This window comes from Micromonospora sp. WMMA1976, assembly GCF_027497335.1.
Lineage (GTDB): Bacteria > Actinomycetota > Actinomycetes > Mycobacteriales > Micromonosporaceae > Micromonospora > Micromonospora aurantiaca.
On sequence record NZ_CP114912.1, the window covers coordinates 4,546,660 to 4,602,975 of the forward strand.

The 56,316-nt window shown below is 73.5% G+C and carries 54 protein-coding genes and 1 other RNA gene (2 of these 55 cut by a window edge); 19 read left to right on the forward strand and 36 right to left on the reverse strand.

Annotation, left to right across the window (positions count from 1 at the left end):
• Both lipB and O7546_RS20740 read left to right on the forward strand, forming a co-directional pair.
• Positions 1-322 carry the 3' portion of a lipoyl(octanoyl) transferase LipB gene (lipB, locus tag O7546_RS20735; RefSeq protein ID WP_194801123.1) on the forward strand. Its footprint begins 320 nt before the window's first position, so only the last 322 of its 642 coding nucleotides appear in the window; its start codon lies beyond the left edge, outside the window; the stop codon is at positions 320-322.
• A 5-nt stretch (positions 323-327) separates the two neighbouring features.
• Positions 328-720, forward strand: a complete 393-nt coding sequence (locus O7546_RS20740; RefSeq protein WP_194801122.1) for a VOC family protein — start codon at positions 328-330, stop codon at positions 718-720.
• Positions 721-1,264: 544 nt separating this feature from the next.
• On the opposite strand, the gene aspS is transcribed toward O7546_RS20740, so the two are convergent.
• Positions 1,265-2,551, reverse strand: a complete 1,287-nt coding sequence (gene aspS, locus O7546_RS20745; RefSeq protein ID WP_194801121.1) for an aspartate--tRNA(Asn) ligase — start codon at positions 2,549-2,551, stop codon at positions 1,265-1,267.
• A gap of 412 nt (positions 2,552-2,963) precedes the next feature.
• On the opposite strand from aspS, the gene lipA reads away from it, so the two are divergent.
• Together lipA and O7546_RS20755 are read left to right on the forward strand one after the other, a co-directional pair.
• Positions 2,964-3,953 (forward strand): lipoyl synthase, encoded by a 990-nt coding sequence (gene lipA, locus O7546_RS20750; protein ID WP_194801120.1) that lies wholly within the window; start codon positions 2,964-2,966, stop codon positions 3,951-3,953.
• Positions 3,954-4,013: 60 nt separating this feature from the next.
• A complete protein-coding gene (locus tag O7546_RS20755) occupies positions 4,014-5,708 on the forward strand; it encodes a DUF423 domain-containing protein (RefSeq protein ID WP_281599958.1) in 1,695 nt (564 codons plus the stop codon).
• A 58-nt stretch (positions 5,709-5,766) separates the two neighbouring features.
• On the opposite strand, the gene O7546_RS20760 is transcribed toward O7546_RS20755, so the two are convergent.
• Both O7546_RS20760 and O7546_RS20765 read right to left on the reverse strand, forming a co-directional pair.
• Positions 5,767-8,691, reverse strand: a complete 2,925-nt coding sequence (locus O7546_RS20760) for an AAA family ATPase (RefSeq protein WP_281599959.1) — start codon at positions 8,689-8,691, stop codon at positions 5,767-5,769.
• Between the two features lie 152 nt (positions 8,692-8,843).
• Positions 8,844-9,014 carry a hypothetical protein gene (locus tag O7546_RS20765; RefSeq protein ID WP_194801117.1) on the reverse strand — a complete coding sequence of 57 codons (171 nt, stop codon included), beginning with the start codon at positions 9,012-9,014 and terminating at the stop codon, positions 8,844-8,846.
• A 213-nt stretch (positions 9,015-9,227) separates the two neighbouring features.
• On the opposite strand from O7546_RS20765, the gene O7546_RS20770 reads away from it, so the two are divergent.
• Positions 9,228-9,917 (forward strand): DUF4191 domain-containing protein, encoded by a 690-nt coding sequence (locus tag O7546_RS20770; protein ID WP_013287747.1) that lies wholly within the window; start codon positions 9,228-9,230, stop codon positions 9,915-9,917.
• 61 nt (positions 9,918-9,978) lie between these two features.
• Here the strand turns inward: O7546_RS20770 and O7546_RS20775 are convergent, their stop codons facing one another.
• The gene (locus O7546_RS20775) at positions 9,979-10,434 is read right to left on the reverse strand and encodes an RDD family protein (protein WP_228532181.1); all 456 of its coding nucleotides are present in this window, start codon (positions 10,432-10,434) and stop codon (positions 9,979-9,981) included.
• A gap of 129 nt (positions 10,435-10,563) precedes the next feature.
• On the opposite strand from O7546_RS20775, the gene glnA (O7546_RS20780) reads away from it, so the two are divergent.
• The gene (gene glnA, locus O7546_RS20780) at positions 10,564-11,988 is read left to right on the forward strand and encodes a type I glutamate--ammonia ligase (protein ID WP_013287749.1); all 1,425 of its coding nucleotides are present in this window, start codon (positions 10,564-10,566) and stop codon (positions 11,986-11,988) included.
• 58 nt (positions 11,989-12,046) lie between these two features.
• Here glnA (O7546_RS20780) and mptB (O7546_RS20785) read toward each other — a convergent pair whose 3' ends face one another.
• Positions 12,047-13,549, reverse strand: coding sequence for a polyprenol phosphomannose-dependent alpha 1,6 mannosyltransferase MptB (mptB, locus tag O7546_RS20785; protein WP_269697391.1), 1,503 nt, complete (start codon positions 13,547-13,549; stop codon positions 12,047-12,049).
• Between the two features lie 11 nt (positions 13,550-13,560).
• Positions 13,561-14,964 (reverse strand): polyprenol phosphomannose-dependent alpha 1,6 mannosyltransferase MptB, encoded by a 1,404-nt coding sequence (gene mptB / locus O7546_RS20790; RefSeq protein WP_281599960.1) that lies wholly within the window; start codon positions 14,962-14,964, stop codon positions 13,561-13,563.
• 45 nt (positions 14,965-15,009) lie between these two features.
• Here mptB (O7546_RS20790) and O7546_RS20795 point away from each other — a divergent pair, with 45 nt between their 5' ends.
• Positions 15,010-16,644, forward strand: coding sequence for a hypothetical protein (locus O7546_RS20795; RefSeq protein ID WP_281599961.1), 1,635 nt, complete (start codon positions 15,010-15,012; stop codon positions 16,642-16,644).
• A 204-nt stretch (positions 16,645-16,848) separates the two neighbouring features.
• On the opposite strand, the gene O7546_RS20800 is transcribed toward O7546_RS20795, so the two are convergent.
• Positions 16,849-19,872, reverse strand: coding sequence for a bifunctional [glutamine synthetase] adenylyltransferase/[glutamine synthetase]-adenylyl-L-tyrosine phosphorylase (locus O7546_RS20800; RefSeq protein ID WP_194801113.1), 3,024 nt, complete (start codon positions 19,870-19,872; stop codon positions 16,849-16,851).
• Between the two features lie 2 nt (positions 19,873-19,874).
• Positions 19,875-20,642, reverse strand: coding sequence for a type 1 glutamine amidotransferase (locus O7546_RS20805; protein ID WP_194801112.1), 768 nt, complete (start codon positions 20,640-20,642; stop codon positions 19,875-19,877).
• Between the two features lie 58 nt (positions 20,643-20,700).
• Between O7546_RS20805 and O7546_RS20810 the strand changes: the two genes are divergently transcribed.
• Positions 20,701-21,630, forward strand: a complete 930-nt coding sequence (locus O7546_RS20810; RefSeq protein WP_194801293.1) for an LD-carboxypeptidase — start codon at positions 20,701-20,703, stop codon at positions 21,628-21,630.
• Positions 21,631-21,766: 136 nt separating this feature from the next.
• On the opposite strand, the gene O7546_RS20815 is transcribed toward O7546_RS20810, so the two are convergent.
• Positions 21,767-22,672, reverse strand: coding sequence for a virginiamycin B lyase (locus O7546_RS20815; RefSeq protein WP_194801111.1), 906 nt, complete (start codon positions 22,670-22,672; stop codon positions 21,767-21,769).
• 181 nt (positions 22,673-22,853) lie between these two features.
• Here O7546_RS20815 and O7546_RS20820 point away from each other — a divergent pair, with 181 nt between their 5' ends.
• Positions 22,854-23,384, forward strand: coding sequence for a hypothetical protein (locus tag O7546_RS20820; RefSeq protein WP_194801110.1), 531 nt, complete (start codon positions 22,854-22,856; stop codon positions 23,382-23,384).
• A 147-nt stretch (positions 23,385-23,531) separates the two neighbouring features.
• Here the strand turns inward: O7546_RS20820 and O7546_RS20825 are convergent, their stop codons facing one another.
• The 4 genes from O7546_RS20825 to glnA (O7546_RS20840) all read right to left on the reverse strand — a co-directional run bounded on the left by O7546_RS20825 (position 23,532) and on the right by glnA (O7546_RS20840) (position 26,571).
• Positions 23,532-23,894, reverse strand: a complete 363-nt coding sequence (locus O7546_RS20825) for a VOC family protein (protein WP_194801109.1) — start codon at positions 23,892-23,894, stop codon at positions 23,532-23,534.
• Positions 23,895-23,989: 95 nt separating this feature from the next.
• On the reverse strand, positions 23,990-24,682 hold the full coding sequence (locus O7546_RS20830; protein ID WP_269697394.1) for a YafY family protein: 693 nt from the start codon (positions 24,680-24,682) through the stop codon (positions 23,990-23,992).
• A 32-nt stretch (positions 24,683-24,714) separates the two neighbouring features.
• Positions 24,715-25,140 (reverse strand): DUF350 domain-containing protein, encoded by a 426-nt coding sequence (locus O7546_RS20835; RefSeq protein ID WP_269697395.1) that lies wholly within the window; start codon positions 25,138-25,140, stop codon positions 24,715-24,717.
• Positions 25,141-25,221: 81 nt separating this feature from the next.
• Positions 25,222-26,571 (reverse strand): type I glutamate--ammonia ligase, encoded by a 1,350-nt coding sequence (gene glnA / locus O7546_RS20840; protein ID WP_194801106.1) that lies wholly within the window; start codon positions 26,569-26,571, stop codon positions 25,222-25,224.
• A 206-nt stretch (positions 26,572-26,777) separates the two neighbouring features.
• Between glnA (O7546_RS20840) and O7546_RS20845 the strand changes: the two genes are divergently transcribed.
• Positions 26,778-28,538, forward strand: coding sequence for an NAD+ synthase (locus O7546_RS20845; protein ID WP_194801105.1), 1,761 nt, complete (start codon positions 26,778-26,780; stop codon positions 28,536-28,538).
• Between the two features lie 119 nt (positions 28,539-28,657).
• Positions 28,658-29,503, forward strand: a complete 846-nt coding sequence (panB, locus tag O7546_RS20850) for a 3-methyl-2-oxobutanoate hydroxymethyltransferase (protein ID WP_269697396.1) — start codon at positions 28,658-28,660, stop codon at positions 29,501-29,503.
• 46 nt (positions 29,504-29,549) lie between these two features.
• Here panB and npdG read toward each other — a convergent pair whose 3' ends face one another.
• The 4 genes from npdG to O7546_RS20870 all read right to left on the reverse strand — a co-directional run bounded on the left by npdG (position 29,550) and on the right by O7546_RS20870 (position 32,850).
• Positions 29,550-30,248 carry an NADPH-dependent F420 reductase gene (gene npdG, locus O7546_RS20855; RefSeq protein ID WP_194801103.1) on the reverse strand — a complete coding sequence of 233 codons (699 nt, stop codon included), beginning with the start codon at positions 30,246-30,248 and terminating at the stop codon, positions 29,550-29,552.
• A 66-nt stretch (positions 30,249-30,314) separates the two neighbouring features.
• A complete protein-coding gene (locus O7546_RS20860; protein WP_269697397.1) occupies positions 30,315-31,751 on the reverse strand; it encodes an RNB domain-containing ribonuclease in 1,437 nt (478 codons plus the stop codon).
• A 62-nt stretch (positions 31,752-31,813) separates the two neighbouring features.
• Positions 31,814-32,569, reverse strand: coding sequence for a histone (locus tag O7546_RS20865; protein WP_269697398.1), 756 nt, complete (start codon positions 32,567-32,569; stop codon positions 31,814-31,816).
• A gap of 77 nt (positions 32,570-32,646) precedes the next feature.
• The gene (locus tag O7546_RS20870; RefSeq protein WP_030273123.1) at positions 32,647-32,850 is read right to left on the reverse strand and encodes a hypothetical protein; all 204 of its coding nucleotides are present in this window, start codon (positions 32,848-32,850) and stop codon (positions 32,647-32,649) included.
• A 182-nt stretch (positions 32,851-33,032) separates the two neighbouring features.
• On the opposite strand from O7546_RS20870, the gene O7546_RS20875 reads away from it, so the two are divergent.
• Positions 33,033-34,307: a M48 family metallopeptidase gene (locus O7546_RS20875; protein WP_269697399.1), complete on the forward strand. Its 1,275-nt coding sequence runs from the start codon at positions 33,033-33,035 to the stop codon at positions 34,305-34,307.
• A gap of 3 nt (positions 34,308-34,310) precedes the next feature.
• Here the strand turns inward: O7546_RS20875 and O7546_RS20880 are convergent, their stop codons facing one another.
• Together O7546_RS20880 and O7546_RS20885 are read right to left on the reverse strand one after the other, a co-directional pair.
• Positions 34,311-35,078, reverse strand: a complete 768-nt coding sequence (locus tag O7546_RS20880; RefSeq protein WP_269697400.1) for a hypothetical protein — start codon at positions 35,076-35,078, stop codon at positions 34,311-34,313.
• Positions 35,075-35,398 (reverse strand): PadR family transcriptional regulator, encoded by a 324-nt coding sequence (locus tag O7546_RS20885; protein ID WP_269697401.1) that lies wholly within the window; start codon positions 35,396-35,398, stop codon positions 35,075-35,077. The genes O7546_RS20880 and O7546_RS20885 overlap by 4 nt, the downstream gene beginning before the upstream one ends.
• Positions 35,399-35,637: 239 nt before the next feature.
• Here O7546_RS20885 and O7546_RS20890 point away from each other — a divergent pair, with 239 nt between their 5' ends.
• Positions 35,638-36,009: a hypothetical protein gene (locus O7546_RS20890; protein WP_013287772.1), complete on the forward strand. Its 372-nt coding sequence runs from the start codon at positions 35,638-35,640 to the stop codon at positions 36,007-36,009.
• Positions 36,006-36,491 carry a roadblock/LC7 domain-containing protein gene (locus tag O7546_RS20895; RefSeq protein WP_281599962.1) on the forward strand — a complete coding sequence of 162 codons (486 nt, stop codon included), beginning with the start codon at positions 36,006-36,008 and terminating at the stop codon, positions 36,489-36,491. Before O7546_RS20890 ends, O7546_RS20895 begins: the two co-directional genes overlap by 4 nt.
• A gap of 150 nt (positions 36,492-36,641) precedes the next feature.
• On the opposite strand, the gene O7546_RS20900 is transcribed toward O7546_RS20895, so the two are convergent.
• The 4 genes from O7546_RS20900 to O7546_RS20915 form a co-directional block, all read right to left on the reverse strand.
• On the reverse strand, positions 36,642-37,598 hold the full coding sequence (locus O7546_RS20900) for a threonine/serine dehydratase (RefSeq protein WP_269697403.1): 957 nt from the start codon (positions 37,596-37,598) through the stop codon (positions 36,642-36,644).
• Between the two features lie 119 nt (positions 37,599-37,717).
• Positions 37,718-38,113, reverse strand: a complete 396-nt coding sequence (locus O7546_RS20905) for a VOC family protein (RefSeq protein WP_281599963.1) — start codon at positions 38,111-38,113, stop codon at positions 37,718-37,720.
• A 7-nt stretch (positions 38,114-38,120) separates the two neighbouring features.
• A complete protein-coding gene (locus tag O7546_RS20910) occupies positions 38,121-38,486 on the reverse strand; it encodes a DUF6331 family protein (RefSeq protein WP_281599964.1) in 366 nt (121 codons plus the stop codon).
• 169 nt (positions 38,487-38,655) lie between these two features.
• Positions 38,656-39,024, reverse strand: coding sequence for an immunity 51 family protein (locus tag O7546_RS20915; RefSeq protein WP_281599965.1), 369 nt, complete (start codon positions 39,022-39,024; stop codon positions 38,656-38,658).
• Positions 39,025-39,122: 98 nt separating this feature from the next.
• Between O7546_RS20915 and O7546_RS20920 the strand changes: the two genes are divergently transcribed.
• Both O7546_RS20920 and O7546_RS20925 read left to right on the forward strand, forming a co-directional pair.
• Positions 39,123-39,527: an ADP-ribosylation/crystallin J1 gene (locus O7546_RS20920; protein ID WP_281599966.1), complete on the forward strand. Its 405-nt coding sequence runs from the start codon at positions 39,123-39,125 to the stop codon at positions 39,525-39,527.
• A 346-nt stretch (positions 39,528-39,873) separates the two neighbouring features.
• Positions 39,874-40,677 carry a hypothetical protein gene (locus O7546_RS20925; RefSeq protein WP_281599967.1) on the forward strand — a complete coding sequence of 268 codons (804 nt, stop codon included), beginning with the start codon at positions 39,874-39,876 and terminating at the stop codon, positions 40,675-40,677.
• A gap of 812 nt (positions 40,678-41,489) precedes the next feature.
• On the opposite strand, the gene rnpB is transcribed toward O7546_RS20925, so the two are convergent.
• Positions 41,490-41,898: RNase P RNA component class A (rnpB, locus tag O7546_RS20930), an RNA gene on the reverse strand.
• Positions 41,899-42,114: 216 nt separating this feature from the next.
• On the opposite strand from rnpB, the gene O7546_RS20935 reads away from it, so the two are divergent.
• A complete protein-coding gene (locus O7546_RS20935) occupies positions 42,115-42,876 on the forward strand; it encodes a sulfite exporter TauE/SafE family protein (RefSeq protein WP_269697405.1) in 762 nt (253 codons plus the stop codon).
• Between the two features lie 11 nt (positions 42,877-42,887).
• On the opposite strand, the gene O7546_RS20940 is transcribed toward O7546_RS20935, so the two are convergent.
• Entirely contained in the window at positions 42,888-44,111 is a 1,224-nt protein-coding gene (locus O7546_RS20940; protein ID WP_281599968.1) for an MFS transporter, read from the reverse strand.
• A gap of 56 nt (positions 44,112-44,167) precedes the next feature.
• Here O7546_RS20940 and O7546_RS20945 point away from each other — a divergent pair, with 56 nt between their 5' ends.
• Positions 44,168-44,635, forward strand: a complete 468-nt coding sequence (locus O7546_RS20945; RefSeq protein ID WP_281599969.1) for a MarR family transcriptional regulator — start codon at positions 44,168-44,170, stop codon at positions 44,633-44,635.
• A 44-nt stretch (positions 44,636-44,679) separates the two neighbouring features.
• On the opposite strand, the gene O7546_RS20950 is transcribed toward O7546_RS20945, so the two are convergent.
• The 7 genes from O7546_RS20950 to O7546_RS20980 all read right to left on the reverse strand — a co-directional run bounded on the left by O7546_RS20950 (position 44,680) and on the right by O7546_RS20980 (position 51,351).
• Positions 44,680-46,335 (reverse strand): sodium:solute symporter, encoded by a 1,656-nt coding sequence (locus tag O7546_RS20950; protein WP_194801085.1) that lies wholly within the window; start codon positions 46,333-46,335, stop codon positions 44,680-44,682.
• Positions 46,335-46,577: a DUF3311 domain-containing protein gene (locus O7546_RS20955; protein ID WP_013475661.1), complete on the reverse strand. Its 243-nt coding sequence runs from the start codon at positions 46,575-46,577 to the stop codon at positions 46,335-46,337. The genes O7546_RS20950 and O7546_RS20955 overlap by 1 nt, the downstream gene beginning before the upstream one ends.
• A gap of 127 nt (positions 46,578-46,704) precedes the next feature.
• Positions 46,705-47,859 (reverse strand): bifunctional RNase H/acid phosphatase, encoded by a 1,155-nt coding sequence (locus tag O7546_RS20960; RefSeq protein ID WP_194801084.1) that lies wholly within the window; start codon positions 47,857-47,859, stop codon positions 46,705-46,707.
• 5 nt (positions 47,860-47,864) lie between these two features.
• The gene (locus tag O7546_RS20965; protein WP_194801083.1) at positions 47,865-48,602 is read right to left on the reverse strand and encodes a C4-type zinc ribbon domain-containing protein; all 738 of its coding nucleotides are present in this window, start codon (positions 48,600-48,602) and stop codon (positions 47,865-47,867) included.
• The gene (locus O7546_RS20970; protein ID WP_194801082.1) at positions 48,592-49,449 is read right to left on the reverse strand and encodes a Nif3-like dinuclear metal center hexameric protein; all 858 of its coding nucleotides are present in this window, start codon (positions 49,447-49,449) and stop codon (positions 48,592-48,594) included. Before O7546_RS20970 ends, O7546_RS20965 begins: the two co-directional genes overlap by 11 nt.
• A 94-nt stretch (positions 49,450-49,543) precedes the next feature.
• Positions 49,544-50,125, reverse strand: a complete 582-nt coding sequence (locus O7546_RS20975) for a flavoprotein (RefSeq protein ID WP_194801081.1) — start codon at positions 50,123-50,125, stop codon at positions 49,544-49,546.
• Positions 50,122-51,351: a helix-turn-helix domain-containing protein gene (locus tag O7546_RS20980; protein WP_194801080.1), complete on the reverse strand. Its 1,230-nt coding sequence runs from the start codon at positions 51,349-51,351 to the stop codon at positions 50,122-50,124. The genes O7546_RS20975 and O7546_RS20980 overlap by 4 nt, the downstream gene beginning before the upstream one ends.
• A gap of 250 nt (positions 51,352-51,601) precedes the next feature.
• On the opposite strand from O7546_RS20980, the gene O7546_RS20985 reads away from it, so the two are divergent.
• The gene (locus O7546_RS20985) at positions 51,602-52,273 is read left to right on the forward strand and encodes a bifunctional DNA primase/polymerase (protein WP_120568671.1); all 672 of its coding nucleotides are present in this window, start codon (positions 51,602-51,604) and stop codon (positions 52,271-52,273) included.
• Positions 52,274-52,686: 413 nt separating this feature from the next.
• On the opposite strand, the gene O7546_RS20990 is transcribed toward O7546_RS20985, so the two are convergent.
• The 4 genes in view from O7546_RS20990 to O7546_RS21005 are tightly spaced (at most 50 nt apart) and all read right to left on the reverse strand, a layout consistent with a single transcriptional unit that may run on beyond the window.
• Positions 52,687-53,409 carry an FAD:protein FMN transferase gene (locus O7546_RS20990; protein WP_269698136.1) on the reverse strand — a complete coding sequence of 241 codons (723 nt, stop codon included), beginning with the start codon at positions 53,407-53,409 and terminating at the stop codon, positions 52,687-52,689.
• Positions 53,410-53,459: 50 nt separating this feature from the next.
• Complete coding sequence (locus O7546_RS20995) at positions 53,460-54,056, reverse strand: FMN-binding protein (RefSeq protein ID WP_194801079.1); 597 nt, start codon at positions 54,054-54,056, stop codon at positions 53,460-53,462.
• 13 nt (positions 54,057-54,069) lie between these two features.
• A complete protein-coding gene (locus tag O7546_RS21000; protein ID WP_194801078.1) occupies positions 54,070-55,485 on the reverse strand; it encodes a ferredoxin reductase family protein in 1,416 nt (471 codons plus the stop codon).
• On the reverse strand, positions 55,482-56,316 hold the 3' portion of the coding sequence (locus O7546_RS21005) for a DUF1501 domain-containing protein (RefSeq protein ID WP_194801077.1). Its footprint extends 545 nt past the window's final position; 835 of the gene's 1,380 nt are visible here — the last part of the coding sequence; its start codon lies off the right edge, out of view; the stop codon is at positions 55,482-55,484. Before O7546_RS21005 ends, O7546_RS21000 begins: the two co-directional genes overlap by 4 nt.

The following is a 56,316-nucleotide window of genomic DNA, read 5'->3' on the forward strand; positions in this document are numbered from 1 at the left end:
GCAGCTGCTGATCGACGTCTGCGCCGAGTTCGGGCTGACCGCCGGCCGGGTCGAGGGGCGCAGCGGCGTGTGGGTGCCGGAGGACGACCGGGGCCCGGCCCGCAAGGTCGCAGCCATCGGCATCCGGGTGGCGCGCGGCGTCACGCTGCACGGCTTCTCCATCAACTGCGACTGCGACCTGGGCTTCTTCGACCGGATCGTGCCCTGCGGCATCCGCGACGCCGGGGTCACCTCGCTGACCGCCGAGCTGGGCCGGCCGATCACCGTCGCCGACGTGCTGCCGGTGGTCGAGCGGCACCTGCCGACGCTGACGCAGGTCTGAGCCCGGTGCGGCTCGACCTGGTCACGCTCGTGGTGGCCGAGTACGACCCGGCGATCACCTTCTTCACCGAGGTGCTCGGGTTCGAGCTGGCCGAGGACAAGCCCTCGCTGACGAACGACGGCCGGCCCAAGCGCTGGGTGGTCGTACGCCCGCCGGGCGGCGGCACCGGCCTGCTGCTGGCCCGTGCCGACGGTGAGCACCAGGCCGGTGCGGTGGGCGACCAGACCCACGGCCGGGTGGGTTTCTTCCTCCAGGTCGACGACTTCGAGGCGGTGTACCGCCGGATGGCCGACGCGGGCGTCGAGTTCGTCCGGCCGCCCCGCACCGAGCCGTACGGCCGGGTCGCGGTCTTCCGCGACATCGCCGGCAACCCCTGGGACCTGCTCGGCCCGGCCTGACCGCTCCCCCTTCCCCTCCGCGTGCTCCCGCCCCCGGCCATCGCGCATCCGCTCGGTGCGCGGTGGCCGACCGGTCCGGGTCGCCACCCGCCCAGGACCGCCTCGCCATCGGTCACGGTAAGTGACAAACCTGAATCCGCGGTATGTGACCTCTCGCCGACTTTGCTCTGCAGCCGGATCCGCAACGGTCACTCACGGTTGATCGTTGCGCCCGTGGCTGCAGAGCAAAGTGCGCAGACGCCCTTCCCTCCCGCCCGACGGTCGTTCGCCATAACACCTGCTCAGCGGGATTCGCCGCGGCAAAGGGCATCTCGACGACTCCGGATGCCCCATCACCGAGCGTCACCGCAAAGCCTGCGCGACCTTCCATCACTCTCTGCGACCGATCCGAGCCGGTTGCGGAGGCCGGCGGCTCGACCGACGGCTCCGGCGAGCCGCGCCCCGCCACCGCGGCCGGGCCGGGACCGGGACCGGGACCGGGACCGGGAGAGAGCAACCCGCCGCCGCGGGCCGGCACGGCGCAAGCCGTGCCGGCCCGCGGCCGTCAGGGCGTGAGGCGGTGCAGGTCGCGCGGGAAGGCGGTCACCTCGCGGACGTTCGCCGCGCCCGTGAGCCGGGCGACGAACCGCTCCAGCCCGATCGCGAAACCGCCGTGCGGCGGCATGCCGTGCCGGAACGCGTCCACGTACCCCGCGTACGGCTCCACCGGCTCGCCCCGCGCGGCGAGGGCGGCCAGGTAGTCGGCGTGCCGGTGCAGCCGCTGCCCGCCGGTCACCAGCTCCACGCCTCGGAACAGCAGGTCGAAACCATTCGAGTACGCCGGCCGGGCCGGGTCCGGATGGGTGTAGAACGGGCGCTTCGCCATCGGGTAGCCGGTGACGAAGAGGAAGTCGCTGCCGTGCTCGCGGAGCGCCCACTCCCCCAGCGCCCGCTCGTGCGCCGGGGCCAGGTCGGGTTCGGAGGGCGGCGCGCCGGCGATCGTCAGCGCGTCGGTGAAGTGCACCGCCGGGATCTCGGCCGGCACCCCAGGCACCGTCACGCCGAGCGTGGCCAGCGCGCCGCCGGCCCGGTCGGCCACGGTCGCCACCATCCCGGCCAGGGTCTCCCGCAGCACCGCCATCACGTCCCGGTGGTCGGCCACGAACCCCAGCTCGACGTCGAGCGACGTGTACTGGGCCAGGTGGCGCACCGTGTCGTGCGGCTCGGCGCGGAACACCGGCCCCACCTCGTACACCCGCTCGAAGACGCCGACCATGAGCTGCTTGTAGAACTGCGGCGACTGGGCCAGGTAGGCGGGCCGCCCGAACCAGTCCAGCGCGAAGACGTTCGCCCCGCTCTCGGTGGACGAGGCGACAACCTTCGGCGTGTGCACCTCGACGAAGTCCTGCCCGTCGAGCGTGGCCCGGAAGCCGGACACGGCCGCCGCCGAGATCCGCAGCGCGGCGGAGCGGGCCGGGTGCCGCAGCGCGACCGGTGCGTGGTCGAGCTGAGTGTGCAGGCCGGCGGTGAGCACCGGCCGGTACAGGTCGAACGGGGGCGGGACGGCGGGCGGCCCGAGCGGACGTACCGTCGGCTCGACGACCTCGACCCCGGCGGGCGCGGTGGCGTTCGCGACCACCGTGCCGGCCACCTCGACGACAGTCTCCTCGGTGAGCGCCTCGACCTGCTCGCGCACGGCGGGCGCGGCGACCACCACCTGGGCGAGCCCGGCGGCGTCCCGCAGGATCAGGAAGGCCACCGACTTGAGCAGCCGGCGGCGGTGGACCCAGCCGGCGAGCCGCACGGTGGCGCCCACATGGGCGGGGAGTTCCGTGGACAGGATGCGTTGCACGACGACTACCTCCTTGACCAATCGCAACGCGATCCCCAGGGAGGTGTGGGCGAGCGGGAGCCTCGCGGTGCCACCACACCTTCGCCCCCGCCTGGGCGGGAGCCTCGTTCGTCGCCTTTTCACCGGGGCCGGCCGGGCGGGCTCTACTGGGCGCGACGCGCCGTTCTTCCCGCAGCTCGGGAGGGTCTTCGCGGACCGGCGCCAGACCGCCTCGCAGCAACCGGCGGCTCTCTCGACTGGCGGATCGGTCCGTTACTCGGCTCCGTCACAGCTCTGCCCGGCACGCTAGCACTGCACGCGCCGCGCTGTGACCGGGTTTTTTCGCCCCTGGTGTCCGGTGTCACAGCCATTCCGGCGTGACGGCCGTCGCCCTCGTTCATCGACCGGCACCGACCGGCGTACGCTCGGTTTTGTGACGATCGAGCAATCCGCGCCGACGACTGAGCAGCCAGCGCGCACCGCGACTGTCGCCCCGGAGGGGCGGCGGATGCTGCGGATCGAGGCGCGCAACGCCGAGACGCCGATCGAGCGCAAGCCGCCGTGGATCAAGGTCAAGGCCAAGATGGGCCCGGAGTACACCCAGTTGCGCGGGCTCGTCTCGCGCGAAGGGCTGCACACCGTGTGCCAGGAGGCCGGCTGTCCCAACATCTACGAGTGCTGGGAGGACCGGGAGGCCACCTTCCTCATCGGTGGTGACCAGTGCACCCGGCGCTGCGACTTCTGTCAGATCGACACCGGCAAGCCGGCCGAGTTCGACGCCGACGAGCCGCGGCGCGTCGCCGAGTCGGTCGCCGCGATGGGCCTGCGCTACGCGACCATCACCGGCGTCGCCCGCGACGACCTGCCCGACGGCGGCGCCTGGCTGTACGCCGAGACGGTCCGGCAGATCCACGCCCTGCAGTCCGGCTGCGGTGTCGAGCTGCTGATCCCCGACTTCAACGCCGTCCCCGAGCAGCTGGCCGAGGTCTTCGGCTCGCGGCCCGAGGTGCTGGCGCACAACGTGGAGACGGTGCCGCGCATCTTCAAGCGGATCCGCCCGGCGTTCCGCTACGAGCGTTCGCTGGACGTGATCCGCCAGGCGCGGGCCGACGGCCTGGTCACCAAGAGCAACCTGATCCTCGGCATGGGCGAGGAGCGTGCCGAGGTGTCCCAGGCGCTGCGCGACCTGCACGAGGCGGGCTGCGAGCTGATCACCATCACGCAGTACCTGCGCCCCTCCCCCCGGCACCACCCGGTGACCCGCTGGGTCAAGCCGGAGGAGTTCGTCGAGCTGCGCGAGGAGGCCGAGGAGATCGGCTTCGCGGGCGTGATGAGCGGCCCGCTGGTCCGCTCGTCGTACCGCGCGGGCCGCCTCTACCAGCAGGCGCTCGCCGCCCGCCAGGAGGTCGCCGTCGCCGGCTGAGGCCGGCCGTCGACCGCGTCACCGTCCGCCGGCCGCCCGCCGGATGCCATGATCACAGGCATGACCGCCGGGGTACGCGAGGAGCCACGCGAATCCGTGCGCCCTCGTACGCCCCGGCGGCTGCCGTTGCCGACGCTGCTCGCCCTGCTCGTCGGGTTCGCCGGTGTGGGCTACCGGCTGGCGCTGCTGTTCGCCGACGTACCGCCCACAAACAGCGACGAGGCGACGATGGGGCTGGCCGCCCTGCACGTCGCCCGCGGTGACGGCTTCCCGGTGTGGTTCTACGGCCAGGCCTACATGGGCACGCTCGAGGCGTACCTGGCCGCGCCGCTGGTCGCGCTGGCCGGGCCGTCGGTGCTCGTGCTGCGGCTGCCCACGCTGGCGCTGTACGCGTTGTTCCTGCTGCTGTCCTGGCGGCTGACCCGGCGGCTCGGCGGTGACCGCTGGTACGCCCTGCTCGTCGTGGCCGTGCTGGCGCTCGGCTCGGACCGGGTGGTGAAGAACCAGCTCATCGCCGGTGGCGGCTATCCGGAGCTGAACCCGGCCGGCGCCGCGCTGGCGCTGCTCACCGTCGGGCTCTGCGTGACCGGGGCGGGCGCGCGGCTGCCCCGCTGGGCGGCCTGGGGACTGGTCTCGGGGGTGCTGCTCTGGGTGGACCCGCTGATCCTGCCGTACGTGCTGACGCTCGGCGTGCTGCTCGTGGCGTGGCGGTGGCGGGAACTGGCCGGCCGGGCCGGGGTGGTGCTGGCGGGCACGCTGCTGCTGGGTGCGGCGCCGATGCTCGCCGACAGCATCCGGCACGGCCGCAACCCGGTGGCCGCGGTGCTGGCCGCAGGTGGCACGGGTGCGCCGGCGGACTGGGCGGACCGGCTGCACGGCGCACTGGTGCTCGGGCCGCCGCTGGCGATGGGCTTCTGCTCCCCCGGCCGGTGTGCCACCTGGCAGCTCTGGTGGGCCGTCGCGTTCCCGGTGCTGCTGGTGCTCGCCGCCCTCACCGCGTGGCACGCCCTCCGCCCCGGCGGGCCGGGCTCGGCGGAGCGGGTGTCGGCCGGGGTGCGGCTGGCGCTGCTCGGCGGGGCGGCGGGCGTGCTCGGGGCGTACGCGGTGAGCAACGCGGCCGGGCAGACGCCGATCGAGAGCAGCCGTTACCTGTCGTGCCTGGCGGTCGCCGTGCCCGCCCTGTTCTGGCCACTGTGGCAGGCCGCCCGCCGGCTGACGGGGCTCCGCAAGTTCGCCGAGGTGGCGGTATCGGAGGAGAGCGGATACCGCCATCTCCCCGAAGTGGAGTCGATCAAGGCGACCGGCGGGCGGGCGGCCGGGAGGAGGGCCCGAGTGGCGGGGGCGGGGGCACTGGCGGTGCTCGCGGGGGTGCTCGGCACCGGCGCGGCGGCCACTGTGGACGTGGTGCGGACCGCGCCGGCCGTGCACGCCGAGGCCGACCGGCACCGGTCGCTCGTGGACACGCTCGGCGCGCTCGACGTGCGGAACGTCCGCGGCGGCTACTGGACGTGCAACCGGCTCACCTACGCGACCGGCGAGAACGTGCTCTGCGCCGTGGTCGACGACGACCTGAGCCCCGGTTTCGACAGGCTGCCCGCGTACCGGCGGGAGGTGGCCGCCGACCCGGACGCGGCGTGGGTGGCACCGGCCGGCTCGCCGCTGGCCGCGCGGCTGGACGAACGCGTCGGCGCCGAGTCGGGCGCGCTCGACGTCGCCACGGTGGCCGGCTGGCGGATCTACCTGCCGCGCCGCTGACCCGGACCCGGCGCGGTTACCGGCCCGGCGCCCGGCCGACGCGGCACGGACCGGCGCGCTACCGGACGCGGCGCTGGGCCGGGGCGGGTGACGGCCGGTCGAGCAGGCCCAGGCGGTGCGCCAGCGCGGCGGCCTCCACCCGGTTGGTCACATCGAGCTTGGCGATGATCCGGGACACGTGCACGCTCGCCGTCTTCGGCGAGATGAACAGGCGCTCGGCGATCCGGCGGTTGCTGTGCCCCTCGGCGACCAGCCGCAGCACCTCCTGTTCCCGGCTGGTCAGCAGGTCCGGCCCGGGTCGCCCGGTGCCGCGCAGCCCGACCCGGCGGGCAAGCGTCGCCGCCTGCTCGCCCAGCGGGGTGGCGCCCAGCCGGGCGGCCAGCTCGGCCGTCTCCCGTACCGCGGCGGCCACCTCGTCCCGCTCGCCCGCCGCCGCGGCCGCCTCGGCCAGCCCGAGCAACGCCCGGCCCAGCGGGTACGGCTGCCCGGCCGCCCGCCACGCCGCCACGGCCACCCGCCAGGCGGCGAGCGCCTCGGCGGGAGCGGTGGGCGCCGTACCGCCGAGGATCGCGGTGACGTGGGCGGCGTGGGCGTGCTCGGCCGGGTGCCGGGCCGGCAGCGCGGCGGCCACCGCCGACACCTCGGCAGCGAGCATCGCGTCCCCGGTCAGCGCGGCGGTACGCGCCAGCGCGTTCAACACCGGCCAGCCCTCGCGGGGCAGGTCCGCCAGGTGCGCGTCGGCCAGGGCGGCGCGCGCCGCGCGTACCGCCTCGGGCTTGTCGTCGGCGGCGAGCGCCGCCTCCACGCGCAGCTCGTGCAGCGGCAGCCGGTGGTTCGGCCAGAGGTACGGGCGGCCGAGGAACGCCAGCGCCCGCCCGACGACCTCGTCCGCGCCCGGATGGGCGCGGGCGAGGTGGAGCCCGGCGCGCAGTTGCAGCCAGTGCAGCCCGGACACGCCGGGCGGGTCGATGCGGGCCGCCTCGGCGCAGGTGGCGTCCGCCTCGTCCCAGCGGCCCAGCGCGATCAGTGCCTCGGCCCGGTTCGACAGCAGGTACGCCCCGATCGAGCGGCTGATGCCGACCCGGCGCGCCTCGGTCACCCCGGCCGCGGCGGCTTGTTCGGACTCGTCGTAGCGGCCCAGTTCGTAGAGCACGTCGGAGAGGAAGACCAGCGCGCTGACCAGGGCCCACGAGTCGTCTGCCGCCCGGGCTCGCGCCTCCACCCGGCGCAGCTCGGCCAGTCCCACCTCCGGCGTGCCGTCGATGCGGTGCAGCAGGGCGATCCGGGTGGGCAGCAGCACCAGTTCGGTGCCGACCTCGGACGCGCCGGCCGCGGCCTCGGTGGCGACCGAGGCGGCCTCCCGAGGGTCGACCTTCATCAGGTGCGACGCGATGTCGGCGAGCACACCGAGCCGTTCCGGGCCGTGCGGCGCGCCCGCCGCCAGCCGGTACGCCTCGCGCAGCTCGGTCGCGCCGTCGCTCTTGCCGAGCAGCGCGAACAACCGGCCCCGATGGTCGAGCAGGCGCGCGGCGCGCAGCGGTTCGGCGTCGGAGTCGACCTCGGCCAGCGCCGCCCGGGTGAGGGTGAGCGCCCGGCTGAGGTCTCCGGCGGTCACCGCCGCGGTGAGCGTGTCCTCCAGCACCCGCAGGTGGTCCATGCCGAGCCGGTTGGCGGCGTCGGGCACCTGCTCCCACAGTTCGAGGACGCGCTCCAGCAGCCGGCTCTGCTCGGCGTACGCGTACCGTTCGGCCGCCGCCTCGGCGGCGACCCGGGCGGCGGTGAGCGCGCGGGGGTGGTCGTGTGCCGCGTACCAGTGGTGGGCGATCTCGGCCGGCGCGCGGCCGGCGGCGACCAGGTGCGGATTGGCCTCGATCGCGGCGGCGTAGCGGGCGTGCAGCCGCGCGTGCTCGCCGGGCAGCAGGTCGTCGTGCACGGCCTCGCGGACCAGCGCGTGCCGGAACTCGTAGTCGCCGTCCGGGTCGGCCACCACGAGCTGCCCGGCGACGGCGGCGCGCAGCGCGTCCTCCAGTTCGGCCTCGGGCAGGCCGGCCACCTCGGCGAGCAGCTGGTGGGCGAAGCGGGTCCCGCCGGCGGCGGCGATCCGCAGCACCCGCTGGGCCGGCTCGGGCAGCCGGTCGACGCGGGCCAGCAGCAGGTCGCGCAGCGTCTCCGGGATGGCCGCGCAGCCGACCGGCCCTCCGGCGGCGGCCAGTTCCTCGATGAAGAACGGGTTGCCCTGGGTGCGTTCGTGCACCTCGTCGACGGTCCGGGCGATCTGTTCGATGCCGAGCAGGTCGGCCAGTACGGCGGCGGTGCCGTCGCGGTCGAGGCGGCCCAGCTCGATCCGGTCCACGCCGCGGACGCGGTCCAGCTCGGCGAGGAACGGCCGCAGCGGGTGCCCGCGGTGCAGTTCGTCGGTGCGGTACGTGCAGACGACCAGCAGGCGGGTGGCGCGGGCGGCCCGCACCAGGAAGCCGATCAGATCCCGGGTGGACCGGTCGGCCCAGTGCAGGTCCTCGATCACGAGCACCAGCGGGCGTTCCTCGGCGATCCGCCGGAACAGGTCGGCGACCAGGTCGAACAGGTAGCCGCGCGGGGTGTCGGCGAGGGCCGGCCCGGCGGGCGCGGCGACGCCTGCGGGCATCCGGGCCAGTTCGGGCAGCAGCCGGGCGAACTCCGCCTCGTAACCGGCGAAGGCGGCCGGCCCGTCGTGGCGCAGCACGTCGCGCAGCGCGGCGGCGAACGGGGCGAACGGCAGACCGGCCTCGCCCAGCTCCAGGCACTGGCCGACGAGCAGGCGCGCGCCGGCCGCGTCCACCTGGGTGCCGAACTCCTCCAGCAGCCGGGTCTTGCCGACACCCGCCTCGCCGCCGACGAGCACCGTCGTCGGCTCGCCGGACCGGGACCGGGTCAGCGCGTCGCCGAGCGCCGTCAGCTCGGGCCGGCGGCCGACGAGGACGGTGCTGGCAGCGCGTACGGTCACGCCGTCGAGCATGCCACGCGCCCCCGACGGCCCAACCGGGCCGATCGGACCGCGCGTAGCCGCCGGTCCGGCCGCCCCCGTGACGGCCGGACCGGCGACCTTCCCTGCGGCACCGGCCACGCCCACGATCCCGGCGACGGCCGCCGGTGCGGTCACCGGCGGGCGTCGGCGGGGCGGGCGTTGTGCCGGCGGCGGCTGAGCCAGCCGCGCGGGTGCCGGCGTGGCAGCGACCGGGCGAGCCGGTCCTGAGCCGCGTCGGCCTGCAGCTCGGCGGCGTGGCTGCGGTGGATGCTGAGGATGAGGTCTGCGTCGTTGCCGAACATCTCGGATCTCCCTGTCGTGCGGTGTCTCCCTGTCGAGATCGACTCTCCGCGCGAAGGTGCCCCCGGGGCATGGGTACGCCGCCTGATCTTCGGCCGTCCGGCCTCCTTACCGGCGGGCCGGTCCGGGACGGAGCGGCGGTAAGGTACTCAGCCCTCGGCGCAGGGGGCGGCCACGGATCAACGGGGTGCGCGCCGACCACTAGACTCTGCGGTATGGCAAAGCCCCAGGAGAAGGTCTCGTTCGGCCAGCGGCTGAAGCAGATCGGGATGGTGTTCCGGTTCACCGCCAAGCAGGACAAGTGGTTCGCGCCGCTGACCGCGGCGGCGGTGCTGATCCCGCTCGCGCTCACCGTGGTCGCGGTGATCGCCTGGGGCTGGATCTGGTTGCCGATCGGCATCCTGCTCGCCCTGCTGGCCGTGCTGATCGTGCTCAACCTGCGCTCGAACAAGGCGATGATGAACGCCGCCGAGGGGCAGCCGGGCGCGGCGGCACAGATCATGGAGAGCATGCGCGGCGACTGGCGGGTCACCCCGGCGGTCAGCTCCACCACCCAGATGGACATGGTGCACCTGGTGGTGGGCCGGCAGGGCGTGATCCTGCTGGCCGAGGGCAACCCGCAGCGCGTCCGCGGCCTGCTCGGCCAGGAGAAGCGCCGCCTGGCGAAGGTGATCGGCACCGCCCCGCTGCACGACTACGTGATCGGGCAGGGCGAGGGTGAGTTGCCCGTCCGCAAGCTGCGGATGACGCTGATGCGGCTGCCGCGTGCCCTCTCCCCGAAGGACGTCAACGCGCTCGACAAGCGGCTCAAGGCGCTCACCGCGCGGCCGCAGATGCCCAAGGGCGCGATCCCGAAGAACATGCGGCCGGCGCGTGGCGCGTTCCGGCAGACCCGGGGTCGCTGACTTCCGGCGTACGCGAAAAGGAGCCGGTCCCCGTGCGGGGCCGGCTCCTTCGTCGTGCGGGTCAGCGGCGCGGGGCGTCGGTGACGACCGACCCGGAGAGCCGGTCGTGCAGGCCGCGCCGGTGCTCGTCCATCAGCAGCGCCGGCACCACGAGGGCCAGCAGGAAGCCGCGCAGCAGTCCGCGGAGCAGCCCGATCCGGCCGCCGTCGGCCCAGGACACGCAGCGCAGCCGGGTGAGGAACATGCCGGGGGTCTGGGCGAACAGGCCGAGGAAGAAGCCGTACTCCAGAATCAGTACCAGGACCGGCGGCCAGCCGTCGCGGACCGGGTCGGAGAAGGCCCGGGCGACCATCAGGCACAGCACCCAGTCGATGATCAGGGCGCCGAAGCGGCGGCCGAGGCTGGGCGGGGTGAAGGCGGGGTCGGTGGCGGGCGGCACCGGTGTGGCGGCGGTATCGGTCACAGCGGCCAGGGTAGCGCCGCCTCGACCTCTGACGGAAAATACGACATTCAGCATCACAGCGTGCCGAGATGACGCTCCGCAAGCGACGTAACACGGCGGAAACAGACGAGACACGGCAGGGCAACCCCCCGGCCATAGCGTCGCCAGTAGCCAGCTACCGGAGTGGACCTGCCAGGAGGACGTGTGTTCGCCAATTCCGAGGAACTCCTGCGATACCTCGCCAACGAGGACGTGAAGTTCGTCGACGTACGTTTCTGTGACCTGCCCGGCGTGATGCAGCACTTCAACCTGCCGGTCGAGTCGTTCGACGACAGCGTCTTCACCGACGGCCTCGCCTTCGACGGATCCTCGATCCGCGGCTTCCAGGCCATCCACGAGTCCGACATGCTCCTGCTGCCGGACGTCGCCACCGCCTTCATCGACCCGTTCCGGGCCCAGAAGACGCTCGCGCTCAACTTCTTCATCCACGACCCGTTCACCCGCGAGGCGTACTCCCGCGACCCGCGCAACGTGGCGAAGAAGGCGGAGGCGTACCTCGCCGCCAGCGGCATCGCCGACACCGCCTACTTCGGCGCCGAGGCGGAGTTCTACATCTTCGACTCGATCCGCCACGAGACCTCGGCGCACCAGTCGTTCTACTACATCGACTCGATCGAGGGCGCCTGGAACAGCGGCCGGATCGAGGAGGGCGGCAACCGCGGCTACAAGACCGCCTACAAGGGCGGCTACTTCCCGGTGCCGCCGGTGGACCACTACGCCGACCTGCGTGACCGGATCGTGCGGCGCCTCGTCGACGGCGGCTTCACCGTCGAGCGCTCGCACCACGAGGTCGGCACCGCCGGCCAGTCGGAGATCAACTACAAGTTCTCCACCCTGCTGCACGCCGCCGACCAGCTCCAGCTGTTCAAGTACATCGTCAAGAACGAGACCTGGGCCGCCGGCAAGACCGCGACGTTCATGCCCAAGCCGCTGTTCGGTGACAACGGCTCCGGCATGCACACCCACCAGAGCCTCTGGCGCGGCGGCGAACCGCTGTTCTACGACGAGACCGGCTACGCCGGCCTGTCCGACACCGCCCGCTGGTACATCGGCGGCCTGCTGCACCACGCCCCGTCGCTGCTGGCCTTCACCAACCCGACGGTGAACTCCTACCGTCGTCTGGTGCCGGGCTTCGAGGCGCCGGTCAACCTGGTCTACTCGCAGCGCAACCGCTCCGCCTGCACCCGCATCCCGGTCACCGGCAGCAACCCCAAGGCCAAGCGCGTCGAGTTCCGCGTGCCGGACCCGTCCAGCAACCCGTACCTGGCGTTCTCGGCCATGATGATGGCCGGCCTGGACGGCATCAAGAACAAGATCGAGCCGCCGGCGCCGATCGACAAGGACCTGTACGACCTGCCGCCGGAGGAGTGGGGCGACGTCAAGCAGGTTCCGGGTTCGCTGCCGGAGGTGCTCAACGCGCTCGAGGCCGACCACGACTACCTGCTCGACGGCGGCGTGTTCACGCCGGACCTGATCTCGACCTGGGTCGACTGGAAGCGGGCCAACGAGGTCGACCCGGTGCGTCTGCGCCCGACCCCGCACGAGTTCGCGATGTACTTCGACTGCTGAGCACGCTCGTCAGCACCGGCCGGGCCGGCTCCGCGATGGCGGAGCCGGCCCGGCCGTTTCACGCGGTACGGCGCAATGCGGCGCGGTGGCGCAACGCGGCCCGGACGCCGGCCACCGCGACGACCACCACCAGCGCCGTCATCAGCACCGCGCCCGGCGCCTTGCTGAACCGGGCCAGGTTGGATCCGTCCGGCAGGGTCAGCGCCGAGGCGACCGCGCAGGGCGCCACGAACCAGACCTGCCGGGCCAGCGGCACCGCCGCGACCGCGAGCACTGTCAGCGGCCAGATCGCGTACCAGGGGTGGAAGACCGGGGCGAGCAGCACGGTGGCGGCGAGCGCCAGGCCCGCGCCGAGCAGCGCCACCCGAGGGCGGGCCAGCGTCAGCCGGGCCACCCGCTGCCGGGTGTCGTTGAGCCGGCGCAGCGTCGTCCACGCCCGCCACCAGAGCGCCACCAGCGTCCCGGCCAGCAGCACCAGCGCGACCGCCCGGGCCACCGGCACCGCCGCCGGCCGCAGGCCGGCCAGCTCACCGGCGTAGTCGATCACGAATCCGACGGCGGTGGGCGGGGACGTCCACTGCTGCGAGTCGCCGCTGTGGCCGAGCCCTCCCACCCAGCCCAGCCCGAGGCCGGTGGCGAGCGAGAGGACCAGCAGCGTGCCGAGCACCGACGCGGCGAGTTGCCCGCCGTCGCGCAGCAGCGCTCGCCAGGTGTAGCGGCCGAGCACTGCGGCGAGGGCCGCGAACGGCAGCGCCACCACCGCGACCGCCTTCACCGCCACGGCCAGGCCCAGCACCACCCCGGCCACCAGCAGCGCGCGCGGCTTGCCCGGCAGGCGGACCAGCACCAGCAGGCCGAGCAGGAGCAGCCCGAGCGCGAGCGCGTCGTTGTGCGCGCCCGCCACCAGGTGGATCCCGACGAGCGGGCAGGCGAGCACCAGCCAGGCGGCCCGGCGGGTGGGTACCCCGGCGGCGCGGGCCAGGCCGGGCAGGCAGAGCGCGGCCAGCAGCACACCGGCCACCGCTACCAGCCGCAGCGCCACGACCGTCCCGATCAGGCCGCCACCGGCGAGGACCGCGAGCCCGGCCAGCAGGACGAAGAACGGCCCGTACGGCGCCGGGGTGTCCCGCCAGATCGGCGACACCGAGTCGGTCCACGGACAGCCGGCCGCCGCGACCCCCACCCGGTACGGGCTGAGCCCCTGCGTCCACGTCCAGCCCTGGCAGGCGTACGAGTAGACGTCGCGGCTGCCGATCGGCGGCGCGGCGAGCAGCGGCAGCGACCAGAGCCCGGCGGTCACGTACGCCCACCGGCCGGTCGGTGCGCCCCACCGCAGCGACCACCAGGCGCCCACGAGCAGCAGCGTTCCGGCCAGCCAGCAGGCGAGCGCCGCCGGCCCGTGCGGTGCGGCCCAGATCGCGGCGAGCGTGGCGCGCGAAGGCGTGCCGGGTAGTGCGCCGCCGAGCCATCCGGCGACGGTGAGCAGCACGGCCCCGGCGAGGCCGGTGTAGCGGGCGAGACCGGCGGCGATCGGCCGGACGGGTCCGTCGGGCTCGCTCACCGGCACACTCCTCAGTCCACGGGAACCGGCTGCCGGCCCTGGCGAGCCGACCGTACCAACCACACGACCAGCCCGATCACGAACAGGGTCATCAGCGGCGCACCGGGCATCTTGGAGTACCGGGCCAGCCCGGTGCCGTCGGCCAGCACCAGGAACGACGACACCACTGTGACGATCGAGAACCAGAGCGTGCGGTGCGCGGTGGCGGCGAGCACCGCAAGCGGCCACAGCCAGTACCAGGGGTGGAACAGCGGGGAGAGCGCGACGGTGGCGGTGAGAGCCAGCCCGGCGTGCCAGAACGGTTCACCGCGACGGAACGACCGGAACCAGAGCCAGATCAGCACGGCGACCAGCACGACCATGCCGATCGCCCGGGTCACCGGCAGCGCGTCGACGTGCACGCCGAACGGCGCCAGCAGGTAGCCCACCGTCTGCCCCACCGCCGTCGGCGGCGACGTCCACGCCACCACCAGCCCGCCCTGCTCCAGCCCGCTGACGAACCCCAGCCCCAGGCCGGACGCGACGGTCACCGCGGCGAGCGCCGCGAGCGAGCCGCCGACCACCCACCCGCCGTCGCGCACGAGCGTCCTGATCCGGTACGCCCCGACGATCGCGGCCAGCGCGGCGAACGGCATCACGACCAGCGCGGTGACCTTGACGGCGGCGGCGAGTCCGAGCAGCGCCCCGCCGGCGAGCAGCGGCCCGGGCCGGCCCGGACGGGCCGCGACCACCGCCAGCCCGGCCACGAGCAGGCCGATCATCAGCGCGTCGTTGTGCGCGCCGGAGACCAGGTGCACGGGCACCAGCGGGCTCGCCAGCGCCAGCCAGAGCGCCCGCTGCGGCGGCACCCCGCAGCGGCGGGCCAGCACCGGCAGCGCCCACGCGGTGAGCGCCACCCCGGCCACGGCGAGCGCCCGGAACAGCACGACGGCGCCGAGCAGCGAGCCGGTGGCCTCCACCACCGCGCCGGCGAGCAGCACGAACAGCGGACCGTACGGTGCCGGGGTGTCCCGCCAGATGTAGGAGATGGTGTCCAGCCAGGGGCACGGCAACGCTGACACGCCCTGCTCGTAGGGGTTGATCCCGGCCGAGAAGCTGGCGCCCTGACACGCGTACGCGTACACGTCCCGGCTGCCCAGCGGCGGCGCGACGAGCATCGGCAGCAGCCACAGGGCCACGGTGACCAGCACCCAGCGGGCCGACGGCACGCTGTCCCGCAGCGACCACCAGGCCCACGCCAGCAGCCCGGTGCCGACCAGCCACAACCCGATGATCAGCGGCCCGTTCGGGCCCTGCCAGATGCTGACCGGGGTGGGACGCAACTCGCCGTCGGGCAGGGCGCCACCGAGGTACGCGGCCACGGCGAGCAGCACCGAACCCGCCAGGCCGATCCAGCGCGAGAGGTGGTGAGGCACGTCCGACATGCTGCCAGTACGGTGGTTCGCGATCAGGAGGTGGGCATGCGGGGCGGTCGGGTGGTGGCGGTCTCCGCCGTGTCGGCGCTCGTCCTATGCGTGCTCTACCTCACGCTGCCGGCCACCGGCTCGGACCTGTCCGCGCAGGCCGCCCGCGCCGGCTTCTTCGCCGACCACGGGGCCGCCCTGGTCGACCTGCGCTGGTACGGCGGCGTGCACCCGTGGGGCTACAGCCTCGTCTCGCCGCCGCTGATGGCGCTGCTCGGGGTACGCGTCACCGGCGCGCTCGCCCTACTCGCCTCCGCCACCGCGTTCGCCGCCCTGCTGGTGCGGACCCGGGTGCCCCGACCACTGCTGGGCAGCCTGGTCGGTGTGGTCACGATCGCCGGCAACCTGGTGTCCGGCCGGGTCACGTACGCCCTGGGCGTCGCGTTCGGCCTGGCCGCGCTGCTCGCGCTCACCGTCCCCGCCCGCCGCGCCCGCCTCGCCGCCGGTGCCGCTGCCGACCCGGCCGGTGCAGCGGGTGGCGGCCGGAACGTCTGGGCGGCCGTCGCCGCCGGTGCCGCCGCGATGCTCGCCTCCGCGGCCAGTCCGGTGGCCGGGCTGTTCGTCGGGCTCGCCGGCGTCGCGCTGCTGCTGACCCGCCGGTACGCCGACGGCCTGCTGCTCACCGTACCGGCCGCCGCGCTGCTCGCCGTGACCGGACTGCTGTTCGGCGAGGGCGGCTGGATGAACATCAGCACTGCCGACACCGTGCACGCCGTGGTGACGAGCCTGGTCGTGACGGCTCTCGTCGCGTACCGGCCGGTGCGGGTGGGCGCGCTGCTGTCCGCGGCCGGGGTGCTGGCGTCGGCGCTGCTGCACACGCCGGTCGGCCTGAACGCCACCCGCCTGGTGGTGATGTTCGCGCTGCCGGTGCTGGCCGCCGCCGCGACGCTCCCCACCCCGCTGTCCGGTCGGCTTCGCGCCGCCGGTCGGCGCTCCCGGGTCGCCGGGGCGGTCGGGCTTGCCGCGCTGCTGGCGGTGGTGTGCTGGTGGCAGCCGCCGGTGGTCACCGCCGACCTGCGCAGCGCCGATGACCCGACGGCCGACCCGGCGTACTTCGCGCCGCTGCGCGCGGAGCTGGCCCGGCGCGGGCTCACCGGGCGGGTGGAGGTGCCGCCGACCCGCAACTACTGGGAGGCGGCCCACATGGGCGAGGTGCCGCTCGCGCGGGGCTGGCTTCGGCAGGCAGACATCGACCGCAATCCGCTGTTCTTCACCACGGTGCCCGGCGCGGACGGCACCGGCATCCCGCTGACCCCGATCACCTACCGGGACTGGCTGGCCGACAACGCGGTGCAGTACGTGGCGGTGCCCGACGCCGAGTTCTCCTGGGTGGGCGCGTCGGAGGCGAAGCTGGTGGAGACGGGCCAGCCGTACCTGACCGAGGTCTGGTCCGACCGGCACTGGAAGCTGTACGCGGTCGCCGACCCCACCCCGCTGGTCGGCGCACCTGGTGAGCTGGTCCGCCAGGACGGCGCCTCGATCACGTTCCGCGCCCCCACCCCCGGCCCGATCCCGATCCGCGTCCGCCACACCCCCTGGCTCACGGCCTCCAACAACGCCAAGGTCACCCGAGACGGCAAGTGGACAACGGTGACGGTCCCCCGACCCGGCACCTACACCGTCACAAGCTGACCCACCGTCCCCTCCCCCGATCCCGATCCCGCCGAGATGAGCATTCAGCGGCGCGGCGTGAGCGCGGCGATCTTGCGCTTTCCGCCCCGGCAAATCGGGCCTATCCGGCCTGCGCGGGGCCGTAACTGCAAGATCGCCGCGCGGCGCGGTGTGCGGGGCGCGGAGGGCGGGGTGGGAGGGCGCGGCGGGAGGGGGCGGCGTGGGCTAGAGGGGGGACTCCAGGATTCGCTGGACGACTGTGCGGGAGTGGCGGCCGGTGCGCAGGTACTCGTCGAGGAACTCGCCCTGGTCCTCCCGCCCCAGCAGCCGCACCACACCGGCCAGCTCCACCCCGTGCCGGGGCAACTGGTCCCCGGCCCGGCCGCGTACCAGCATCAACGCGTCGCGCACCTCGGCGGCGAGCGTCCAGCCGGCCGCCAGCTCGGCGGCGTCTGACGGGTCGAGCAGCCCGGCGTCGCGGGCGGCGGCGAGGGCGTCGAGCGTACGGGTGCCGCGCAGGGCGGGCACCTGACCGGCGTACCGCAGCTGGAGCAACTGCACCGCCCACTCGACGTCGGCGAGCCCGCCCCGGCCGAGCTTGGTGTGGGTGGCCGGGTCGGCACCGCGGGGCAGCCGCTCGGTCTCCACCCGCGCCTTGATCCGGCGGATCTCCACCACCTGCTCGCGGCTCAGCCCTTCGGCCGGGTAACGCACCGGCTCGATCATGGCCTCGAACTCGGCGCCCAGGTCGGCGTCGCCGCAGACGAACCGGGCCCGCAGCAGCGCCTGCGCCTCCCACACCCGGGACCAGCGCGCGTAGTACTGCGCGTACGCGGCCAGGCTGCGAACCAGCGGACCCTGCCGGCCCTCGGGGCGCAGGTCGGCGTCGACGCCCAGCGGCGGGTCGGGGGCGGGCGCGGACAGCAGCCGGCGCAGTTCCTCGGCGATGGCCTGTGCGGCGGCGCTCGCCGCGCTCTCCTCCACCCCGGGCGGCGGGTCGTAGACGAACAGCACGTCGGCGTCGGAGAGGTAGTTCGACTCGTACCCGCCGAGCCGGCCCATGCCGATCACCGCGAAGCGCAGGCCGGGCGGTCCGGGGTGGACGGTACGGGCGGCGCGCAGCGCGGCGGCCAGCGTGGCGTCGGCGACGTGCGACAACGCGGTGCCGACGGCAGTCACGTCCACCACAGTGGGCCGGCGTTCCCCGCCGCCGACCGGGCGCGAGGTGAGCGGTGCGAGCGAGCCGGCGTGGCTGAGCACGTCGGCGGCGGCGATCCGGACCAGTTCCCGGCGGCGCAGCGCGCGGACCGCCCGGATCGCCTCGACCGGGTCGTCGTGGCGGGCGGCAGCGGCGGCGAAGCCCTCGACGAGGGTCTCCCGTGGACGCGGGGTCAGTTCGCTGTCCTCGGCGAGCAGCCGCAGCGCCTCCGGTTCGCGGGCCAGCATGTCGGCCGCGTACCGGGACGAGGACAGCACCCGGGCCAGCCGGCGCGCCACCGGGCCGGAGTCGCGCAGCAGGCGCAGGTACCAGGGGGTGCTGCCGAGCTTGTCGGAGACCTGCCGGTAGTTGAGCAGACCGCGGTCCGGCTCGGGGGCGTCGGCGAACTCGTCGAGCAGCACCGGCAGCAGCGTGCGCTGGATGGCGGCGGTACGGCTGACGCCGCCGGTGAGCGCCTGCAGGTGCCGCAGCGCGCCGGCCGGGTCGGCGAAGCCGAGCACCTCCAGCCGGTGCCGGGCCGCCTCGGGCGTGAGGCGCAACCCTTCGGCCGGTACGCGGGCCACGGATTCGAGCAGCGGCCGGTAGAGCAGTTTGGCGTGCAGCCGGCGTACCTCGGTGGCGTGGGTGACCCACTCGGCGCGGAACTCCTCGACGGCGCTGCGGCCCGGCGTGGCCACGTAGCCGAGCGCGGCGGCGAGCCAGCGCAGCGCGGCCGGTTCGGTCGGCACGGTGTGGGTGCGGCGCAGAGCCTGGAGCTGGAGCCGGTGCTCGACGGCGCGCAGGAAGCGGTAGCCGCGCAGCAACGCCTCCCCGTCGGCGCGGCCCACGTAGCCGCCGGCGACGAGCGCGCGCAGCGCCGGCACGGTGCCGGGCACCCGCAGCGACTCGTCGCCCCGGCCGTGCACGAGCTGGAGCAGCTGGACGGCGAACTCGATGTCGCGCAGCCCACCCGGACCGCGCTTGATCTCGCGTTCCAGCTCCTTGGGCGGCACGTTGTCGAGGATCTTGCGGCGCATGGACCGGACGTCCTCGACCGCCTCGGGGCGTTCGGCGGCGGTCCACACGAGCGGGGCCAGCTCGTCGATCCACTCCTTTGCGAGCTCCAGGTCACCGGCGGCCGGGCGGGCCTTGAGCAGCGCCTGGAACTCCCAGGTGCGCGCCCAGCGCTTGTAGTAGGCGAGGTGGCTGGCGAGCGTGCGGACCAGCGGCCCCCGGTTGCCCTCGGGCCGCAGCGCCGCGTCGACCGGCCAGGCCACCAGCCCGCAGATCTGGATCAGCCGGGTGGCGATCTGGGTCGCGGCGGGCAGGTCGTCGTCGGTGGCGGAGACGAAGATGACGTCGACGTCGGAGACGTAGTTCAGCTCGTCGCCACCGCACTTGCCCATCGCCACCACTGCCAGGCGGGGACGCGGCGTGCCCTCTGGGAGTTCGTCGGCGGCGATGTCGTAGGCGGCGGCCAACGTGGCGTCGGCCAGCCCGGACAGCGCCGCCATGGTCTGTTCCAGGCCGCGCCCGCCGGTCAGGTCGGCCGCCGCGATCCGCAGCAGCGCGAGTCGGTACGCCTGCCGCAGCAGCGGAACCGCGCCGGTCATGGTGGTGAGCCGGGCGGCGACACTCAGGTCGAGCCGGCCGTCCGCGGTGGGGGCGAGCCCGTCCGGCTCGGTCGCCAGCACCGCCCACTGCCCGGGATTGGCGACCAGGTGGTCACCGAGCGCGGAGGACGCGCCGAGCACCGCGATCAGCCGGCGGCGCAGCCCGGGGTCGGCGGCCAGGGCGTCGCGTACGGCCACCTCGTCGCCGGAGCGCCGCTCGGACTCGACCAGCCGGTGCAGCTGACGCAGGGCCAGGTCCGGGTCGGCGGCCCGGGACAGCGCGCCGAGCAGCTCGGCGGCGCGTTCGTCGGCGGGTTCCTGGGTGTCGGGCCGCCACAGGGCGAGCCCGTCCGGGCCGAGCAGGTCGGCGGCGCGGGTGGCGCCGTCACCCTCGGCGAATCCGTAGCGGGCCAGGCGCCCGCGGGCCGGCCGGGTCACCGTCAGGCCCCGAGCAGCGGCAGGCTGCGGCGCGGGTTGTCGTCGCCGAGTTCGCCGAGCGCGAGTGCGGCGAACCGGATCGCGAACGGCTGCCACGCCTCCTCGACGTCGGCCATCACCCGGTCGCAGGCGGCCACCACCAGCTCGGGGTCGTAGCCCAGCTCGGCCAGCACGGCCGAGTCGCGGGACCACTCGGCGATCATCGCGGTGTCGCACTCGATGTGGAACTGCAGCCCCCAGGCCCGGTCGCCGAGGCGGAACGCCTGGTGCGGGTAGCGGGTGGACGCGGCGAGCAGCGTCGCGCCGTGCGGCAGCTCGGTGATCTCGTCGGCGTGCCACTGGAGCACGTCGGGCATCAGCGGCACGTACCGGAACAGGGGGTCGTCCTCGGCGGCGTCGCGCCGCCCGACGAGCGCCGGCCCGACCTCCGGGCCGGACGGGCTGCGTTCGACCCGGCCGGCGTGCGCGGTGGCGAGCAGTTGCGCGCCGAGGCAGACCGCCAGCGTGGGCACGCGCTTGCGGACCGCCTTGCGCAGCAGCCCTTCCAGCGCCGGGAACCAGGGTGCGCCCGGAGCGCCGTCGGACCCCGGGTATGCCTGCTGGTCGCCGCCGAGCACCACGAGCGCGGCGTACCCCTCCAGGTCGTCGGGGAGCGGGTCACCGGCGTGCGGACGCAGCACGCGCAGCTCAAGGCCCCCTTCGGTGAGCCACTCCCCCAGGCGGCGGAGGTCGTCGGTCGGGTCGTTCTCGATCACCAGCGCGGTCGCCACGACGTCGAGGCTAACCGGTGCGGCCGACAGAGCACGGTCCGGCAGGCCCTAGGCTCCGATCGTGCCTGACGACTGCCTGCGCCCACCGGCCCTGCGTCCCGGCGACGCGGTGATGCTGGTGTCCCCGTCCGGGCCGACCCGTCCCGAACGGGTGGCCCGCGGCATCGAGCTGCTCACCGGGTGGGGGCTGCGGCCGGTGCCCGCGCCCAACGCGTACGCCAGGCGGGGTTACCTGGCCGGCGACGACGCGCTGCGGGCCGCGGACCTGAACGCGGCGTTCGCCGACCCGGAGATCCGCGGGGTGATCTGCACCCGGGGCGGCTACGGCGCGCAGCGGGTGGTCGACCTGATCGACATGGCCGCGGTACGCCGGGATCCGAAGGTGGTGGCCGGGTTCTCCGACATCACCGCGTTGCAGTTCGCGCTGTGGCGGGGCGCCCGCCTGGCCGGGGTGCACGGGCCGGGCGCCGCGTGGCGGGACGAGCGCACGCCGGTCCGCTCGGCGGAGTCGCTGCACGCCGCGCTGACCAGCACTGAACCGGTCACGGTGGCGGCGGCCGAGGCGGAGGAGACGTACCCGGTGCGGGTGCCCGGGCGGGCCGAGGGCCGGCTGATCGGTGGCAACCTGTGCCTGATCACCGCCTCCGTCGGCACGCCGGACATGCCCGACCTGACCGGGGCGATCCTGCTGGTCGAGGAGGTGCAGGAACCGCCGTACAAGATCGACCGGATGCTCACCCACCTGCGCCGCTGCGGTGCGCTGGACGGTATCGCCGGGGTGGCGGTCGGCCAGTTCACCGAGTGCGCGGACGGCTGGGACACCACAGTCGTGGACGTGCTCACCGACCGGCTGGGCGACCTGGGCGTGCCGGTCCTGGGCGGCCTGCCGATCGGCCACGGCCCCAACCAGCTCACCGTCCCGGTAGGCACCCCCGCCCTGCTCGACGCCACCACAGGCACCCTGACGGCCACCGCCGCCGTCAGCTGACGCCCGCCGCCCCACCCGGCCCGGCACCGCCCCACCCCACCCCACCCGACCCGACCCGACGATCATGAAGTTAGCGGCGGTCTGGAGATCCACAACTGCCACTAACTTCATGATCAACGCGGCCGGGGCGGCGTGATCAGCGCGGCGTGAGCGAGGCGGGCGGGGTCAGGTGGGCCACGGCGCCGATCTCCAGGGCGACCCAGACCGCGCCGTCGGGGGTGACCGTGAGGCCGTGGGGTTCGGACGCCGGGGTCGGCAGGGCGTGGGCGGTGATGTGGCCGTCGGGGTCGATGTGGCCGATGCGGTTGGCGCCCCACTCGGTGAACCAGCAGCCACCGGCCGGGTCGGCGACGATCGCGTGCGGGCGCGCCGCCCGATCCGGCAGCGGGAACTCGTCGATCCGCCCGTCCGGCGTGATCCGGCCGAGCTGCCCGGCGACGATCTCGACGAACCAGAGCGCGCCGTCGCCACCGCGGGTGATGCCGACCGGCCCGGCCGCCTCGGTGGGCAGCGGATGCACTGCCACCTTCCCGTCCAGGTCCACCCGGGCGACCGCGTTCGCCTGGTTGAGCGTGAGCCAGAGCGCGTCGTCCGGGCCGGCCGCCAGCATCGACGGGAAACCCTTGTCGACCGGCAGCGGGAAGGACGCCACCTCCCCGTCGACGCTCACCCGGCCGACCGTGTCGTCGCTCATCCCGGCGTACCAGAGCGCGCCGTCCGCGCCCACCGCCAGCCCGCAGGGGCCGCAGCCGGGCGGCAGCGGCACCGAGCCGGTCTCGCCGTCGACGGTGATCCGGCCGAGCCGGTCGTCGCCCGAGCGGGTGTACCAGAGCGCGCCGTCGGGGCCGCCGACGATGATCAGCGGGCGGCTGCCGGGCGGGTCGTCGCGGTAGGTCCGTACCGCACCGTCGAGACCGAGCCGGGCGACGCCGCCGGAGCCGGCCAGCGCCAGCCAGAGCGCGCCGTCGGACCCGACCGTGATCGAGTACGGGCCGGAGCCCGGTCCGGTGAGCGGGATCTCACGGATGGCGGGCTGTGTCATCGAGTGGCCTTTCGTCGGGTTTCGCCCAGCCTCGCGGGCGCTACGGCGCACCGGCAACACGAATAATTCGGGCCTTTCGGACGGGATTGCCAGCTCGCTGACAGGTTCGCCACGGGTTGCCCTCAGTTCCGGCGACCACTGTCGGTGACGTCATCGCACCACCACCGAACAGGAGAATCGCATGATCCGCACGATGTCGAAGAAGCACCTGCTGGCCGGCCTGGCCGCCGCCGGTGTGCTCGGCGTCGGGATCGCCGCCCCGACGGTGGCGCTCGCCGACGACAAGAGCCCGAACCCGTCTTCGAGCGCCAGCAGCACCACCGACCAGGGTGACGACCGCCGCCAGAAGCACGCCGACCGGCAGGCCGAGTTCGCCGAGGCGCTCGCCGAGGAGCTGGGCGTCCCGACCGACAAGGTCACCGCGGCGCTGGAGAAGCTGCACGAGCAGCGCCAGGGCGACCGTCCGGAGCGGCCGGAGCGGCCGTCGACCGAGGACCGGCAGGCCGCGCTGAAGGAGCGGCTGGACCAGGCCGTCACCGACGGCAAGCTCACCCAGGAGCAGGCCGACGCGGTGCTCAAGGCCGCCGAGGCGGGCGTGTTCCCGGGCCCGGGCAAGGGCGGCCACGACGGCCGGCCCGGCCACCACGGCAAGGGCGGCGACAAGGCCGACCAGGGCGCCGAGGCCGAGCAGGAGGGCCAGGGCGGCAAGTGACGCGGTGGCCCCGCCGCCCCTCACCGGCCGTTCCCTCCTCCTGGCCGGAGCTGAGCGGGGCCACCCCCGGTGGCGGTGCCCGAACGGGCACCGCCACCAAGCCGTTCCGGTACGGCAGTCCCGACGACGACCACACCCGACGTACTGTCAGCCCTCGGCGGGCGGGGTGAAGACGCCGAACAGATTGCCCGACGGGTCACGCAGCGTGGCGCGCACCAGGCCGGCCGGCGTGGTCATCGGTGCGGTCAGTACGGCGCCGCCGGCCTCCTCGGCCCGGCGGCAGGTCTCCGCCACGTCGGCCACCTGGGCGTAGAAGGTCGCGTAGTTGCCGTCGTCGGTGCCCCGGATCGCGCCGCCGATCCCCGGCTCACCACCGGCCGTCGTCTGCCGGTACGACCCGCCCGGGCCGCCCTGCTCGAAACTCCAGCCGAACAGTTCGGTGTAGAACCGCTGCGCCTCGTCCGGGCGGTCGGAGCCGATCTCGAACCAGGTCACGGGCGTGCTGGACATGCTTCCTCCTCGTTCGCGCCGGCGGTCGGCCGGCGTCGTCAGGATTCAGCCTCGTACCGGGCCACGACAACGTCCTGTCGGTGTTTCCACCCGGATCAGACCAGGGTGAGCGGGCGCACCCGGTCGACCGGCACGTCGAGGTCGCCGGGACGCCACTCCCGGGTCACCGGCTCGGCCAGCGGATGCACCGACACGATCCGGTCGGTGCGGAAGCAGCGCACACCGTCGCGCAGCCGGCACCAGGCGACCAGGTACCAGTGCACCGAGTTGCCCAGGTAGGCCAGCGGCTCCACGTCGCGCGCCGAATCGGCGCCGCCGCGGTCGGCGTACCGCAGGCGCAGCACCCGCCCGGCGGCGACCGCGTCGGCGACGGCGGCCGGGACGGGCGTGCCCGGCCCGTCCCCGACCAGGTGCACCCGGCCGGCGAGCTGGTGCGCCTCGGCGACAGCGGCCGGCGGCATCACCGCGACCAGCTTGCGCAGCGCGGCGCCCGCCGCCGGGGCGAACGGTGAGCCGCCGAGCCGGTGCAGCGCGACGGCCATCGCCACCGCCTCGGCCGGTGTCAGGTTGACCGGCGGCAACGTGCGGGCCCGATCGACCACGTAACCGCCGGTGCGGCCCGGCTCGGCCCAGATCGGCACCCCGGCGCCCTGCAACGCGGAGATGTCGCGCTCGACGGTGCGGGTGCTCACCTCGAAGCGGCGGGCCAGCCAGCTCGCGCTGCGCGGGCGCGGCGACACCGCCCGCAGCTCCTCGACCAGGGCGTAGAGGCGGTCGGTGCGGTTCACCCCCGGACGCTAACCCGGGGGTACGACACCCCTCAGGCGATGCAGGCGCAGACGATCAGCGCGGCGCCGAAGTGGGTGGCGGCGCTGACCTTGGCGGCCGGGTGCGGCTCGTCGGCGGCGATGACGTCGCCCAGCTTGCCCGGCGTGAGCAGGTCCAGCACCAGGAAGGCCACCGCCATCACCAGCAGGCCGACCAGCCCGAACACCACGGTGGACGCGAGCCCCTTGGTGAACGAGCTGTAGCTGGTCAGCACGGCGGTGAAGACGATGCCGGCGATGCCGATCTGGTTGGCGGCGAGCAGCAGCGCGGCGTTGCCGTTGCGGCGCACCCAGATCAGCTCCCGCAGCTTGCCCGGGGTGAGCAGGTCGACGAGCAGGAATCCGGCGGCCATCAGGGCGACCCCGACCATCCCGAACACGATGCTCTGCCACGCCCCGTCGAGCAGATCTCCCAGCACCAACGCCTCCCCGGCTCACGCCCGCCCGGCGGTGGTGCCGGGGCGGTGCCGCAGACGATAGCGGCACCGCGCCAGCGTGATCTAGAGCGAGAGGTAGCGCTGCCGCTCGTACGGGGTGACCTCGCGGCGGTACTGCTCCCACTCGGAGCGCTTGTTGCGCAGGAAGAAGTCGAAGACGTGCTCGCCGAGCACCTCGGCCACCAGCTCGGAACCGGCCATCACGTCGATCGCCTCGGCCAGGTTCTCCGGCAGCGCCTCGTACCCCATGGCCCGGCGCTCGGCGCTGCTCAGCGACCAGACGTCGTCCTCGGCGCCCGGGGGCAGCTCGTAGCCCTCCTCGATGCCCTTGAGGCCGGCGCCGAGCATCACCGCGAACGCGAGGTAGGGGTTGGTCGCGGAGTCCAGCGAGCGGACCTCGACCCGGGCCGAGTTCGGCTTGCCGTAAGCGGGCACCCGCACCAGCGCGGACCGGTTCAGGTGACCCCAGCAGACGTACGCGGGGCTCTCGGTGATCCGGTCCGGCAGCGCCTGCGGGAACAGCCGCTTGTACGAGTTGACCCACTGGTTGGTGACGGCGGTGTACTCCCGGGCGTGGGTGAGCAGCCCGGCGATGAACGACTTCGCGACCTTGGACAGCTTCATCGGGTCGCCGGCGTCGTGGAACGCGTTGCGCTCCCCCTCGAACAGCGACAGGTGCGTGTGCATGCCACTGCCCGGCTGGTCGGTGAACGGCTTCGGCATGAAGCTGGCCTGCACGCCGGTGGAGAGCGCGACCTCCTTCACCACGTGCCGGAACGTCATGATGTTGTCGGCGGTGGTGAGCGCGTCGGCGTAGCGCAGGTCGATCTCCTGCTGGCCGGGGGCGACCTCGTGGTGGCTGTACTCCACCGAGATGCCGATCCGCTCGAGCGCCAGCACGGCCTGGCGGCGGAAGTCCCGCGCGACGGCGTGCGTGGTGTGCTCGAAGTAGCCGCCGGTGTCCACCGGGACGGGCACCGAGCCGTCCTGCGGACCGTTCTCCAGCAGGAAGAACTCGATCTCCGGGTGGGTGTAGAAGGTGAAGCCCTTGTCGGCGGCGCGGGAGAGCATCCGGCGCAGCACGTGCCGCGGGTCGGCCCAGGAAGGGCTGCCGTCGGGCAGCGAGATGTCGCAGAACATCCGGGCGCTCTCGCCGCTGACGCCGCCCTCGAACGGGAAGACCTGGAACGTGGTCGGGTCCGGCATGGCCACCATGTCCGACTCGAAGACCCGGGCGAAGCCCTCGATCGCGGAGCCGTCGAACCCGATGCCCTCGTCGAAGGCCGCCTCCAGCTCCGCCGGGGCCACCGAGACGCTCTTGAGCGTGCCGAGCACATCGGTGAACCACAGCCGGACGAAACGGATGTCCCGCTCTTCCAGCGTGCGGAGGACGAACTCCTGCTGACGGTCCACTTCCACCCCTCGTGACACGTACGTCCGCACCGGTCGGGCCGGCCCGGCCTGACCGCCCAGTCTCCACCGGGCTCGTTACGCCGACGTTACGCCCTCCCCGGCCGGCCGTCCCGCCGTGTCCGGCCCGCCGGGATGCGCTCGGGGGCCGCCACCGGTATCCCGCGACCTGTCGGATTCGGCCCGGACGGCTGGGGGAAGATGGAGGCATGCCCACCCTGCGTCTCGCCCTGTGCCAGGTCAACCCGACGGTAGGCGATCTCGCCGGCAACGCCGGCCTGGTCCGTTCGTGGACCCGTCAGGCCGCCGAGGCCGGCGCCCAGCTCGTCCTGTTCCCCGAGCTGATGCTCACCGGTTACCCGGTCGAGGACCTGGTGTTCCGCCGCTCGTTCGTGGCCGCGTCCCGCGCCGCGCTGCACCGGCTCGCCGCCGACCTGGCCGCCGACGGTCTCGGTGAGCTGCCGGTGGTGGTCGGCTACCTGGACGCGGACGGCCCCCCGCAGGTCAGCTCCGACGCCCAGCCGGGCAAGGGCGCCCGCAACGCGGCGGCGGTACTGCACCGGGGCGAGGTGGTGGCGACCTACTTCAAGCACCACCTGCCCAACTACGGCGTCTTCGACGAGGACCGCTACTTCGTCCCCGGCGACACGCTGACAGTGGTGCGCGTCGGCGGGGTGGACGTGGCGCTGACCATCTGCGAGGACCTGTGGCAGGCCGGCGGCCCGTTCGCGGTGGCCCGGGAGGCCGGCGTCGGGCTGGTGCTGAGCATCAACGGCTCGCCGTACGAGCTGAACAAGGACGACGTGCGGCTGCCGCTGGTCCGCCGGCGCGCCGCCGAGGCCGGTGCCGCCATCGCGTACGTGAACATGGTCGGCGGCCAGGACGAGCTGGTCTACGACGGCGACTCGATGATCGTCGCCGCGGACGGCACGCTGCTGACCCGGGCGCCGCAGTTCGTCGAGCACCTGCTGGTGCACGACCTGGAGCTGCCGGCGGCGGCAGGTGCGCCCGGCGGGACCGGCGCGCTGAGCGACGGGATGCGCGTGGCCCGCCACGACATCCCGGCGATCCCGGCCGCGCCGGCCGGACCGGCTGCGGACGGCGGCATCATCGAGCCGGTCGCCGACGAGGCCGAGGTGTGGCACGCGCTGGTGCTGGGCCTGCGCGACTACGTCGACAAGAACCGCTTCCCCTCGGTGGTGCTCGGCCTGTCCGGCGGCATCGACTCGGCGGTGGCGGCGGCCATCGCGGTGGACGCGGTCGGCCCGGAGCGGGTCGTCGGCGTCTCGATGCCCAGCCAGCACTCATCCGAGCACTCCCGCACCGACGCCGAGGACCTGGCGAAGCGCACCGGCCTGGACTACCGGGTCGAGCCGATCCAGCCGATGGTGGACACGTTCCTGGCGAACATGTCGCTGTCCGGGGTGGCGGTGGAGAACCTCCAGGCCCGGGTACGCGGCGTGATCCTGATGGCGCTGTCGAACCAGGAGGGCCACCTGGTGCTCACCACCGGCAACAAGAGCGAGCTGGCGGTGGGCTACTCGACGCTCTACGGCGACTCGGTGGGCGGCTACAACCCGGTCAAGGACGTCTGGAAGACGCTGGTGTGGCGGCTGGCGAAGTGGCGCAACGCGGACGCGGCGCGGCGCGGGCAGACGCCGCCGATCCCGGAGAACTCGATCGGCAAGCCGCCGTCGGCCGAGCTGAGCCCCGGCCAGCTCGACAGCGACACGCTGCCCGACTACGACGTGCTCGACCCGATCCTGATCGGCTACGTCGACGGCGACCTGGGCCGCGACGGCCTGGTCGAGTCCGGCCACGACCCGGCCGTGGTGGACAAGGTGCTGCGGATGGTGGATACCGCCGAGTACAAGCGGCGGCAGTCCGCGCCCGGCACCAAGATCTCCATGAAGGCGTTCGGGCGGGACCGGCGGCTGCCGATCACCAACCGGTGGCGCGAGGACGGCTGACCCCTTCCCCGGCCGGGGAGTGACATCCTCCACTCCGACCTGCCCGCGGCCCGCCGCCCGGTGCGACGATCGCGGGGAACCCGGGGACCGCGTGCGCGGCCTCGAGGAAGGAGATTGTCATGGTGGAGTCCACCCCGGCCGAGGTGACCGCCCTCTACGGCGGGCCGGCCACCCGGCGGGTACGCACCCGCGACCTGATCGCCGCCAAGGAGCGCGGCGAGCGGTGGGCGATGCTGACCTCGTACGACCAGTACACGGCCTCGATCTTCGACCAGGCGGGGATCCCGGTGCTGCTGGTCGGCGACTCGGCGGCGAACAACGTCTTCGGCTACGAGACCACGCTGCCGGTGACCGCCGAGGAGCTGCTGCCGCTGGTGCGCGCCGTGGTCCGCGCCACGAAGCACTCGCTGATCGTCGGTGACCTGCCGTTCGGCTCGTACGAGGAGGGGCCGGCGCAGGCGCTGCGCACCGCGGTGCGGTTCATGAAGGAGGGCGGCTGCCACGCGGTGAAGCTGGAGGGCGGGCGGCGCTGCGCCGCCCAGATCGAGGCGATCACCGACGCCGGCATCCCGGTGATGGCGCACATCGGCTTCACCCCGCAGAGCGAGCACACGCTCGGCGGCTACCGGGTGCAGGGCCGGGGCGAGGCCGCCGAGGAGGTGCTCGCCGACGCGCGGGCGGTGGCCGAGGCGGGCGCGTTCGCGGTGGTGCTGGAGATGGTGCCGGGCGAGGTGGCCAAGCGGGTCACCGCCGAGCTGCCCATCCCCACCGTCGGCATCGGGGCCGGCCCGGACACCGACGGGCAGGTGCTGGTCTGGCAGGACATGGCCGGGTTGCGGACCGGCCGGGCGCCGCGCTTCGTGAAGCGGTACGCCGACCTGGCGGGCGCGCTGACCGACGCCACCCGGCGGTTCGCCGACGAGGTGCGCGACGGCGAGTTCCCGGCGGCCGAGCACACGTTCTGAGGTGGGTACGGCGGGAGCCGGCGCCGGCCGGTTCCCGCCGCGCTCGTCAGAGGTCGGTGACCCGGATGCCGGCGTGCGCCTTGTAGCGCTTGTTGATCGCGATCAGGTTCGCGGTGAACGCCTCGATCTGGTGGGCGTTGCGCAGCCGCCCGGCGTAGATGCCCCGCATGCCGGGGATCCGCGCGGCCAGCGCGCCGACCACGCCCACGAGTTCCCGGTCCTCGGTGCAGATCAGCACGTCCAGGTCGATCCGGTCGATCTCCGGGTCGGCCAGCAGCGGCGCGCTGACGTGGTTGAACGCGGCGCAGACCCGGGACTCGGGCAGCAGCGCGGCGGCCTGCTGCACGGCGCTGCCCTCGGCGACCGCGAGCGCGTACGGGCCCTGCTTGTCGAAGCCGAGCGGGTTGACGCAGTCCACCACGATCTTGCCGGCCAGCGGTCCGGCGAGCGCGGCGACGGTGGCCGCGTGCCCGTCCCACGGCACCGCGACGATCACCACGTCGCTGCGCCGGGCGACGTCCTCGTTGTCCCCGCCGGAGACCAGAGCGCCGTCCGGGATCCCGGGCAGCGCGGCGATCTCGGCGGCGGCCTGGGTGGCCCGCTCCGCGGTGCGGGAGCCGATCAGCACGGTCTGCCCGGCCCGGGCGAACCGGTAGGCGAGACCCCGCCCCTGGTCGCCGGTGCCACCGATGATGCCGACGGTCAGCCCGGAGACGTCGGGCAGCGTGGTCGCGTCGTAAGCCATGCGCTCATCCTCGCAAAGCGGGACCGCGTGCGGTGCATCCCGATGCTGTGACAATCGCCGCGCTGGTCACGCCCGTTCGAAGGCGACCCGGCGCTGGGCCGGGTCGGCGGCGGTGAGACGTACCCGGACGCGTTCGCCAAGCGGCAGCTCACCGGTGCAGCGGGCGCGCACCGGCGGCTCGTCGAGCGCGATCGTGCCGCCGGGCGGACGGCCGGGGCGGCCGTTGCCCGCCGGGCGCGGTTCGTCCACGTCGAGCACGGCCGCCTCGAACGTCTCCCCCACCCGGTGCGCGAGCAGCACCGCCTCGGCCAGCTCCACCGCGCCACGGGTGGCGGCGCCCGCGGTGCGGTCGGTCGCGGCCATCACCTCGGGCAGCTTCGGCAGCGCGGCCCGGACCTGCTCGGGCACCTCCCGGCCCTCGTGCAGCGCCAGGCAGACCTCGGTGGCGTAGCGGTCGGCCAGCCGGCGCAGCGGTGCCGTGACGTGCGCGTACGCGGCCGCCACCCCGCCGTGCTCGGGCTGCTCGGGCAGCTCCCCGTCGAATGCGGTGTACGCGGCGCCGCGCATCAGCTCGGCGGCCTGGTCGACGAAGGCCGCGACCCGGGGCTGGGAGGTGTCCAGCCCGTCGAGCACCTGACCCACCGGGGTGCCGTCCGGCCAGGGCACGCCGAGCGGGTCGGCGGCGAGCCGCAGCCGCTCGACCGCCTCGGGCCGGGGCCGGGGCATGGTGCGGAGCAGCCCGATCCGGCCGCCCAGCATGATGTCGGCGGCGGCCATCCCGGTCAGCAGCGAGATCTGCGCGTTGTGCTCCTCCATCGGGCCGGGGCCGCGCAGCACCAGCCGCCACCCGTCGCCGTCGGGCTCGACGTCCTGCTCCGGCAGCGGCAGGTTGATCGCGCCCCGGCTCAGGCCCCGCGCGGTGAGCAGCGCGCCGACCTCGGGCAGCAGGGCGATCGGCTCGGGCAGCCGGCCCGTGTCGGCGTCGCGCTGCACGCCGCCGTAGTCGAGCTTGGCCCGGCTGCGCACCAGCGCCCGCTCCAGCGTGACCGCCACGGTGCCGCCGTCGGCGTCCAGGTCGACGGTCCAGAGCACGGCGGCCCGGTCGGCGTCGGGCAGCAGACTGGCCGCTCCTTCGCTGAGCGTGTGCGGGTGCAGCGGCACGTTGCCGTCGGGCAGGTAGACCGTCTGCCCCCGGCGCCACGTCTCGGCCTCCAGGTCACCGCCGAGGCGTACGTGGGTCAGGACGTCAGCTATCGCGTACCGGACGCGGTAGCCGCCGCCGGGACGGCGGGTGAGGTGCATGGCCTGGTCGAGGTCGCGCGAGGTCGCCGGGTCGACGGTGACGAACGGGATGTCGGTCCGGTCGGCGACGGCGGGCGGCGGCGCGGCGGCCGCCAGGTCGGCCTCGCGCTGCGCCGCGGCCGGGAAGCTCTCGGGCAGTCCCAGCTCGCGGCGCAGCGCGCCGAAGTCGATACGGGGCGCCAGTACGCGTCGGATCACCACGCGGTCAATCCTGACAGCGCCCCGCACGTTCCGCTCCCCGGGAGGGAGCGGTGTCCGCGGCGTCAGGCGCGGCGGGCCGGCGCCTTACGTGCGGTGGTGCTCTTGGCGGCGGTGCTCTTGCGGGCCGGCGCCTTCTTCGCGGCGGTGGTCTTCTTCGCCGCCGAGGTGGTCTTGCGGGCGGTGGTGGTCTTGCGCGCGGGCGCCTTCTTCGCCGCCGCCTTGCGCGCCGTGGGACGCGTCGAGGCGGTGGTCTTCTTCGCGGGCGCCTTCTTCGCCGCCGCGGTGGTCTTCTTCGCCGCCGCGGTGACCTTCCGCGCGCCGGTGGTCTTCTTGGCCGCCGTCGTCGTCTTCTTCGCCGCAGTCGTCTTGCGGGCCGGCGCCTTCTTCGCGGTGGCGGTGGTCCGGGCCGTCGTGGTCTTCCGGGCCGCGGTGGTCTTCTTCGCCGCCGTGGTCTTCTTGGCCGCCGTGGTCTTCTTCGCCGCCGCCGTCTTCTTGACGGCTGTCGTCTTCTTCGCGGTGGTCTTCTTCGCCGGCGCGGTCTTGGCGGCGGCCCGGCCGGCCGGCGCCGTACGAGCCGCGGTCTTCTTCGCCGTCGTCCTGCTGGTAGTGGTCTTGGTGGCCGGCGCCTTGCGCGCCGCCGACACGACCTTCCTGGCGGCCGCCTTCTTGGCCGCCGCCTTCTTCGCCGGTGTCCGCCCGGCGCCGGCGCCCGAGGCGTTCGGCGACGCCTTGGTGACCGTCGTCGTCCTGCCCGCGGCGGTCCTCTTCGCGGTCGTCCGTTTCGCGGCCGGGCGGGTGGCCTGCTGTGCTTCGGCCATCTCGGTTCCCTTTCCTGGGGACGTGCTCTCGCCCTCGCGGAGCACGGATCACCTCGACGCGGGCCCTCCCGCGCCGTCTAGCGGCCCTCCCCGGCCCAACGGGCGTCCTCGGCGTCCCACGCGTCGTTACGCTCCCGCACTGTCTGCAGGGCGTTGTCCGCGTCGGCGGCTGAGGCGTACGGTCCGAGAACGTGCTTGGCGGGGCACACGTCGGCATCGGTCTCGACCCGGTGGTGTCGCGTGCACCAGTAGTAGTGCCCACCACTTCCGTCGTCGCTCATGCGATCACTGTGCACCGGGAACCGCCCGGCCGCCACCGGAACGGCACAAATAGTCACGGCCTTCTCCACATTAGACCTGGTCGGGGCGGTTGTGGCGGGGAACGGCGGAAGACTCGGAGATGCCCGCACTCGTCCGAACGGCCGGTACCGGCGCCGGTGGGGAACGGACAGGATCGGCGCTCGTGATCACCACGACGACGGGCACGGGGGCCTGTCCGCGATGCGGCGCGACGCCGGTGTCGCTGGACGGGGCGTTGCCCTGGTGCGCCGGCTGCGACTGGAACCTCGACACCTACGACGCGCGCCGGCAGCCGCCGGAGTTCGGCTGGTCCTGGGTCGACCGGCGGACCCACCGGCTCGCCGCGCGGCTCACCCGCCGGCAGTACGCCGCGCTGCTCGGCCGGTCGCTGGAGCCGACCGGGCCCGGGTTCACCGGCGTTCTCGTCGCCGGCATCTCGGTGCTGCTCCTGCTCGGGGTGGCGGGGATCGCGGTGGCCGGGGTGTGGCTGCTGTTCGCGTACCCATTCCCGAACCTCGCGGTGGTCGGCGGCGTGGCGCTGATCGCGCTCGCGGTGGCGCTGCGGCCGCGTTTCGGCCGGCTCGACCGGGACCTGGACGTGCTCACCGAGCGGGAGGCGCCGGAGCTGCACGCACTGGTCCGGGAGGTGGCGACGGCGGTGGGCGCGCCGATGCCGCACGTGATCGGCGTCGACGGCGCCATCAACGCCTACGCGACGTCGGTGGGGCTGCGCCGGCGGCGCGTGCTCGGCCTCGGGCTGCCGCTGTGGGGCGCCCTGGACGGACCGGCGCGGGTCGCGTTGCTGGGCCACGAGCTGGGCCACTTCGTCAACGGCGACGTACGCCGGGGGCCGGTGACCCAGCCGGCGCTGACCATGCTCGGCAACGCCGCCGACCTGTTCCGGCCGCGGGGCGGGTCCGACGGCGGCGGCCTGCTGGTGATGGTCGGCGAGTGGCTCGGCCACCTGGCGTCCTGGACGCTGTCGCGGCTGCTGTTCGCCGGGCACGTGGTGCTGGTCGCGACCGCGCTGCGGGAGAGCCAGCGGGCCGAGTACCTGGCCGACGAGATGGCCGCCCGCGCCGGCGGCACGGCGGGCGCGACCCGGCTGCTGGACACGACGCTGCGGACCGACTCGGTGGCCACCGCCGTGCGCAACGCGGTACGCGGCGGCCACGGGCCGGACACCTGGCGGGTGGAGACGGGACGCGCGCTGGACGCCGCGGCGCAGCGGCTGTCGCTGGAACGGCAGCTCACCGTCCGGGAGGACGCCTCGCTGTTCGCCGCCCACCCGCCGACCGGTCTGCGGCACCGGATGCTCGGCGCGCGGCCCTGGCAGGACCCGGCGGTGACGCTCACCGAGGCGCGGGCCGCGCGGATCGACGCCGAGCTGGCCCGGCACTACGAGCGGGCCGGGCGGGCGCTGAGCTGGAACGCCTGACGCTCAGGCGGGTGCCGGGACGGGCTCCGGACCGGGTACGGCGGCGGGCGCCGGGCGGGCCGCCGCCATCGCGTACGCCACGGCGTAGGGCGTGCAGGCCAGGTAGAACAGCGGCTCGACGAGCACCCGGTCGGTGATGCGGAAGCGTTCCCACCCGGTCGGCCGGGGCAGCCCGAACGACGAGTCGGTCCAGCAGGTGAACAGCCAGAGCGGCGCGGAGATCCGGTCCACCGCGTCCGGCGGCAGACCGTCGGCCACGGGTGCGGTGGCCGGGACCGAGGTGACCACCGCGAGCACCACCGCCGCGTCGGCCGCCACCAGCGCGCCGAGCAGACCGGCCAGCCACGCGAGGCGGACCCGGCCCCGGCGCGCCAGCGCCCCGGCGGCCCAGAGCGCCGGGACCAGCAGCGCCAGCCAGAGCAGCAGCCCGGGCACCGTCTCCCACACCCGGCTCTCGCCCCGGGCGGCGAGCAGCGCGAGCGTCGCGGTCACCGTCGCGGCGACCGGCAGCGCCACGCCGAGCGCGGTGGGCAGCGCCCCCACGCGTACGGTCCGGCGCGCGGCCCGGGTGACGACGATCGCGAGCGCCGTGCCGAGCAGCGCGGTGAGCGCCGACCAGGCCGGCAACTGCGCGGCGGCGGCCCACGGCACGCGCATCTCCAGCCACCCGTGGGCCACGCCCATCACCGCGCCCGCGAGCACGAGGACCGCGACGCAGGCTGGCGGCGCGACCAGCAACACCCCTGCGGTACGCCCCAGCGGCCGGGTCACCACACCGGCGCCCAGACCAGGTCCGGGCCGGCAGGTTCGGCGGGTACGAGGGCACGCAGCTCGCTCAGCGCCGACCGGGCCGAGCGGATGCCCTCGCCGGTGAGGCGGTAGTAGCGGCGGGCCGGGCGGCCGGCGGCGGCCGGGTCGACGTCCTCCCAGTCGGCGGCGAGCCAGCCCGCCGCCTGAAGGCGGTGCAGCACCGGGTAGAGCGTCCCGCTGGGCAGGCCGGTGAGCCGCATCAGGTCGAGGCCGTAGCGCGGCGCCTCGGGCTCGGCGAGCAGCGCCGAGAGCACCTTCGCCACCGGAATGGTGAGTCGCACGGGCGCACTCTATCGGATCTCTACATAGCGTGGATGCACCGTCTTACCGGGACAGACGGCGACAAGTAATGGACGGCGCGGTCCCTTCGCCGGGACCGGCGGCCGGTCCGGGAGGGCCCGCTCAGGTGGATCACCGGTGGCCCGTGTGCACCTCGCGTCTCCATATGCGAGCCTCGACGGACCGCACCCGCTGCCCGCCCGCTCCGGCGGACAGCGACCCGAGCTGGGGAGAGAAGATCGTGGGCAACCTTGACATCGCGCTGAAGAACGCGATGAACATCGACGGCGCGATCGGGGCCGCGCTCGTCGACTACACCAGTGGCATGACCCTCGGCGTCGCCGGGGGCACCGGCGAGATCGACCTGACGGTCGCCGCCGCCGGCAACACCGACGTCGTACGCGCCAAGCTGCGCACCATCGAGATGCTCAAGCTCGACGACGAGATCGAGGACATCCTGATCACGCTCGGCAGCCAGTACCACCTGATCCGCCCGCTGAGCAACCGCACCGGCAAGGGCCTGTTCCTCTACCTGATGGTGAGCAAGAGCCGGGCCAACCTCGCAATGGCCAGACACCAACTGCGCACGATCGAGGAGAGCCTGGAACTGTGAGCCGGGTGGACGACCTCCCCCGCCGTACGCGCCCCCAGGCCGGCACCCTGCCGCCACCCCGGGCGCTTCCACAGTCGCTGGCCGGAAACCCGGCGCTGCCGTACCCGGCCATCGCCCAGGAACTCTCCGCGCTGCGGCTGCAGATCCCCGGCGTGCACGGATGCGTCCTCGGCGGCGTCGACGGCCTGCTCGTCACGCACAACCTGCAGAACGGCGCCGACCCGGACGACCTGGCTGCGCTCGCCGCCACCATGTACGGGCTCGGCCGCCAGGTCGGGTCACGGTTGGGGCAGGGCGACTTCCAGCAGTCCACGGTACGCAACGCGGGCGGCTACCTCAGCGTGTACGCGATCAACGGAGAGGCGCTGCTCGCCGTGATCGGCACGGACAGCATCAACGTGGCGCGGCTGCACCTGCACGCCCCGACCACCGCAGCCCGGCTCGCCGAGCTGCTCGACGGCGTCAGCCCGGCCACGTCCTGACGTACGCCGGTCGTCCCGGTCCCACCCGTCCGGACCGGAGGCGGCCGGCGTACCCCCGGGTTCTGCCGTTCGTGCGGCGCGGAGGTCGCGCGCCTTGTGCGGCGGCGCGCTCGGCGCGGCGGTCGCGTGGTGCGCGGTGGGCGCTGCGGGTCAGAGGCCGAAACGGCCGGCCCACGTGGTCACGTCGGCGACTGTGGCGTTGCCGCCGCAGACCACCAGGCCGATCCGGGCATCGGCGCCCACCCGCTCGACCACGCGGCGGGCGGCGGGCAGCAGGCACCCGGCGGCGGGCTCGGCCCACACCTTGGCGTGCTCGGCCAGCTCCAGCGTGCCCCGCACCGCCTCGGCGTCGGAGACCACGAGGACGTCGCTGACCAGTGCGGTCACATGATCGTAGGTGAGCTGCGAGACGCTCGGCGCGCTGAGCGTGGTGACGATCGACGACAGCGGCACCTCGACCGGGCCGCCCTTCGCGATCGCCTGCGACATCGCCTGCGCGCCCTCGGTCTCCACGCCCCAGACGCGTACCCCCGGCCGGCGCGCCCGCAGCGCCGCCGCCACACCCGAGATCAGCGCGCCCCCGCCGATGCTGACCAGCACGTCGGTCAGCTCACCGGCGTCGTCGGCGAACTCCAGCCCGACGGTGCCCTGCCCGGCGAGCACGATCGGGTCGTCGAACGGGTGCAGCAGCGTCACGCCCTCGTCCCGCAGCCGGTTCATCAGCGCGAACGCGCCGGCCATGTCCTCGGTCAGCCGCACGTCCGCCCCGGCCGCACGGGCCACCTCGACCGCACGGGCGGGCGCGCTGCGCGGCATGACCACTGTCGCCGCCACCCCGAGGGCACCCGCCATCACCGCGACCGCGATGCCGTGGTTGCCGCCGCTGACCGCTACCACCCCGGCCGCCCGCTCCGCGTCGTCGAGCGCAAGCAGCTTCGCCGCCGCACCACGGGCCTTGAACGAGCCGGTACGTTGCAGCAGCTCCAGCTTGGCGGTGACCGGTACGCCGAGCAGCTCGGTCAGTCCCGGGCTGGGCAGAGTCGGGGTGTGCACGACGACATCGGCGATCCGGTCGGCGGCCGCCTGGATGTCCGCAAGCTCGATCACCACCGCAGCGTCCCACACCGGCCCTCACACCCCGCGCCGTCCCCGCCGCGCGCCCTCGTGGCCCGCGCTCGCGGCCCGCGCCCGCCGATCTTGGAGCTGGGGCGGCCGTTCGGTCGCTGTCACGAGCGAGTAGCGGCTACCTCGGCGTCGCTGCGGAGGATGCAGAACTCGTTGCCCTCCGGGTCGGCGAGCACCACCCAGCCGGTGCCGTCGCTCTCACGCCGGTCGGCCACCACTGCCGCACCCAGCCCGGTCAGCCGGGCCAGTTCCTCGTCGCGCGTCCCCTCGACGGGGCGCAGGTCGAGGTGGATGCGGTTCTTGACCTGCTTCGCGTCCGGCACCTCGATGAACAGCAGGCGGTGCCGCCCGTCCCGCGAGTAGATCATGCACTCCTCGTGGCCCGGCTCGTTCGGGTCGTCCGGGTCCTCGCGGTAGTCGAGGACGGAGGCCCACCAACGGGACAGGGCGAAGGCGTCGGCACAGTCCACGGTGGTGTGGGACACGTAGGAGGTCATCACCGGATCATCGCAAGTCCTGATCACCCCGGGGCGCCCGGCCGTTCACGGACGCATCGCCGGCAGCCAGTCCCGCGGCGAGCGCGGCCAGAAAGTCCAGCAACTCACGCCGCGCGGCCTCGTCATGTGTGCGGTGGTTCAAAAAGTCCGACGTGACGCAACGGGAGCGGTCCTCGACCACCTCGATCAGCTCGATGAGTTGAAGTCGGGCCTCGACCACCGCGCCCGAGCCCACCTGGTGGCACCAGTCCTCGCTCAGGTCGGGGTCCGTGGAGACGGCATCGATCCCGCAGCACCCGACAACGCACTCGACCTCGCAGAAGGCGATGCACGTACGCAGGGGCGACGGCACGTCGACCGAAACGTCCGCCATCGCCTCTCCTCCCCTGAACCCGCCGCGACAGTGACGGGTGGCCGATGCTGGCGCCACAACCGTCCGGCACTCCTGCGAATTCGGCGGCCACTCGCGATCGTCGAGGAGGTCGCCTCGTGGACATCGCGTGGAGCGCTGCGTCTCCCTCGTCAACCGCCGGGGTCAGCTGTCAGTCGTCGAACTCGAACCCGCGCGCTTCGGCGTCGTCGACCAGCCGCCGGATGCGTTCGCCGTCGGTGGCCACGGCGTTCATCAAGGCCTCCAGTTCTTGCAGCGCGCCACGATCGGTGCCGTAGGCGCAGAACATGCCGGCCTCAGGGTCATAGGCGAATCGACCTTTGAGCGCCGGGGCCTCGATGCGGACGAGGACCTCCGCGACGCCTGCCCAGAAGTACCCGTTGGGCTCGTGACCAAGCTCCCCGATCACACCATCGACTGGGGTGGTCCCGGCATCCAGCAGCAGCGAATACTGTCCGGGAGTGGTCTCGATCAGCCGGAGCGAGGTCATCTTCGAAGCCTGACAGTGGTCGGTGGTCATGGCAAGATCCGGAAGTCTCCGTCAGGCGCTCAGTTCCGCTCCTCCACGCGGCGCGGTCATCTGCAAACCTCACACTCAACGGGCACGAGGTGCGGCGAATGTTCGATCCGGCGGGACTGTCCGGCATCGCGACCGACCGCGGCAGCGGGGGCGACGTGAGCAGCGACGTAACGACAGTGCTGTGGCGCCCCCTGGGACAGCAGGAACTCGGTCTCGTCCGCGAGGCAGGAGGTCGCAGGTGGCCGCCACTCCCGCCGGAGCACACTCACTTCTTCCCGATGCTCGACGAGGACTTCGCCATCAGAGCTGCCCAAGACTGGAACCTGTTCGGATCCGTGCGCTACGTGGCCCGCTTCCACGTCGAGACAGGCTTCCTGGGCCGCTACTCGACACGGTCCTTCGGCGGATCCGCCGCTCCGATGCTGTGGGTTGCAGCCGAGGAACTCGACGAGTTCAACGCGCACATCGTCGGTTCGATCGAGGTCATCCACGAATTCCGGTAGCGGGTGACCGGTACGGACGGCACCTTCGCGCGGCGTCGTCCCAGCCCAACCGGCCGCACGTCGCCGGGATCATCCAATGACCATCGACACCCGGAGTGCCCGAGGTAGGAGGCGAGGGCCTTGATGCTCTCCCCGGCATCGAGCAGCGCCGAGGCGCGGAAGTGCCGCAGCGCGTGCATGCCGGTCGTCCTCGACGGCACGATGCCTGCCCCCGTGACGGCAAGTCGACACGCTTTGGCGTCGAACCAGACTCACCTGGCTCAACGTTGGAACGTCCTGCCAGGCCGGAGCGCCGTTCGAGAAACTTGCTTGCTGCAACCGGCTCGGTGAGGGAAGGGTGCTGCGCGTGACCAAAGCACCCGACGGTCTCAACCTTCCACCGGGTCTCTCGCCCCAGCGCCTGGAAGTGCTGACAGAGCTTGCGGACCGGAACGATACGGATCACGGCGAGGACTTGGTGGGCCTGGTCCTCTCCGGTTCGGTAGGCCGAGGGCTTGCCACGGACCGCTCAGACCTGGACGTGTACGTCGTTCTCACCGACCAGGGCATGGGCGAGCGCAAGACGACCCGATCCCCTGACCTCGACGAGATCCCGGTTCCGGTCTCCCAGTTGGAAGAGGTACCCCCATTCGGGAGCGGAGGCTGGTGGTTCCGCTGGTCGTTCGCGTGGGCCCCGATCCTCCTCGACCGCACACAAGGCCGGCTGTCCTCCGCCCTTCACCGGTTGGCCACGGTGACGCCCGACGAGGCAGAGACGATTCTCGTCGAGCATGACCGCCTGGACGGGTGGCTGAACTATGCCTACCGGGCCCTCAAGAGCGACCGCGACGGACGCGAATTGGAACGCCGCCTCGATGCTGCCGAATCAGTGCCCTGGCTGCTGGACGTCATCTTTTCGCTGGCCGGACGGGTGCGTCCCTATCACAAGTATCTGCCTTGGGAACTCCGCGAACACCCCGTGCCTGAGTGGGATGCACGCGAACTCCTGTCATTGCTACAGGCCACCCTCGACGGCGATCCGGCCGCCATACGGGCAACCTTCAAGCGGGTCGAGAACCTCTGCGCGACCTTTGACGACGAGCGTCCCGTGCCCGTGCTGACCCCCATCATCGAAGGCTGGGGAGACGAACTGCAGATCCTCCGACACTGACCGGAGGTACCACCACCAGTCGACGCCTGAGTGATGCGGGGTCATACGCGATCCGCGAGGTCAGGTGTCGCACATCAGGTGGCGGAAGACTGTCGCGCATCAGTCGGCGGAGGAAAGGCCGGCTGCCGACGATGTCGGTTCTCAGGACCTGCATGACAGAGCAGTCTCGGAACGTGGGTGACACGTCCGGCTGGACGCTCTTGCACCGTTGACGGTGGGACTACCGTCGGAGGCGTGATCGTGCGTACGCGCTGGGCGATCCCCCACCCGCCTGAGGTGCTGTGGCCAGCACTCTGCGACTCACGCCTTGAGCTGCAGCCCCGGTGCCCGGTGTTCTACCTGGGTACGCCTCGACCGACGATGTGCCGGTTGCCCGATGGCCCAGGCGAGGTAGACGCGGCCCGGCAGTGTGTCTCGGAGCAAGGGGTGGTGCGGCAGCGGATCACCGTATGGGAGCCACCAGCCCGGCTGGCGTTCCACATGGAGTCGACGGATCTTGGTTTCCACCGCTACGTTGACTATCTCGGGGATCTATTCGAGATGGCCCCTGCTGGTCATGGCACGCAGGTCACCCGGACCACGACGTTGACAGTCCGCGGGTTCGGCCGCGCCGTGCTCTATCCGGCGTTATGGGTCGGGTTGAAGTCGGTGCACCGCTTCGTGTTCCGCAACTGGCAGAAGATGGTGTTATCGCCCCCTCGGCCAGGTGACGCTCACTCGCCTACCAGGTGATCGGCCGTCTGACGCATATGGAGTCTTGACAAACGACGACCAGTCCAGACGACAGATGTGGCGTCTGAACTGATGGGCGACGGACGAGTCGACCTGTACGCCGGATTCTGTGACCGGCACGCCCGTAGGCGCACCGGCGGCGGCCATCCATCTCGGCCTGCCGTTGCCGGCAGGCTCCAGCGGCCTACCCGCAGACATCGGGCGGGCAGCCCTCGAGCGTCTGCGCGGGTCGTCATCTTGCGGTGACGGCCCTTTCTTGGCCTTGCTCCGGGTGGGGTTTACCGAGCCACCCCGGTCACCCGGGGTGCTGGTGGGCTCTTACCCCACCGTTTCACCCTTACCGTCCCGTTACGGGCCGGCGGTCTGTTTTCTGTGGCACTGTCCCGCGGGTCACCCCGGGTTGCCGTTAGCAACCACCCTGCCCTGTGGAGTCCGGACGTTCCTCGGCGACGGGCCGGAGCCCGTCGACGCGACCGCCCGGTCGACTCGTCCGTCGCGCCCTCATCCTAACGACGCACCCGCCGCGTCCATTTCCACCCCGGCCCGCGAGTGCGCGCCCGCCACTTCGGGGAGGTGGCGGCATCAACCGACCCTCGATACAGCCACTTCCCCGAGCTGGCGCGGAACCCACTGGCGCGGAACCCACTGGCGCGGAACCCACCGGCCCACCGGCCCGGGAACCGGACGGACTAGCCTCGGGGGATCATGGATCTCTCCGACGCCGCGCTCCTGATCGCCGCCGGCCTCGCCGCGGGCACAGTCAACGCGGTGGCCGGCGGCGGGTCGCTGATCACGTTCCCAGCGATGATCGCCACCGGCCTGCCGCCGGTGGCGGCGAACGTCTCGAACTCGGTGTCGGTCTTCCCGGGGTACGTGGCGAGCGTGGCGGGCAGCCGGGTGGACCTGCCGCGCGGGCGGGAGCTGTGGTCGCTGCTGCCCACCGCAGTGGTCGGCACGATCGCCGGGTGCGTGCTGCTGCTGGCCACTCCCGCGCGGGCGTTCGAGCTGGTGGTGCCGTTCCTGGTGCTGGGCGCGACCGCCGTACTCGCGTTCCAGGGTCCGCTGCGCCGGCTGGTCGGCCATCCGGAACGGCTGGGCGCGCGCCGCCGTACCGTCACGGTGCAGACCATGGTCGCGCTCGGCACTGTGTACGGAGGCTACTTCGGCGCGGCCCTCGGGGTGATGCTGGTGGCCGGGTTGGCGCTGGTGCTCGACGCGACGCTGGCCCGGGTGTCGGCGGTGAAGAACCTGCTCTCCGCAGTGGTGGGCCTCACCACGCTCGTGGTGTTCGCCCTGTTCGGCCCGGTGAACTGGGCGGCCGTCGCGGTGGTCGCGCCGGCCACCCTGTTCGGCGGGTACGCGGGCGCGCGGCTGGCCCGCCGGCTTCCGCAGGTGGTGTTGAAGACCGTCATCGTGGTGTTCGGCACCACCATCGGTCTCTACCTGCTGTGGCGCGCGCTGACCTGACCGACGAGCGGTCAGTAGGCCTCCCCCACCGGCTCCTCCGGTGCGTGCTCGGCGCGGCGGGCGGCCCGGTTCCAGATGACCCGTTCGCCGTAGCCGGCCGCCATCAGGTGACCGAACGCGAGGTACGCGAGCAGGCCCGCGGCGAGCACCCCGAAGCCGACCCAGAACGGCAGCGCCAGGCTGTGCTCGGCGAGCTTGCCGGAGATGATCGGCGCGGGCGCGGCGGCGCCCCAGCGGACCAGGTTGAACGCGCCGGTGGCGACGCGTCGGTCGGCGGAGCCGAGCCCGAGCGCCAGGTCGGTCAGGTTGGCGTTGGCGAGGCCCATGAACAGGCCGGCCACGACCAGCACGACGAGCGACATGGCGGTGCCGGTGGAGGTGGCGAACAGGACCATGCACACCAGCAGGCCGAGCAGGGCGACGCCGACGGTCTGCACGGCGCCGATGCGGTGGGCGAGCCGGTGCCCGAGCAGCAGGATGCCGGCGGCCAGGCCGAGGCCCCAGCCGGTGAACGCCAGGCCCAGCGGGATGACGTCGAGGCGCAGGAACAGCGGCGTGTAGCCGAGGACGACGAAGAAGACGAAGTTGTACGCGGCGGTGACCACGCACAGCGTCACGAACGCGGGCTTGCGGTAGGTGGCGAAGATCTGGCCGAGGCGTACCGGCTGTTGCTTGTTCGCCGGTTCGCGCAGCTTGCGGGCGGCGACGCCGAGCGCCAGCACCATGAACACGCCGCAGACGAAGAACGGCAGCCGCCAGCTCACCTCGCCGAGCAGGCCACCGATCAGCGGGCCGACCGCGAAGCCGAGCCCGAGGGCGGTCTCGAAGAGGCCGACCACCCATTCCCTGTCGTTCGCCAGGTTGACCAGGACCACCATGGCGGTGGCGAAGAACATCGCGTTGCCGAGGCCCCAGACGCCGCGCAGCACGGAGAGCTGCACGATGTCGTTGCTGAACGAGGCTCCGATCGCGGCCAGGCCGACGACGGAGACGCCGGTGACGAGCACCGGCTTGAAACCGAACCGTCCGCTGGCGAGCGTCGCCGGGATCATGCCTACGGCCATGACCGCGATGTACGCGGTGAAGAGCAGCTCGACCTGCCAGGCGGTGACGCCGATCGCCTCGCCGATGACGGGCAGGATCGGATCGACGACGGCGATGCCGGCGATGGCGAGGAACGCCACGAGCGTGGTGGCGTAGATGGCACTGCGGTTGGGCTCGGATCGGCGATCCACTCCGCAACCTCCCAGATAGCTGTATCGTACAGGCATTTTTCTTGTATCATACAGCTATGAGCGAGGACGTCCACGCCGCCGAGGTCACCCTCGGCCGGATCGAAACCGAGGTCGCGCTGCTGATGCGCCTGGGCGAGGCCACCCGCCGGGGCATCGGCACGATGGAGCACCGGCTGCTGGACCGCGCCGCGTACGTGATCCTGCGGCACCTGGACGCCGCCGGCCCGCAGAACGTCTCGGCGCTCGCCGCGCGGCTGAACCTGGACGGCTCCACAGTCACCCGGCAGGTCTCCGCGCTCCAGCGCGACGGGCTGATCTCGCGTACCCCCGACCCGGCCGACGGGCGCGGCACGGTGATCTCCGCGACGGCGGCCGGGCTCCAGCGGATGGCCGCCGTCCGGGCGGCCCGCACCCGGCTGTACGGCGACATCCTCGCCGCCTGGCCCGAGGCGGACCGGGAGACGCTGGCGGACATGTTGCACCGCCTCAACGAGGCGCTCGACGCGCGCAACCGCCGCCGCTGAGGCGCGTTGCGGGCCCCCGCCCGGCGGACGGGGGCCCGCCTCCCCTACGCCACCGGCTCGCGCGCGGAGTCCGCGTCGCGGTCGGCGCCGGGCGTGACGCGCGGGTCGCCCTCGTCGGCGAAGTAGTCGTCCGGCGTGGTGCCGTCCGGCCCGTCGGCCACCTTCGCGGCGCGCAGCACCAGCGTGAGCAGCGCCGCCACCACCAGGTTCACCAGCACCGCCACGATGCCCACGTAGATGGTCTTCGGCGTGTCGAAGCCGAACTTCTCCAGCGGGAACGCCGACCCGGCGAAGTGCTTCTTGCCGGTCGCCGGGTTGCCGATCTGGTAGAGCATCCACATGCCCAGGCCCATGCCGGCCGCCCAGCCGGCGATCAGCGCGCCCCTGTGGAACCAGCGGGTGTAGAGGCCGAGCGCCACCGCCGGCAGCGTCTGCAGGATGATCACGCCGCCGATGAGCTGGAGGTCGATGGAGAACTGCGGGTCGAGGAAGACGATGCAGGCCACCGCGCCGACCTTCACCACCAGCGAGGTGATCTTCGAGACGTTCGCCTCCTGCGCGGGGGTGGCGTCCCGCTTCAGGTACTCCTTGTAGATGTTGCGGGTGAACAGGTTCGCCGCCGCGATCGACATGATCGCCGCGGGCACCAGGGCGCCGATGCCGATGGCGGCGTAGGCGACCCCGGCGAACCAGTCCGGGAACTGCTGGTCGAACAGCAGCGGCACCACTGTGTTGCCGTCGGTGGTGCCCTCCTTCGCGCCTGGTAGCGGCTTCACGTTCGCCGCGATGGCCATGTAGCCGAGCAGCGCGATCAACCCGAGCAGCAGGCTGTACGCGGGCAGCGCGGACATGTTCCGCTTGATCACGTCGCGGTTCCGGCTGGCCAGCACACCGGTGATGCTGTGCGGGTAGAGGAACAGCGCCAGCGCCGAGCCGAACGCCAGCGTCACGTACTGGATCTGGTTGTTCTGGTTGAGCAGGATGCCGTCGCCGGGCGCGGGTGACGCCTGGAACTTCGCATCTGCCGCGTCGAAGATGGCGCCCCAGCCGCCGAGCTTGTACGGCAGCCAGATCACCGCGACCAGGATCACGATGTAGATCAGCGAGTCCTTGACGAACGCGATCAGTGCCGGGGCGCGCAGCCCTGACTGATAGGTGTACGCGGCCAGGATCGCGAACGCGATGATGATCGGCAGGTGCCGGGCCAGCGCGCTGTCCCCGGTGACGCCCATCGTCTTGAGCACCGCCTCGATGCCGACCAGCTGCAGCGCGATGTACGGCATGGTGGCGACGATGCCGGTGATCGCGACCAGCAGCGCCAGGATCGGCGAGCCGAACCGGTTGCGGACGAAGTCGGCGGGAGTGACGAAGCCGTGCCGGTGCGAGACCGACCAGAGCCGGCACAGCACCAGGAACACCAGCGGGTAGATGACGATCGTGTACGGCACCGCGAAGAAGCCCGCCGCACCGGCCCCGAAGATCAGCGCCGGGACCGCCACGAACGTGTACGCGGTGTAGAGGTCACCGCCGACCAGGAACCAGGTGATCCAGCCGCCGAAGCTGCGCCCGCCCAGTCCCCACTCGTCCAGGTGGGCCATGTCCCTCGGTCTGCGCCACCGGGCCGCCACGAAACCCATGCCGCTGACCAGCAGGAACAGCAGCGTGAAGACGATGATCTCGGTGAGATGGTCCCGCCACATCAGTGGTCACCCCGCTTCTTGGTCATCTGGTAGACCAGCGTGGTGGTGCCGACGCCGAGCAGGATCCAGGCCAGTTGCAGCCAGTAGAAGCGCGGGAAGCCGAACAGCCGGGGCGAGTCGGCGTTGAACAGTGCCGGGATCAGCGGCACCACGATTGGGATGAAGAGCAACCAGTTCCAGGGACTCTTGTCCTTCGCCCTGGATCGCGCCGTGTCGAGCGCCTCCGGTTCCGGTGCGGACATGTGACACCCCTCCGGGCATTCGTAGCGGGCCATGTGACGGCCGGAGGCTACGACCCTGTGACGGGGGTCACGTCCAATCGGGTGATGTCGATGCGCCGAACGGCCGCCGGCATGCGCCGAACGGCCGTCAGAGGTCCGTGAGGTGGGAGGTGTCGTTGACCGAGCGGACCGCGACGCCGCCGTCCGGGTACAGGTCCAGCACCGAGATGCCCGCCGTGTCCAGGTAGAGCCGGTGCAGGAACGCGTCGCCGGCGGCGAGCGCGTCGCGCAGCACCAGCTTGATCGGCGAGACGTGGGAGACCACCACGACCGTCTCCCCCGGGTACGCCGACCGCAGCCGGTCGACCGCCCGCCCGGTCCGTTCGGCCACTGTCACGAACGACTCGCCCTTCGGCGGCGCGACCCTCGTGGAGGCGAGCCAGGCGTCCAGCTCGGCCGCCCAGCCCTCACGTACCTCGGCGAAAGTGTGCCCCTCCCAGACGCCGAAGTCGCACTCGATCAGGTCGTCGTCGGTGCGTACCGGCGGGTTGCCGACCTGCGCGGCGACCGCCTCGGCGGTGGCCGTACACCTCGACAGCGGGGAACTGACCACTGCCGCGACGGACGGCGCCAGCGCGGCCACCCGCTCGGCGGTGGCCCGGGCCTGGGCCCGGCCGCGCTCGGTGAGCGGCACGTCGCCCCGGCCGGAGTAGCGCTTCTGCACGGTGCGTTCGGTCTCGCCGTGCCGGACCAGGATCAGCCGGGTGGCCTCCTCGGTCGGGCGCGGCTCCCAGGAGGCGGGCGTGGTGGCCGGGTCGGTGCCGGTGGCCCGCACGACCGCCGCCTCCCGCGCCGCAGCCTTCACGGGGGCGGCCGCCGGCGCGGCGCCGGACGCGGCGGCGTCCATCGCCGCGTTGGCCAGGGCGTCGGCGTGGCGGTTGCGCTCCCGCGGCACCCAGGTGAACCGTACGGCGGCGAAGCGGCTGACCAGCCCGGCCGCCTGGGCGGCGAGCGGACGCAGCCCGGGGTGCTTGATCTGCCAGCGGCCGCACATCTGCTCGACCACCAGCTTGGAGTCCATCCGCGCCTCGACCTCGGCCGCGCCCAGCTCGGCGGCGGCCTCCAGCCCGGCGATCAGGCCCCGGTACTCGGCCACGTTGTTCGTAGCAGTACCGATCGACTCGGACCGCTCGGCCAGTACCTCGCCGGTCTCCGGGTCCCGGACCACAGCGCCGTAACCGGCCGGGCCGGGGTTGCCCCGGGAGCCGCCGTCGGCCTCGATCACCACCGCGCGCACCGCCACGACGACTACAGGCCCGACTCGTTGGTCCGGACCATGATCCGCCGGCACTCCTCGCAGCGGACCACGTCGTCCGGGTCGGCCTTGCGGATGCGGGCCAGGTCGGCGCCGGACATCTCCAGCCGGCAACCGCCGCAGCGGCCACCGGTGAGCAGTGCCGCGCCCATGCCGGTGTCCTCGCGGATCCTGTCGTACAGGCCGATCAGGTCCGCCGGAAGGTCACCGGCGAGCGGCTGGCGGGAGGTGCGCTTGAACTCCTCCTCCTTGGCGATCTCCGCCAGGGTGTCGTCGCGGCGCTGCTCGGTCGCGGCGCGGCGCTCGCGGGCCTCGGCGAGCCGGCTCTCGATGCCGTCGAGCACGCCCTGCGCGGTCTCCCGCTGCTCCATCAGCTCCAGCTCGGCGTCCTCCAGGTCGCTCTGGCGGCGGTTCAGCGAGACCAGCTCGTGCTGGATCGCCTCCAGCTCGCGGGCCGGGCCGCTGCCCGAGGCCAGCCGGGCCTCGTCCTTGCTCTTGCGCGCCCGCACCTGGTCGACGTCCTTCTCGATCCGGGCGATGTCCCGGTCCAGGTCGTCGACTGCCACCTGGGCGCGGACCCGCTCGTCCTCCAGCGCGGACAGCTCACGCGCCAGGGCCTCCAGCTCGGCACGCTCCGGCAGGGTGCGGCGGCGGTGCGCAAGCTGGGCCAGCGCGGTGTCGATCGCCTGGAGGTCGAGCAGGCGGCGCTGCACCTTCGGGTCAGCCTTCACGTCGGGGCTCCTTGTCGTCCGGCCGGGGCGCGGCGGCGTGCACGGTCCACGGGTCGGTGTCCAGGTCGGACACCACGGTCTCGACGTCCAGCTCGGCGGCCAGGTAGGCGGCCAGGTCGTCCAGCCAGGGTCGCTCCGTCGCCCAGTGGGCGGCGTCCAGCAGCGCCGGGCCACCGGCGGCGAGGTGTTCCCCGGCCGGGTGGTGGCGCAGGTCCGCGGTGAGGAACGCGTCCACCCCGGCCGCGGTCGCCTCGGCGAGGAAGCCGTCCCCCGAGCCGCCGCTGACGGCGAGGGTACGAACCATACGCCCGGGATCCCCGGCGGCGCGAACTCCCCAGGCGGTGACCGGGAGCACGGCGGCGGCCAGCCGGGTCAGCTCGGCGAGCGTCATCGGGGTGGGCAGCTCGCCGATGCGGCCGATGCCCCGGCCGGGCCCGGCGGCGGGCGAGCCGGGGCGGGGCGGGTGCAGCGGGCGCAGCCCGGTCAGCCCGAACCGGGCGGCGAGCGCGTCGGACACGCCCGGGTCGGCCACGTCGGCGTTGGTGTGCGCCACGTGCAGGGCGACGTCCGCCTTGATCAGGCGGTGCACGATCCGGCCCTTGTACGTGGTGGCGGCCACCGAGGAGACGCCGCGCAGCAGTAGCGGGTGGTGCGCGACGATCATGTCCGCGCCGACGTCGAGCGCCTCGTCCACGGTCTCCGGGACCACGTCCACCACACAGGCGACCCGGCGTACCGGGTGGTCGGGCTCGCCCAGCACCAGGCCGACCCGGTCCCACTCCTCGGCCCAGGCGGGCGGATAACGGCGGTCCAGGGCGGCCACCACGTCGGCGACGGTAGTACTCACGGGCGGCCAGCTTACCGGCGTCCGGGCCGGTACACGCCGACCGCCGCCGGGCGCGGCCCCCGGCGTCCGCCGAGGGCCGTGCCCATCGCGCCTCTCAGCCGACCGGAGCGACCGGCCGGTCCGCGCCGCGCAGGGCGGACAGACCGGCGTCCCAGGGGAAGGCGTCCGCGCGCCGGTCCCCCGTGCCGGGCGGATGCAGGCGTACGACGTGGTCGCCGAACACCACCCGGACGCCCCACTGCCCGAGCCGGTCGAGGCTGGCCCGGAACGCCGGGTGCCCGGCCATCGCCTCGTTCGTGTACGGCACGGCAGCGATCGGCACCCCCATCCCCTGCGCCTCGACCAGCAGGCCCAGCGCCAGGGTGTCGGTGATGCCGACCGCCCACTTGTTGATCGTGTTGACGGTGGCCGGGCACACCAGCATGGCGTCGGCCGGGGGCAGCACGTCCGGGTCACCCGGGTTCTTGTAGTGCGTACGCACCGGGTGGCCGGTCTGCCGGGCCAGGGCCGCCCGGTCGACGAACTTCGCGCCGTCCGGCGTGGTGACCACGCAGACCGTCCAGTCCTCCCGCTGGGCGAGGTCGACCAGCCGGCCGACGTGACGGGCCAGCGGCGAACCGCAGGCGATGACATAGAGCACCCGCTGGTGCCCGTTCGCGGTCTCCGGACCGCTCATACTCCGACTCCCATGTGCTCAGCCAACTCCGCGATCGGCGGAGGCGGCGCACCACGTGTGCGACGGAGAATCTCGGACATCAATTCGTGGGCTATCGGCCGGCACCGGATCTCCGACGGCGCGAGCCGGTCACCGCGCAGCAGCATGTCCCCGGCGCTGGCCACGTCACCGATCTGGGAGTAGCCCCGGGCCAGGTCGAGCAGGTGGTGCGCGCGCCGCTCCGGCAGCAGCGCGTTGAACGCGGGCTCGGCCAGCCGCATGTGGGTCTCCACCGCCCGGCCACCGTCGCCCAGCTCGACCGCCGCCGCCGCGCGGTGCAGCTCCAGGTTGGTCGGGCCGAAGGAGGTCCAGTAGTGGTTGTGGTCGCCGCCGAGCAGCTTGGCCGCCTCGTCGGCGCCGGCGAGCAGGTCGTCCACAGTCGCCGAGTCGCCGATCCGGGCGGCCGCCATCGCGCCCTGGAGCAGCAGCATCCCGTACACCGAGAGCCGTTCCGGGCGGACGTCGTTGTCGCCGCCGGGCGCGAGCCGGCCCGCGATGCGGACGTTGAGCTCCAGCGCCGGGCGGGGGCGGCCCATCGCGACGAGCGCGTTGCAGACGCGCGTGGTGGCGATGCCGGCCAGCAGCGGGTCGTCGGCGCGCTGGGCCACCGCCATCGACCGGTCGGCGGCGAGCCAGGCGAGGTCGCACTCGCCGAGCTTGCGCAGCACCGACGAGGCGATCTGGTAGACCTGCCCGAGCAGGTGGGCGGCCTCGCGTACCTGGTCGCCGGCGGCGTAGCCGGCGTCCGCCGCCTGGGCGTCGCGCAGCAGCTTCGGCAGCGCGCGGGTGAGCATGCCGTAGCGGCCGTACTGGTAGGTGAGCCAGGCGTGGTTCACGGCCTTGCGCATGTCGGCCAGCGGCGGGGGGTAGGGCGCCGCGTCGAAGTAGGCGCTCATCGAGTCGTACCGCTCCAGGGCGGTGCGGATCTCCTCCACCTCGACCTGGTCGATGCAGTTGAGCGCGTCGGTACGCCGTTCCGGGTCCTTGCCGTGCAGCAACTGCACGTCGATCTGGAGGATGTCGGCGATCTCGTAGAGCACGGAGAACTTGTCCAGCCGGCGGACGCCGCGCTCCACCTTGTCCACCCAGCTCTTGGACTTGCCGAGCCGGTCGGCGAAGACCTGCTGGGACATCTTGCGGCGGCTCCGCCAGTACGCCACCCGCCGGCCTATGGGCAGTTCGTCCATTCCCGCTCCCTCCCCCTCACGGCGCCGGCCGGTCCCCCCACGTCCCCCAGGCTCGCGCCGATCGCACAGGTTGTGCGTCCACCGTCCAGCCAGTTCTCGTAGTTTTCGTGCAAGTTGCACCGACCGTTAGTCACCTCAACGAGCGTGGGTTACGGCAGTGACGGCTTTCAACGTGTGGCTTGTGGACGGTTCGGCTTGTGAGCGGTCGGGGCTTGTGGACGGTTCGGCGGGACCAGAGGGGACGGCAGACATGTGGAGGAACGTCCGACCGCGCGTCGCTCACCTCTCGCCGCTGGAACGGGTCCGGCTGCGCCGGATCGCGGTGCGGTACGCGCTGCACGGCTGGCCGGTCACCCCCGGCGCCTGCCTGGCGAACAGCCGCTTCGTCTGCGGCCGGGCCGGCTGCCCCACGGTGGGCTGCCACCCGGCCCTGGAGGACTGGGAGCACGCCGCCAGCGCCGACCCGGCCCGGGTGGCCACCTGGTGGCGCAGCCGCCCGCACGGCATCCTGCTGCCCACCGGCCGCGCCTTCGACGTCCTGGAGGTCGCCGCCCACCTGGGCCGGCAGGTCCTGGACGCGGTCGCCACCCATCCCGCCGGATTCGGCGTACGCGGGCCCGCGCTGGTCACCCCGACCGGCCGCTGGATGTTCCTGGTACGCCCCGGCGACCCGCTGCGGCCCGAACTGGAGCACTGCTTCCACGTGGTCCGCCACGGACCCGGCTCGTGGATTCCGGCCCCGCCGACCCGGCTGCCCGAGGGGACGGTGCGCTGGGCGGTCGCCCCGGAGCAGGCCCGCTGGCAGCTACCCGACTCGTACCTGGTGCAGAACGCGCTGATCGCCGCGTTACGGGCGGCCGGGGTGACGCTCGGCGCGGACCTGTTCCCCGGCCATCTCCCGCTGCCCCGCCGGGGCCGCTGACGTTTCTCCTGGTCATGGTCGGTCCGGCGCCCCGGACGGGTGGCCGACAGCGACCTCACCGGCACCGGACTCGTTGAACCTGGCGAGGGCGCGTCTGCGCCAGAGCGGGGGTTTGACCATGTCCAGGGACGACGCTGCCCGCCACACCGGCGGTACCGAGCCGGCGCGGCCCCGCCGCCGCCTGCACCCGTGGGCCTTCACCCGACCGCTGGGCGTCCGCCCCGGCCGCCCTCGCCCGACGGGCTCCCGCCCCGCCATCCTCCACCGCCCCCTCCGCTGACCCCGCTTCTCCTCTCCCTCCCAGCCCGCGCCTCGCCCGACGCCCCGTTGATCATGAAGTTGGCAGTGCGACACGCCGGGCGGCGGTGCCGCTAACTTCATGAGCAACGGGGCAAGGGGGAGGGGGACGTAGGTCAGGAGAGCGGGAGGGTGCGGGAGTGGTGTTGGTGAGCGTCGTCCGTTACCACGGCGTGCTGCCAGGGGGACGGTAGGCGGTCCAGCCAGGCCAGGCCCGGTTCGCCCATCGCCACCGCGGCTGTCGCGTACGCGTCGGCCACGCCCAGGTCCGGGCCCACCACAGTCACCGAGCGCAAGCCCGTCGCCGGTATGCCCCGGCGCGGGTCGACGACGTGGTGGCCGCGCTCGTACACGCCCGAGGTGGCGACCGCCAGGTCGGTGCCGGTCAGCGCCAGACAGATCGCCGCCGCGTCCCAGGGATGCCGCACCCCGATCCGCCACGGCTGCCGTGTCGCGTCGCGGCCGCGTACGCGCACGTCGCCGCCCGCGTTCACGCAGTGGTTCGGCGCGCCCGCGGCGACCAGCCGGTCCGAGGCGACCTGCGCCGCCCAGCCCTTCACGTAGCCGGACGGGTCGAGGCGCCCGGTCGCGTACGCGTCGAAGAACCCGTCGGTGGCGGTCCACAGGTCGGCGCAGGCGGCCAGCACGGCCCGCAGGTCGGCGGAGGCGTCGGCGACCCGCAGCTCGCCCCGGTCGATCCGGCACAACTCGCTGTCGTCCCGGTACGTGCTGAACCGCGCGTCCACCTCGCGCAGCCAGCCGAACGTGTCCCCGGCCAGCTCGTGCAGGGTGGACGCGGGCAGGTCGTCGGCCAGGTCGAGGCTGATCGCCGTACCCATGATGTGTTCCACCCGGCGCAGGCCGGGACGAACGGCGGAGGCCGGGACGGTCACGCCTTGTCCAGTGCGCCCTGCAACGACTGCTTGTACGCGGTGCTGGTGTAGGTGGCCCCGGACACGGTGCTCAGGTTGGCGCTCTGCCGGGCCACCACCTCGCCGGAGGTGCCGCTGTAGCGGGCCTGCACGTCGTCGCTGCGCTGCCCGGACTGCCCGCCCAGCGGCAGCCCGATCCCCGTGGCGTCGACGATGCGGCTGCCGCTGAGCGTGATCCGGACCTGGAGCGAGCCGTACTCGTAGGTGACCGACGGCCCGGTCACCGTGCGGGTGGTGACCTTCGGCGCGCTGGTGGTGGTCCGTGGCGCGGCGGGTGCGGTGGTGGTACGGGTGCCGCCCCGGCTGGCCGCGCTGCGGTCGGCGGTCGGCTTCGGGGTCGGCTTCGACGAGGCGCGCGGCGACGGGGTGACGTCGGCGGGCGCGGAGCCGGTGGGCGACGGCGGTTCGGGCGCGGCCGAGCCGCCGGGGGCGACCGGGGCGAGCGCGGCCGGTACGTCCGCTCCGGCCTGCCCGGCGCCCGGCGCGCCCTTGAGCACCACCAGTGCGGTGGTGCCGGCGGCCAGTCCGGTGATCGCGAGCAGCGCGCGACGCATGGGTAGTGCCTCTCTACAGCTCGAACGCGGTCAGGTGGATCTGGCGGCGGGGCACGCCCGCCGCCCGCAGCGCGGCGACCGCCTCGTCGACCAGGCCCCCGGGGCCGCACAGGTAGACGTCGCGGCGGGTCAGGTCGGGCACGAGCCGGCGCAGGCCCTCGGGGTTCATCACCTGGCGGGGGCCGGGGTCGTCACGGCGGCCGACGACGTACCAGACGGAGGTGTGCCGGGCCTGCGCGAGCCAGTCCAGCTCCTGGTGCAGCAGCACGTCGGCCGGGGTACGCGCCCGGTAGATCAGCGCCGCGCCGGGCGGCAGTTCCTCCAGCATCGCCCGCAACGGCGCGATGCCGCTGCCCCCGGCGATGAGCAGCGCCCGTTCCCGGGTGCGGTGCGCGGCGGTGAACGTGCCGGAGGGGCCCTGCGCCCAGACCCGGGTGCCGGGCGTGAGGTCGCGCAGTTCGGCGGTGTACCCGCCGACGACCTTGACGGTGATCCGCAGCCAGCGGTCGTTGGCGGCGGCGGAGACGGAGAACGGGTGCGACTGCCACCAGCAGCCGGGGTTCAGGAAGCGCCAGCGGAAGAACTGCCCGCCGAGCAGGTCGATCTGGTTGAGCCGCTGCCCGGTCAGGTAGACCGAGACGGTGTCCGGGCTCTCCGCCACGACGTCGGCGACGCGCAGGCGGTGCCGCAGGTTGAACATCAGCGGCGCGAGCATCCGGCCCCACACCAGCGCGGCCACGACCAGCAGGTACGCGGCGATCCAGCCGGTACGCACCGGGCCTGGTTCGTAGAGCTGTGCGCCGTTGCTGAACTGGTGCGCGTAGCCGAGCAGCAGCGTGAGGTAGCTGGCGGCGTGCAGCAGGTGCCACAGCTCGTACGGCAGGCGGCGCCGCACGGCGCGTACCGCGGTGAACGCGACAGTGACCAGGATCCCGGCGGCGAGGAACGCGGTGACCATGTCCTCGTAGTCGGTCAGCAGCGCGCCGACCTCGCCGAGCACCGTCTTGCGTTCCTGGCGGGCGTAGCCGACCACCAGCAGCGACATGTGCGCGAGCACCGCCACCAGCAGCGTCGCACCGAGGTCCCGGTGCACCCGGGAGATCCGCTCGCCGCCGAGCGCGCGTTCCAGCACGCCGAGCCGGCTCATCATCAGCACCTGCACCAGCAGCAGGTAGCCGGCGATCAGGCCGGTGATCCGGCCGCCCGCGGTGAGCAGGTCGGCGGTGTCGGCGAGCGATCCGGCCGGGGTGTCCAGCCACCACGGTCCGACCGCGGCGACCAGGCCCAGCCAGAAGAACGCGGCGAGCACACGCCGGCCGCCGGGTCCGCGACGCGGACGACCCGGGGGTACGGGGGCAGCCGGACGGCCGCCGTACGGGGCGGGATGCCCGGTACGGCGGCCGGCGGCGCGGATGTCCTGGTACGTCACGCGTAGATCTTGACCGGGGTGAACTTCTGCCGGGGGAAGACCTTGTCCACCTGGGCGGTGGTCAGGCCGAAGCGGCCCTGCGCGACCGATCCGTAGACGTTGAACATGTTGTTGTATTCCGGCACGTCGCCGCTGTCCAGCTTGTCCAGCCCGTTCCAGGTGCCGAGCAGCGAGTTCGCGAGCTTGCGGCCGGACAGCACGGTGACCACGCCGCCGTGCCCGTGGTCGGTGCCGCCGCCGTTGGAGCCGACCCGGCGGCCGAACTCGCTGGACACCATGATGGTCACGTCCGCCGCCTGGTCGCCCAGGTCGGTGAAGAACGCGGCCATCGCGTTCGCCAGTTCGTTGAGTCGCCGCCAGAGCTGGCCACCCTCGCGGGTGCCCTGGTTCTCGTGGGTGTCGTAGCCGCCCATGCCGACCGTGGCCACCCGCACGTTCGCGCCGCCCTTGATGAGCTGGGCGAGCTGCTTGAACGCGTTCCCGACGCCCTGGTACTGGACGCCCTCGGCGGCGGCGTACGGCTTGGCGGCGAGCTTCTGCGCGGTGGCGAGCGCGCCCATGCCCTCCTGCACCGCCTCCTCGACCGGGTGGTTGATGCCGGTGAACAGGCCACGGATGGCCTTCTCGGTGGCCGCGCGGTACTTGTCGGCGCCGTTGAGCCGCAGGTCGCCGACGCTGTTGAGGGAGATCGCGCCGTTCACGCCGACCAGCGAGCGGGGCAGCGTGCTGCCGATGCCGACGCTGCGGAACGCGGTGCCCTTGCCCAGCGAGTCGACGAGGCTGTCCAGCCAGCCCCGGCCGCCGGTCTCGCCGGGCAGGCCGCCCAGGTTG

What these genes read in the sequence shown, in the direction of transcription:
- O7546_RS20915 (WP_281599965.1), bottom strand. Translation starts at nt 39,024, where the DNA reads ATGACCACCGACCACTGTCAGGCTTCGAAGATGACCTCGCTCCGGCTG.
- O7546_RS20865 (WP_269697398.1), bottom strand. Translation starts at nt 32,569, where the DNA reads ATGGCCGAAGCACAGCAGGCCACCCGCCCGGCCGCGAAACGGACGACC.
- O7546_RS20955 (WP_013475661.1), bottom strand. Translation starts at nt 46,577, where the DNA reads ATGTCCGCACCGGAACCGGAGGCGCTCGACACGGCGCGATCCAGGGCG.
- O7546_RS20945 (WP_281599969.1), top strand. Translation starts at nt 44,168, where the DNA reads ATGAGCGAGGACGTCCACGCCGCCGAGGTCACCCTCGGCCGGATCGAA.
- O7546_RS20775 (WP_228532181.1), bottom strand. Translation starts at nt 10,434, where the DNA reads ATGCTGAATGTCGTATTTTCCGTCAGAGGTCGAGGCGGCGCTACCCTG.
- O7546_RS20820 (WP_194801110.1), top strand. Translation starts at nt 22,854, where the DNA reads ATGATCCGCACGATGTCGAAGAAGCACCTGCTGGCCGGCCTGGCCGCC.
- npdG (WP_194801103.1), bottom strand. Translation starts at nt 30,248, where the DNA reads ATGGCTTACGACGCGACCACGCTGCCCGACGTCTCCGGGCTGACCGTC.
- O7546_RS20935 (WP_269697405.1), top strand. Translation starts at nt 42,115, where the DNA reads ATGGATCTCTCCGACGCCGCGCTCCTGATCGCCGCCGGCCTCGCCGCG.
- O7546_RS20770 (WP_013287747.1), top strand. Translation starts at nt 9,228, where the DNA reads ATGGCAAAGCCCCAGGAGAAGGTCTCGTTCGGCCAGCGGCTGAAGCAG.
- O7546_RS20905 (WP_281599963.1), bottom strand. Translation starts at nt 38,113, where the DNA reads ATGACCTCCTACGTGTCCCACACCACCGTGGACTGTGCCGACGCCTTC.
- O7546_RS20825 (WP_194801109.1), bottom strand. Translation starts at nt 23,894, where the DNA reads ATGTCCAGCACGCCCGTGACCTGGTTCGAGATCGGCTCCGACCGCCCG.
- O7546_RS20845 (WP_194801105.1), top strand. Translation starts at nt 26,778, where the DNA reads ATGCCCACCCTGCGTCTCGCCCTGTGCCAGGTCAACCCGACGGTAGGC.
- O7546_RS20870 (WP_030273123.1), bottom strand. Translation starts at nt 32,850, where the DNA reads ATGAGCGACGACGGAAGTGGTGGGCACTACTACTGGTGCACGCGACAC.
- O7546_RS20980 (WP_194801080.1), bottom strand. Translation starts at nt 51,351, where the DNA reads ATGGACGAACTGCCCATAGGCCGGCGGGTGGCGTACTGGCGGAGCCGC.
- panB (WP_269697396.1), top strand. Translation starts at nt 28,658, where the DNA reads ATGGTGGAGTCCACCCCGGCCGAGGTGACCGCCCTCTACGGCGGGCCG.
- O7546_RS20990 (WP_269698136.1), bottom strand. Translation starts at nt 53,409, where the DNA reads ATGGGTACGGCGATCAGCCTCGACCTGGCCGACGACCTGCCCGCGTCC.
- O7546_RS20995 (WP_194801079.1), bottom strand. Translation starts at nt 54,056, where the DNA reads ATGCGTCGCGCGCTGCTCGCGATCACCGGACTGGCCGCCGGCACCACC.
- O7546_RS20985 (WP_120568671.1), top strand. Translation starts at nt 51,602, where the DNA reads ATGTGGAGGAACGTCCGACCGCGCGTCGCTCACCTCTCGCCGCTGGAA.
- O7546_RS20950 (WP_194801085.1), bottom strand. Translation starts at nt 46,335, where the DNA reads ATGTGGCGGGACCATCTCACCGAGATCATCGTCTTCACGCTGCTGTTC.
- O7546_RS20755 (WP_281599958.1), top strand. Translation starts at nt 4,014, where the DNA reads ATGACCGCCGGGGTACGCGAGGAGCCACGCGAATCCGTGCGCCCTCGT.
- O7546_RS20765 (WP_194801117.1), bottom strand. Translation starts at nt 9,014, where the DNA reads ATGTTCGGCAACGACGCAGACCTCATCCTCAGCATCCACCGCAGCCAC.
- O7546_RS20910 (WP_281599964.1), bottom strand. Translation starts at nt 38,486, where the DNA reads ATGGCGGACGTTTCGGTCGACGTGCCGTCGCCCCTGCGTACGTGCATC.
- O7546_RS20975 (WP_194801081.1), bottom strand. Translation starts at nt 50,125, where the DNA reads ATGAGCGGTCCGGAGACCGCGAACGGGCACCAGCGGGTGCTCTATGTC.
- O7546_RS20795 (WP_281599961.1), top strand. Translation starts at nt 15,010, where the DNA reads ATGCGGGGCGGTCGGGTGGTGGCGGTCTCCGCCGTGTCGGCGCTCGTC.
- O7546_RS20920 (WP_281599966.1), top strand. Translation starts at nt 39,123, where the DNA reads ATGTTCGATCCGGCGGGACTGTCCGGCATCGCGACCGACCGCGGCAGC.
- O7546_RS20815 (WP_194801111.1), bottom strand. Translation starts at nt 22,672, where the DNA reads ATGACACAGCCCGCCATCCGTGAGATCCCGCTCACCGGACCGGGCTCC.